35 protein-coding genes, 3 pseudogenes and 1 riboswitch are annotated in these 43,048 nt (G+C 39.7%); of the genes and pseudogenes, 24 read left to right on the forward strand and 14 right to left on the reverse strand.

Translation table 11 applies throughout. From position 1 onward, the window contains the following. Together ldcB and spxB are read left to right on the forward strand one after the other, a co-directional pair. A partial coding sequence (gene ldcB, locus HMPREF2984_RS01780) for an LD-carboxypeptidase LdcB/DacB (RefSeq protein WP_180363929.1) occupies positions 1-2,393 on the forward strand: 2,393 nt, incomplete at its 5' end. Between the two features lie 656 nt (positions 2,394-3,049). After that, positions 3,050-4,825 (forward strand): pyruvate oxidase, encoded by a 1,776-nt coding sequence (spxB, locus tag HMPREF2984_RS01785; protein ID WP_070670161.1) that lies wholly within the window; start codon positions 3,050-3,052, stop codon positions 4,823-4,825. Between the two features lie 38 nt (positions 4,826-4,863). Here the strand turns inward: spxB and HMPREF2984_RS01790 are convergent, their stop codons facing one another. Then, positions 4,864-6,855: an RNA-directed DNA polymerase gene (locus HMPREF2984_RS01790; RefSeq protein ID WP_180363930.1), complete on the reverse strand. Its 1,992-nt coding sequence runs from the start codon at positions 6,853-6,855 to the stop codon at positions 4,864-4,866. Between the two features lie 281 nt (positions 6,856-7,136). Between HMPREF2984_RS01790 and HMPREF2984_RS01795 the strand changes: the two genes are divergently transcribed. The 5 genes and pseudogenes from HMPREF2984_RS01795 (at position 7,137) to HMPREF2984_RS01810 (ending at position 12,241) form a co-directional block, all read left to right on the forward strand. Then, positions 7,137-8,399 carry an RNA-directed DNA polymerase gene (locus HMPREF2984_RS01795; protein ID WP_070670165.1) on the forward strand — a complete coding sequence of 421 codons (1,263 nt, stop codon included), beginning with the start codon at positions 7,137-7,139 and terminating at the stop codon, positions 8,397-8,399. A gap of 200 nt (positions 8,400-8,599) precedes the next feature. Next, positions 8,600-8,819 (forward strand): annotated as a pseudogene (locus HMPREF2984_RS09335) (hypothetical protein). A 235-nt stretch (positions 8,820-9,054) separates the two neighbouring features. After that, positions 9,055-10,494 (forward strand): 6-phospho-beta-glucosidase, encoded by a 1,440-nt coding sequence (locus tag HMPREF2984_RS01800; RefSeq protein WP_070670218.1) that lies wholly within the window; start codon positions 9,055-9,057, stop codon positions 10,492-10,494. 200 nt (positions 10,495-10,694) lie between these two features. Next, positions 10,695-11,372, forward strand: a complete 678-nt coding sequence (locus HMPREF2984_RS01805) for a response regulator transcription factor (protein ID WP_070670167.1) — start codon at positions 10,695-10,697, stop codon at positions 11,370-11,372. Positions 11,373-11,374: 2 nt separating this feature from the next. Next, positions 11,375-12,241 (forward strand): sensor histidine kinase, encoded by an 867-nt coding sequence (locus HMPREF2984_RS01810; protein WP_070670169.1) that lies wholly within the window; start codon positions 11,375-11,377, stop codon positions 12,239-12,241. Between the two features lie 50 nt (positions 12,242-12,291). On the opposite strand, the gene HMPREF2984_RS01815 is transcribed toward HMPREF2984_RS01810, so the two are convergent. The 6 genes from HMPREF2984_RS01815 to HMPREF2984_RS01840 form a co-directional block, all read right to left on the reverse strand. Further along, entirely contained in the window at positions 12,292-13,050 is a 759-nt protein-coding gene (locus tag HMPREF2984_RS01815; protein ID WP_070670171.1) for an ABC transporter permease, read from the reverse strand. An 11-nt stretch (positions 13,051-13,061) separates the two neighbouring features. Then, complete coding sequence (locus HMPREF2984_RS01820; RefSeq protein ID WP_070670173.1) at positions 13,062-13,970, reverse strand: ATP-binding cassette domain-containing protein; 909 nt, start codon at positions 13,968-13,970, stop codon at positions 13,062-13,064. A 126-nt stretch (positions 13,971-14,096) separates the two neighbouring features. Continuing rightward, complete coding sequence (locus HMPREF2984_RS01825) at positions 14,097-14,723, reverse strand: alpha/beta fold hydrolase (protein ID WP_070670176.1); 627 nt, start codon at positions 14,721-14,723, stop codon at positions 14,097-14,099. Between the two features lie 209 nt (positions 14,724-14,932). Further along, complete coding sequence (locus HMPREF2984_RS01830) at positions 14,933-15,586, reverse strand: energy-coupling factor transporter transmembrane component T (RefSeq protein WP_070670179.1); 654 nt, start codon at positions 15,584-15,586, stop codon at positions 14,933-14,935. Next, positions 15,583-16,917: an ATP-binding cassette domain-containing protein gene (locus tag HMPREF2984_RS01835; protein ID WP_049533357.1), complete on the reverse strand. Its 1,335-nt coding sequence runs from the start codon at positions 16,915-16,917 to the stop codon at positions 15,583-15,585. The genes HMPREF2984_RS01830 and HMPREF2984_RS01835 overlap by 4 nt, the downstream gene beginning before the upstream one ends. 1 nt (position 16,918) lies before the next feature. Further along, a complete protein-coding gene (locus HMPREF2984_RS01840) occupies positions 16,919-17,479 on the reverse strand; it encodes an ECF transporter S component (RefSeq protein ID WP_003039723.1) in 561 nt (186 codons plus the stop codon). Between the two features lie 83 nt (positions 17,480-17,562). Beyond that, a riboswitch (TPP riboswitch) is annotated at positions 17,563-17,650 on the reverse strand. A 264-nt stretch (positions 17,651-17,914) separates the two neighbouring features. On the opposite strand from HMPREF2984_RS01840, the gene metE reads away from it, so the two are divergent. The 6 genes and pseudogenes from metE to HMPREF2984_RS01870 all read left to right on the forward strand — a co-directional run bounded on the left by metE (position 17,915) and on the right by HMPREF2984_RS01870 (position 25,088). Next, positions 17,915-20,164: a 5-methyltetrahydropteroyltriglutamate--homocysteine S-methyltransferase gene (gene metE, locus HMPREF2984_RS01845; protein WP_070670182.1), complete on the forward strand. Its 2,250-nt coding sequence runs from the start codon at positions 17,915-17,917 to the stop codon at positions 20,162-20,164. Positions 20,165-20,477: 313 nt separating this feature from the next. Continuing rightward, positions 20,478-21,332: a methylenetetrahydrofolate reductase [NAD(P)H] gene (gene metF, locus HMPREF2984_RS01850; protein WP_059221519.1), complete on the forward strand. Its 855-nt coding sequence runs from the start codon at positions 20,478-20,480 to the stop codon at positions 21,330-21,332. Between the two features lie 223 nt (positions 21,333-21,555). Continuing rightward, positions 21,556-23,025, forward strand: a pseudogene (locus HMPREF2984_RS01855) (glycoside hydrolase family 1 protein). Positions 23,026-23,037: 12 nt separating this feature from the next. Beyond that, on the forward strand, positions 23,038-23,880 hold the full coding sequence (locus HMPREF2984_RS01860; RefSeq protein ID WP_070670185.1) for a Cof-type HAD-IIB family hydrolase: 843 nt from the start codon (positions 23,038-23,040) through the stop codon (positions 23,878-23,880). An 11-nt stretch (positions 23,881-23,891) separates the two neighbouring features. After that, entirely contained in the window at positions 23,892-24,485 is a 594-nt protein-coding gene (locus HMPREF2984_RS01865) for a histidine phosphatase family protein (RefSeq protein WP_004224551.1), read from the forward strand. Next, positions 24,486-25,088 carry a histidine phosphatase family protein gene (locus HMPREF2984_RS01870; protein WP_003030549.1) on the forward strand — a complete coding sequence of 201 codons (603 nt, stop codon included), beginning with the start codon at positions 24,486-24,488 and terminating at the stop codon, positions 25,086-25,088. A gap of 99 nt (positions 25,089-25,187) precedes the next feature. Here the strand turns inward: HMPREF2984_RS01870 and HMPREF2984_RS01875 are convergent, their stop codons facing one another. Continuing rightward, positions 25,188-26,045: a MurR/RpiR family transcriptional regulator gene (locus HMPREF2984_RS01875; protein WP_070670188.1), complete on the reverse strand. Its 858-nt coding sequence runs from the start codon at positions 26,043-26,045 to the stop codon at positions 25,188-25,190. Between the two features lie 148 nt (positions 26,046-26,193). On the opposite strand from HMPREF2984_RS01875, the gene HMPREF2984_RS01880 reads away from it, so the two are divergent. The 3 genes from HMPREF2984_RS01880 to HMPREF2984_RS01890 are packed head-to-tail and all read left to right on the forward strand — an operon-like array spanning position 26,194 to position 30,738. After that, the gene (locus HMPREF2984_RS01880; protein WP_070670191.1) at positions 26,194-28,056 is read left to right on the forward strand and encodes a beta-glucoside-specific PTS transporter subunit IIABC; all 1,863 of its coding nucleotides are present in this window, start codon (positions 26,194-26,196) and stop codon (positions 28,054-28,056) included. A gap of 12 nt (positions 28,057-28,068) precedes the next feature. Continuing rightward, the gene (locus HMPREF2984_RS01885) at positions 28,069-29,508 is read left to right on the forward strand and encodes a 6-phospho-beta-glucosidase (RefSeq protein ID WP_070670193.1); all 1,440 of its coding nucleotides are present in this window, start codon (positions 28,069-28,071) and stop codon (positions 29,506-29,508) included. Positions 29,509-29,568: 60 nt separating this feature from the next. After that, complete coding sequence (locus HMPREF2984_RS01890) at positions 29,569-30,738, forward strand: MFS transporter (RefSeq protein WP_070670196.1); 1,170 nt, start codon at positions 29,569-29,571, stop codon at positions 30,736-30,738. 151 nt (positions 30,739-30,889) lie between these two features. Here the strand turns inward: HMPREF2984_RS01890 and HMPREF2984_RS01895 are convergent, their stop codons facing one another. The 3 genes and pseudogenes from HMPREF2984_RS01895 to HMPREF2984_RS01905 all read right to left on the reverse strand — a co-directional run bounded on the left by HMPREF2984_RS01895 (position 30,890) and on the right by HMPREF2984_RS01905 (position 33,219). After that, positions 30,890-31,300: a hypothetical protein gene (locus HMPREF2984_RS01895; protein ID WP_070670199.1), complete on the reverse strand. Its 411-nt coding sequence runs from the start codon at positions 31,298-31,300 to the stop codon at positions 30,890-30,892. Then, positions 31,275-32,180 carry a phosphodiester glycosidase family protein gene (locus tag HMPREF2984_RS01900; protein ID WP_070670201.1) on the reverse strand — a complete coding sequence of 302 codons (906 nt, stop codon included), beginning with the start codon at positions 32,178-32,180 and terminating at the stop codon, positions 31,275-31,277. The genes HMPREF2984_RS01895 and HMPREF2984_RS01900 overlap by 26 nt, the downstream gene beginning before the upstream one ends. Continuing rightward, positions 32,177-33,219: pseudogene (locus HMPREF2984_RS01905) on the reverse strand (GtrA family protein). The gene HMPREF2984_RS01900 and the pseudogene HMPREF2984_RS01905 overlap by 4 nt, the downstream one beginning before the upstream one ends. Before the next feature lie 267 nt (positions 33,220-33,486). On the opposite strand from HMPREF2984_RS01905, the gene rpsF reads away from it, so the two are divergent. Genes rpsF through rpsR form a run of 3 tightly spaced genes read left to right on the forward strand, consistent with a single transcriptional unit; the run spans position 33,487 to position 34,556 of the window. Beyond that, positions 33,487-33,777, forward strand: a complete 291-nt coding sequence (gene rpsF / locus HMPREF2984_RS01910) for a 30S ribosomal protein S6 (RefSeq protein WP_003026325.1) — start codon at positions 33,487-33,489, stop codon at positions 33,775-33,777. Between the two features lie 11 nt (positions 33,778-33,788). Beyond that, complete coding sequence (locus HMPREF2984_RS01915) at positions 33,789-34,280, forward strand: single-stranded DNA-binding protein (protein WP_003039831.1); 492 nt, start codon at positions 33,789-33,791, stop codon at positions 34,278-34,280. 36 nt (positions 34,281-34,316) lie between these two features. Further along, entirely contained in the window at positions 34,317-34,556 is a 240-nt protein-coding gene (gene rpsR / locus HMPREF2984_RS01920; RefSeq protein ID WP_000068664.1) for a 30S ribosomal protein S18, read from the forward strand. A 181-nt stretch (positions 34,557-34,737) separates the two neighbouring features. Here rpsR and HMPREF2984_RS01925 read toward each other — a convergent pair whose 3' ends face one another. Further along, positions 34,738-35,415, reverse strand: a complete 678-nt coding sequence (locus tag HMPREF2984_RS01925; RefSeq protein ID WP_070670207.1) for a DUF1129 domain-containing protein — start codon at positions 35,413-35,415, stop codon at positions 34,738-34,740. 15 nt (positions 35,416-35,430) lie between these two features. Continuing rightward, complete coding sequence (locus HMPREF2984_RS01930) at positions 35,431-36,375, reverse strand: magnesium transporter CorA family protein (protein WP_003026319.1); 945 nt, start codon at positions 36,373-36,375, stop codon at positions 35,431-35,433. Between the two features lie 122 nt (positions 36,376-36,497). Between HMPREF2984_RS01930 and uvrA the strand changes: the two genes are divergently transcribed. Next, positions 36,498-39,323, forward strand: coding sequence for an excinuclease ABC subunit UvrA (gene uvrA / locus HMPREF2984_RS01935; RefSeq protein ID WP_070670209.1), 2,826 nt, complete (start codon positions 36,498-36,500; stop codon positions 39,321-39,323). A gap of 37 nt (positions 39,324-39,360) precedes the next feature. On the opposite strand, the gene HMPREF2984_RS01940 is transcribed toward uvrA, so the two are convergent. Then, the gene (locus tag HMPREF2984_RS01940) at positions 39,361-40,116 is read right to left on the reverse strand and encodes a hypothetical protein (protein ID WP_070670212.1); all 756 of its coding nucleotides are present in this window, start codon (positions 40,114-40,116) and stop codon (positions 39,361-39,363) included. A gap of 147 nt (positions 40,117-40,263) precedes the next feature. On the opposite strand from HMPREF2984_RS01940, the gene HMPREF2984_RS01945 reads away from it, so the two are divergent. From HMPREF2984_RS01945 to nusB, 4 genes are all read left to right on the forward strand, one after another. Next, on the forward strand, positions 40,264-41,325 hold the full coding sequence (locus HMPREF2984_RS01945) for a M24 family metallopeptidase (protein ID WP_070670215.1): 1,062 nt from the start codon (positions 40,264-40,266) through the stop codon (positions 41,323-41,325). Between the two features lie 58 nt (positions 41,326-41,383). After that, on the forward strand, positions 41,384-41,944 hold the full coding sequence (gene efp, locus HMPREF2984_RS01950; protein WP_003037772.1) for an elongation factor P: 561 nt from the start codon (positions 41,384-41,386) through the stop codon (positions 41,942-41,944). A gap of 110 nt (positions 41,945-42,054) precedes the next feature. After that, complete coding sequence (locus tag HMPREF2984_RS01955; RefSeq protein WP_003037725.1) at positions 42,055-42,444, forward strand: Asp23/Gls24 family envelope stress response protein; 390 nt, start codon at positions 42,055-42,057, stop codon at positions 42,442-42,444. Then, the gene (gene nusB, locus HMPREF2984_RS01960; RefSeq protein ID WP_003039673.1) at positions 42,437-42,862 is read left to right on the forward strand and encodes a transcription antitermination factor NusB; all 426 of its coding nucleotides are present in this window, start codon (positions 42,437-42,439) and stop codon (positions 42,860-42,862) included. The genes HMPREF2984_RS01955 and nusB overlap by 8 nt, the downstream gene beginning before the upstream one ends. The last annotated feature ends 186 nt before the right edge of the window (positions 42,863-43,048 follow it).

Genomic DNA, 43,048 nt, shown 5'->3' on the forward strand with positions numbered 1-43,048 from the left:
ATATTCGTCGCCATAAAAACAACTATGGTGACTACAACGTGCACATGTATTACGTTCAGTCAGATGGCAGCTTGCAAGGTGTAACGGGTACCACGACGAAGGTGGAAGAACCCAAATATAGTGTGACTGGCACGATTCACATTGAAAACAAGACTTCCCAAGGTTTTGATGTGGTGGTGACAAATGTCAGCTCGACCAAGGGTGTGAAGACAGTGAAGTTGCCTATTTGGTCCAGCCAAGGCGGTCAAGATGACATCATTTGGTACGACGCTGCTAAGCAAAATGACGGCACCTATAAGTTGAGTGTGGATATTCGTCGCCATAAAAACAACTATGGTGACTATAATGTGCACATGTATTACGTTCAGTCAGACGGCAGCTTGCAAGGTGTAACGGGTACAACGACCAAGGTGGAAGAACCCAAATACAGCGTAACAGGTACTATTAACATTCAAAATAAGACATCTCAAGGCTTTGATGTCCTGATTACAAATGTGTCAGACAGCAATGGAATTTCTAGAGTGAAAGTTCCTATCTGGACAGATAAGGGTGGTCAAGACGATATTATTTGGTATGATGCCACTAAGCAAAGTGATGGAAAATATAAAGTTTCTGTCAATGTTGACAAGCACAAGGGTGAACGTGGCACCTATAATATTCATCTTTACTACATTGAATCAAACGGTAAAGTAAGAGGTGTTAGCGGTACTAAGACAACTGTAGCTGAGCCAAGTTCTGCGAGAGAAATCATTCCGTCTCAAGGAGTTTATACTTTTAAAAAAGAGGTTGAAGTCAAAAATAGTCCCGCAATGGCAGCTAAGACTGAATTTACCTTTGCAAAAGGAGAACGGATTCGCTATGATAAGGTATTAGACGCAGATGATCATCAATGGATTAGTTATGTTAGCTACAGTGGTACACGTCGTTATATCCCAATTGCAACCTTAACAAATGAAGAAGCTCCCAAACCTGTTCAGGTGACTGGTACGATTCACATTGAGAATAAAACTTCGCAAGGCTTTGATGTGGTAGTGACGAATGTCAGCTCCACCAAGGGTGTGAGGACAGTGAAACTGCCTGTTTGGTCTAGTCAAGGCGGTCAAGATGACATCATCTGGTACGATGCAGCCAAGCAAACAGACGGCACCTACAAGTTGAGTGTGGATATTCGCCGTCATAAAAATAATCGCGGTGAATATAACATACACATGTATTACATTCAGTCGGATGGTAGCCTGCAAGGGGTGACGGGTACCACGACTAAGGTAGAAGAGCCAAAATATAGTGTGACTGGCACGATTCACATTGAGAATAAAACTTTGCAAGGTTTTGATGTGGTAGTGACAAATGTCAGCTCCACCAAGGGTGTAAAGACAGTGAAGTTACCTGTTTGGTCTAGTCAAGGCGGTCAAGATGATGTGATCTGGTACGATGCAGCCAAGCAAACAGACGGCACTTACAAGTTGAGTGTGGATATTCGCCGCCATAAAAACAATCGTGGCGAGTACAACATTCACATGTATTACATTCAGTCAGACGGTAGCTTGCAAGGTGTAACGGGTACAACGACCAAGGTGGAAGGCTCTCAAACGGGTGCAAAAGAAGTACAATATAATGGCTCTTACTACTTTATCCAAGGTAAATATGATGAAATTGTAGTAGCAAATAAAAAGCATCCGATGGCTGCTAACTACAATCCTGGTGAAAATCTAACTGCAAAAGCTGCTTTCCTTCGATTAAGAAATGATATGATTGCGAAAGGCTATAATGTTGGATATGCTTATAGTGGCTTCAGAACTTATGATTATCAAAAAGTTTTGTATCAAAATTATGTGAATAAAGATGGACAAGCTGCTGCGGATCGTTACTCTGCACGTCCCGGTTATAGTGAGCACCAAACAGGTCTTGTCTTTGATTTAACGGATAAAGCGGGCAATCTTTTAGAGGATACTGCTGCAAGTAATTGGTTGAAGAACAATGCACATCGCTACGGTTTTGTAGTCCGTTACCAACCAGGGAAAGAAGCTTCGACAGGATACATGCCAGAAGCATGGCATATTCGTTACATCGGTAAGGAAGCTGATGAAGTTTATCATTCTGGTTTGAGTTTAGAGGAATATTATGGCTTTGAAGGTGGAGATTACGCTTCATCAGTAACTTCGTCAAAACCAACGACTCCGTCACCCCAAACACCTGCTATCCCTGCTCAAGGTGTCTATCGTTTTACAAAACGCTCCTCTATCAAAGCAGAAGCTAGAATGTCAGCCCCTGAATTGGCTTATTATGACGCCGGGCAATCGGTCACTTATGATAAGGTTTTAAATGCAGATGGTGCGACATGGATTTCTTACATTGCTTTTAGCGGAAAGAGACGGTATATTGCTATCAGCTGATTCAGCAATCTATAAAGCGAGTTTGGCTTTATTGCCAGACTCGTTTTTTTCTATTTACTAAGAAACTAGTGCAAGCAAATGCTAATAATTGGATAGATTAAGTAGTAGTTTCATAAACTTTCTAGCTATTTTCTTAACAACGTAAGGTATTCTGTAGCATGTCTTCTTCCTCTAAAGCATTGATGTGTTAGTTCATTTTCTACCAAAATGCAGAGCTGTAGTTTCTTTATGGAATTTGAAATCACGATGCAAATATAAAAAGTGATTTTCTCGTCAGCAAGATTTACGACAATGCGATAACAAAAACAATTTCTTAAAAAATTCATGATGATTGTCTTTTGAAATTTATACGCCTCTGGATAAATAGATTCCAATTTTGTGAAAATGCAAACAATATGAAAATATAGTTGAAATTTTTCTGCCCAATAAACTTTATTTCAAGCCTTTTCTGAAATCTATTATAAAATACATTGCAGAATTTTGAAAAATTTAGATATTTTGTTATGTAATAGTTATCAAAGATCTATGAGCATATCCTTATACAAGTCCAGAAAAACGTGATAAATTGGTAGAGTAAAGTTTATTAAAACGTTTTCATGATATTGTCTGAAAATTGTTTTACTGAACAAGAAAACATATATTGAAGGAGAGTTATGATGACTCAAGGGAAAATCACTGCTTCTGCAGCAATGCTCAACGTTTTGAAAACATGGGGTGTGGATACCATCTACGGTATCCCTTCTGGAACCCTCAGCTCACTCATGGATGCTTTGGCTGAAGACAAAGACATCCGCTTTCTGCAGGTGCGTCACGAAGAAACCGGTGCTCTGGCTGCGGTTATGCAAGCAAAATGGGGCGGTTCTATCGGGGTAGCTGTCGGCTCAGGCGGACCAGGTGCCACTCACTTGATCAACGGTGTTTACGATGCAGCTATGGACAATACACCATTTCTGGCGATTCTGGGCTCTCGTCCAGTCAATGAGCTCAATATGGATGCCTTCCAAGAGCTCAACCAAAATCCAATGTACAATGGTATTGCGGTCTACAACAAGCGCGTGGCTTACGCAGCGCAATTGCCAAAAGTCATCGACGAAGCCTGCCGTGCTGCTGTTTCTAAAAAAGGTCCAGCTGTAGTGGAAATCCCTGTAAACTTTGGTTTTGAAGAAATCGATGCGGACTCTTACTATGGATCAGGCTCCTACGAGCGCAAATTTATCGCGCCAACCCTCAACCAAACTGAGATTGGCAAGGCTGTTGAAATCCTCAACAATGCTGAACGCCCAGTCATTTATGCTGGTTTCGGTGGTGTCGGTGCTGGTGATGTCATCACAGAATTGTCTCGTAAGATCAAAGCACCAATCATCACAACTGGTAAAAACTTTGAAGCCTTTGAATGGAACTACGAAGGATTGACTGGTTCTGCTTACCGTGTTGGTTGGAAACCAGCCAACGAAGTAGTCTTTGAAGCAGACACAGTTCTCTTCCTTGGATCAAACTTCCCATTTGCAGAAGTTTACGAAGCCTTCAAGAATACTGAAAAATTCATCCAAGTGGATATCGACCCTTACAAACTTGGTAAACGTCATGCCCTAGACGCTTCTATCCTTGGTGATGCAGGTCAAGCAGCGAAAGCAATCCTTGACAAAGTGAATCCAGTTGAATCTACTCCATGGTGGCGTGCAAACGTTAAGAATAACCAAAACTGGCGTGATTACATGAACAAACTCGAAGGTAAAACTGAGGGTGAATTGCAATTGTATCAAGTTTACAATGCAATCAACAAACATGCTGATCAAGACGCTATCTATTCAATCGACGTAGGTGACACTACTCAAACATCTACTCGTCACCTTCACATGACACCTAAGAACATGTGGCGTACATCTCCACTCTTTGCGACAATGGGTATTGCCCTTCCTGGTGGTATCGCTGCTAAGAAAGACAATCCAGATCGCCAAGTATGGAACATCATGGGTGACGGTGCATTCAACATGTGCTACCCAGACGTTATCACAAACGTTCAATACGACCTTCCAGTTATCAACGTTGTCTTCTCAAATGGTAAATATGCCTTCATCAAGGACAAATACGAAGACACAAACAAACACTTGTTTGGTTGTGACTTCCCTAATGCTGACTATGCGAAAATCGCTGAAGCTCAAGGAGCTGTTGGATTTACAGTTGACCGTATCGAAGATATCGATGCAGTTGTTGCAGAAGCTGTGAAACTTAATAAAGAAGGTAAAACAGTTGTTATTGATGCTCGTATCACACAAGATCGTCCATTGCCAGTAGAGGTATTGGAATTGGATCCAAAACAACACTCTGAAGAAGCAATACAAGCATTCAAAGAAAAATACGAAGCTCAAGAACTGGTGCCATTCCGCCTCTTCCTGGAAGAAGAAGGGCTGCAATCACGCGCTATTAAATAAGTTCTGTAAAAAATAGCTTGAAATTTTCAAGCTATTTTTTAATATGTAGATGAGATATTTTCACGTTGTTGTAGTAGTTTATTGATGATGAAGAGTTCAAAATCATACTTATTCAAATCCCAGTTGAAATAAGATGATCTAGTGATATCAAGAAAAATTGGTTCTAGTTTACCAGTTTCTTTAATTTGATTGTCTAGTTTATTTTTTAACTTTTTGTATAACTCATTATTATTTTTTTCGATAAGTTTATAATGTGAAAAATCATTTAAAAAATAGAAGTAGTTTGCATCTAATAGTGGAGATTTCCCATTCATTGAATTAGGAGGGGTAGAAATTAGGCTATCTAATTTGGAAGAAAGTTTCTTCAATACAATTTTGTATCTAGGATTCAAATCATTTTTTCTTTTTTTATCTTGTATATCTTGTATATAATGAGCAACACTGCAAATAGTAAAATAATCTTTAGAATGAAGTTCAAGAATTTCACACAAAAACTGAGAAGATAATTTTTTTTTGAAAGACTCTAAGAATAATATTAAATCGGTTAAGTTATTCAAATTATGCTTGTTTTGTTTTAATATTCTATAGATATGTTCAAATATTTTATTTTCAATATTTAATACTTCTTCTTGATTTACGCCGCTATCTTTTTCTAATACATTGAGACTATTTTTTATTTTTAGCAATATTCTAATATAAGCGTGAGTTGTATCAAAATCTAGATGAGTTGAGTATATAGCAGTAAGAACTTCTAAAGCAGTATATAAATTTTTTATATATGAGAACGAATTAGTTTTTTTGAGTGAAGTAGGATCAATGTCTAACTCTATTGCTTTTAATATGTATAATACAATTTTTCTTGTTGTAGCCGACTGTTTATTTTCCGTTGTTATACGTGAAAAATCGTAATAGAAATTTATCCAGTAACCCGATTTTCCAACAATATGTTCAAATTCTCTCTCAGTAACAGTTACATTTTTAAATTTCGTGGCTAATAATTTTTCTCTGTGTGAATTTAAAATCTCTAAAGCTATCTTTGTATCATCAATCGCAGGTTCTCCGATATAATAAGGAGTTTCATGGATTTCTTTTTTGGAGTGATTTAAAGTGAGATTATACTTTGCTAAATTTTTACTTATGGTTTTTTCAATTTCCTCGACAATCTCTTTTGAAGTAGCAAAGATAAAATAATCATCAATAAATCTAAATATTTCGTAATCTTTTTTGTGTTGAAATTGAATTAAATCATTTTTTATATCAACATCAATAGTTGTTAAAAGAATATCAGAAATTATTCTATTTATTTCAGGTCCAAGTAACATACCGTTTGTTTCATTATTGTTACTTTTCTGTAGCAATCTATCAGTACTTGAAGCAAAAGTACTAGAAAATTTATTGTTACTTAAAGTTTTCCCAAAATCTTTTTCACCAATAATTGCCCATACTAAAGAATGAGTATAGATACTTCCAAAAAAATTTTGGATATCAAGTTTTAAATAATAACGATACTTATTTCTTGAACGTATAAAACTAGGATTTGATATAATGCCCAAGAGCCTGTGGTGTTTAGAATAAGCAAAATATTTTTTTACTACTTTATCAAGATCTTCGTTCGTGATAGTAGAACCAGACTTTTGAATACCATAATCTTGTTCCAGTTTCAGTCGTTTACTATGTAGATTTTTTTTGTCATTGAATGTCAAGTTATTAAATTTTATAGCTTTTCTAATGTTGAAACTAGATTTTTTTAAATGATTTAAAATCAAAAATTCATATTTCATGATGTAAATCATGTTTTCTATTTGAGACAGCGGATGAAGTAAAGAAATTGTTCTTGCTGAAGTGTTGTTTTTAGGGATTTGATAATTCAATGGTATTGTATAATTATTCTGAGATTCTATAGTTGGTATTTTGTCTAAAATGTTGTTAAGATTATCAATAATTGGATAGTTTGAAAAAAAAAGAGGTATTTCTTGAGGTAGTAGTTCAGTTCTCAAAAAACATGTTTGCTTAAAAAAATTATTCATCATAAACCTCATAGAGTATTGCTTATTATTATATTTTATTGTAACATAGAATTAGTAGGCATGGAAGTGAGATTTAATATTAATTTATATGTCTCGGTATAAAAATAGAATCATTTGCTATATTTTATACCCCACTACACACAAAAAGTCTAAGACATAATTCCGTCGGGATTTATCACACTATAAGTAGGGCATTCTAGATGCTCAGCTTAATGTGAATATCTGTTTTATTACTGTAAAACACAGGTTTGCACCTGTGTTGCCTACTTTAAAAAGGGTAAGGTATGGATCTAAAGTCTAAAATTTTAAAACATAAAAGTAATGGTAGAATTGTGTATTCTGCGAAGGATGAAGCTGTTCATAAAGAATTACAAAAAATCAATCAGGAAATAATTAATAAATATAGTATAAAAATACCAAATAGGAATGCGATAATAAGAACTGTTATACAGTTTTTATCACAAGGTGAGATATATCTTAATCGAAAAGAATTAATTTTTACACCATTGAAATTCAAAATGATAAAGATGGATATAAAAAACTTTTTCCCATCTATTAATAAACATATTTTATATAGTAAGATTGTTAAATCTTCAATACTAAATGATTCGAGTATAGATACAATAAAATCTTTTATATTCTCAGATGAGTATAAGGGAGTGCCTCTAGGACTTTCTTTTTCTAATTCTTTATCGGAATTATATTTAGAAGAGTTTGATTCAACAGTACAATTGAGCTGGAAACCATTGTTATATGTGCGATACGTTGATGACATATTACTGATTGTTAATGAATCAGTTGATGAGCAAAGTGTAATTTCTTTTGTTGAGAATGAATTGAAAGATTATCATTTAGAACTTAATAGTGATAAAACTATTGTTCGAAAAAGTGACTTGACTAATTTTAGATTAACATATCTAGGCTATGAATTTTCTAAATATCAAGTACAGTATACTGACTTAAGTGGAAAAGTAAAGACAAAAGATTATCTTGCTATAGACGTTTCAGAAGAAAAGTTCAATTCAAAAGTTTTGAATAAATTAATCCGATCTTTTAAAAGATTTGAAAATAGCTATCAACAACCAGAATCTTTTTGGATTTTATACTATCGATTAAGGAATCTTATTCAAGGGGTTTCATCTAAAAGTCAAAATAATCAAATTGTAAAATTTGGATTAAGTTATTCCTATATATTTATTAACTCTACTGATAGGATTAAGCGTTTATTGAAGATATATCATCATTTTGTAAGATATTATAGAAAAAATAATTATTTATCTTCTAAACAGACATATTTGCTTCTTGATTTAGTATCGGTGAACAATAAAGTTATCACTTCTGAATCTGTTAGAGGGGAGATGTTACTCTTACTTGATAGTAGGTATCATTATGAAAAATTGTCTATAAAAACTTTAGAAAATATTTGTTTGCGTATAGGTATGTCTATAGATTCTCGAAGTTATACAAATAAATATCTGGAGTATTATAAAATTAATTTACAAAAGAAAATTATGAAGAAATTAAGTTTTCGGTTTGGGAGTATGTAAGAGGAGTACTTGTTAGAATGAGCCATATAAAGAGTCTGGAGAAATCTAGTCTTTTTTGTTGCCATCATAAGATCGTGATAGTTTACATCTTTCTAACAAAACTTGAAAAATCTTGAACAATTAGTAAAAACGTTATAAAATGTTGAATTAAAAAGAAAAAAGATTTTTAAAAAGGCAGAAAAACAAATGGAAATATTGGAATGGTTGCAACCTTTATATCTGTAATGATGTATGTGTCTTATTTCCTGCAAATCATGGATAATCTAGCTGGACAAAAGGGGAATTTCATCCGTTTTAGCGATTAACTGTAGCCTTTGGGTTTATTATGGTCTTTTCAAGAAAGAGCAAGATATTACTCTAGCAGCAAATGCATCAAGTATCACCTTTGGGATGACAATTGCTATTATTATCTTGAGTTAAAAGGAATGGAAGAGACCGGCTTTTTCTTTTTTATTTTTGCAGGAAGACTTATGTTGTATGAGTTCATTGGCGGAGATAAGTTTATTTTAGATGATAGAGAAAGAAGAAGAATGACAAATATATTTATAAAAACTAGAATAGTATCACTATTTCGCATCATTTCATAAGTAAAGGTTTTCAAAGTGTGGTACAATATAGGTGAATGACCAATCAAAATAAGAAAGTGAGTAGAGACATGGTTGAAAAATTGACTTTCCCAGATGGTTTCTTGTGGGGCGGAGCGACAGCTGCCAACCAATGTGAAGGGGCCTATGATGTTGATGGTAGAGGTCTTGCCAATGTCGATGTGGTGCCGATTGGTGCGGATCGTTTCCCGATTATTGCTGGTAAGAAAAAGATGTTTGACTTTGAGGAAGGCTATTTCTATCCGGCAAAAGAGTCCATTGATATGTATCATCATTTTAAAGAAGATATTGCGCTTTTTGGCGAAATGGGCTTTAAAACTTATCGACTCTCTATCGCCTGGTCTCGGATTTTTCCAAAGGGAGATGAGCTGGAGCCCAACGAAGCAGGCTTGAAATTTTACGAAGACCTCTTTAAGGAATGCCATAAGTATGGCATCGAGCCTCTGGTGACCATCACCCACTTTGACTGTCCTATGCACTTGATTGAGGAATACGGAGGCTGGCGCAGCCGCAAAATGCTGGAATTTTACGAGCGTCTCTGCCGCACTCTTTTTACCCGCTACAAGGGGCTAGTCAAATACTGGTTGACTTTCAATGAAATCAATATGATTCTCCATGCACCGTTTATGGGAGCAGGACTTTACTTTGAAGAAGGGGAAAATGAAGAGCAGGTCAAATACCAAGCAGCTCATCATGAATTGGTAGCGTCAGCTATTGCGACCAAGTTGGCACATGAGATTGACCCTGAAAATAAGGTTGGCTGCATGCTGGCAGCTGGTCAGTATTATCCAAATACAGCCAATCCGGCAGATTACTGGGTAGCTTTGCAGGAAGATCGGGAAAGCTATTTCTTCATCGATGTCCAGTCCAGAGGAGAATATCCAAACTATGCCAAGAAGAAATGGGAGCGTTTGGGTATTGAGGTTGAAATGACAAAAGAAGACCTAGACTTGCTCAAGACCTATACGGTGGATTTTATTTCCTTCTCTTATTATTCCAGCCGGGTGGCTTCTGGTGATCCAAAGGTCAATGAAAAAACTGCCGGAAATATCTTTGCCTCGCTTAAGAATCCGTACCTAGAAGCTTCTGAGTGGGGCTGGCAGATTGATCCGCTGGGCTTGCGAATTACCCTCAATGTCATTTGGGATCGTTATCAAAAGCCCATGTTTATCGTGGAAAATGGTCTGGGAGCAGTCGATACGCCTGATGAAAATGGCTATGTCGAAGATGACTACCGCATTGACTACTTAGCTGCCCATATCAAGGCGATGCGTGATGCAATCAATGTAGACGGCGTAGAACTTCTAGGATACACCACTTGGGGTTGTATCGACCTAGTGTCAGCCGGTACTGGCGAGATGAAAAAACGTTATGGCTTCATCTATGTTGACCGTGACAACGATGGAAACGGCACACTCAAACGCTCCAAGAAGAAATCCTTTGACTGGTATAAGGAAGTCATTGCGACTAATGGGGCAAGTGTGAAATAGAGCACTTGGGGTATGAGACAGAATTTAAAATCATTTTAATCGGCTCTCTTATTTCAAGAATTCGGTGAGAGTGGGACAGAAATCAGTAGCTTCGTAGAAACTTGATTTCGTCATCCCACTCTCTTTTTTGCTTTCCGTTGACTTCCGTCTTTTTCCTTGTTACACTATGGATAAGAGATTTTGCTGGAAATGGATGTAATATGGCTACTATTTTAATCATAGAAGACAATAACGATATCCATGAAATTTTAAAAGATTTGTTTCAAGCTGAACATAGAGTCTATTCAGCTTATTCTGGAACGGAAGGACTGCTTGTTTTTGCGCAGCAGAAGATTGATTTGGTGCTGCTGGATATTATGTTGCCGGGAAAAAATGGTGATCAAGTCTTAGCAGAAATTCGCAAAAGCAGTCAGATTCCAGTGGTCATGCTGACGGCTTTGGGTGAGAAGCCGCTGGTTAGTCAGTATCTGTTGGACGGCGCGAATGATTACATCGTCAAACCGTTCGATCTGGACGAGCTTTTTGCACGTGTGACCGTGCAGTTGCGTAACCACCTTTCACAAGAGCAAGCAACGGAAATTCAAGGGATAAAAAATATCCGTCTTTCACCAGACACATTTGAAGTGGTCAATGGCGAGAAACGGGTTCGTTTGGGTAAGAAAGAGTATCAGATATTTCAAACCTTGCTTCATCATCCGAAGAAAATTTACACAAAAGAAGAACTGTTTGAGTTGATTTGGGAAGAGGCATATTTTTCGGGAGATAATACGCTCAACACTCATCTAAGCAATCTTCGTAAGAAATTGGCACAAGTAGATGATTCGGAAGAATATATCGAAACGATTTGGGGACTGGGTGTACGGCTTAAGGAGGACTGAGAATGCTTGAATTTATACTAATTATGTTCATTTGTCTGCTTGGGTTCTTGCTCGTGCGTTATCATGTTGCGGTCCGTAATTTTTCACAGCAGATTCGTGAGAAACGAGAAACTGGTAGTCAAATTCGTTTGGCACCTCAAAACCACAGCCAAACGATTGTTGAGTTGGCAGATGAAGTTGAAAAGCTCTTTCAAGAAGTAGAGCAGACACGTTTTATCGCTCGTCAGGAAAAGAAAACCTTGGATATGGCGATTAGCAATATTGCTCATGATATTCGCACACCCTTGACCATTGCTAGTGGCTATACCCAACAGCTTATAAAGGGAAAAGAAAGAAACGAGCAGCTATTGAAAATTGCGACCAATCTATCCGTTGTTTCCAATCGTTTAGAAGCGCTCATGGAATACCGCCGTCTTATGGAAGGTGCAGTTCGACCACAGTTTCGACAAATAGATATTTCCAAACTGATTGCAAAGCAAATGCTTCCTTTTTATGATGCCTTTCAAAAGCAAGGAATTGAATTGCAAGTAAATTTGCAGGAGGGGTTAGTAATAAAGACAGATCCAGAAATTTTGGAGCGAATTGTCCAAAATATGCTAAGCAATGTCCTCAAGCATGGAAAGGAAACTGCCCAGCTATCTTTAATCCGAAAAGATGCGGCTATTCTTTTAAGTGTAAAAAATATAGTCCGTCAGCCAATTCAGCATTTGGAAAAATTAACCAATCGCTTTTATTCTGAAAATCTCTCTAGCACGGAAGAATCCTCTGGTTTAGGACTTTATATCACTCAGCAATTGGTAGATATTCTTGGCGGTGATTTAACTATGAAAGCTGAAGGAGAATGGTTTGGATTGTTTATCCGTTTGTGAATATTTTATACAGAAGAACAACTAATCATTTGACTAGCTGTTTTCTTTTGTTATAAATCTTTTCTTTTAAATACCTGTATACCACTAAATGTAAAAAGAAGTGTGATGAGAAGAGCGATGGTTATGGTTTTGACCACCATATCCTGTTTAGAAACCATGTCAAAATAGAATTGCATGTTCAAGTATTTCAACCAGTCAATATCTGGGTAAAAGGCAGTTGGCAGACTTAGCAGGGAAACACCGATCAAATAAGTGAAAATAGCAGCTATAATAGAGTTGGTAGCATACAGTACGAAAGAAACAAGGCTAACCCAAGCTAGGGTACAAATAAATTGAACCCCTATCGTAATGAAAAAATTAGAAAGAAAATGTTTGGGTGCGGTTCCCATGCCATTGATGAGCGTAGCTGGAATAAATGAGGAATAGGTTAGAATCAATTGAAGTACGATGAGACTTGCCAGAACAAGAAACTTAGACAAATAGAATTCTGTCCGTGAAATACCACTAGTAATAGAATTTTTATATAATTTCTGGGTGAGATCAATTCCAATCAATAAAACAACAAGGATAATAGTAAAAATAATGGTATTACTAAGATTATCAGAGGTTTTAGTGATAGCCTCAAAGCCAGTCCAGCCTCCGTTATCACCCAGTTTTTCAAAAGCTTTTGTATCTGTATGAACTCCGATACTTCCCACAACACCATAGAGAACACCTAATAAGAGTGTGGTGATAAAAAGGATTTCTGTAATCCAAAAACCTTTTGAGCGAAAAAGACGATAAAAGTCTGCTTGAATAGTATGAAACATGATAAACCTCCCTATTCTACCAAATCTGTAAAGTATTTTTCTAAATCTTGGCGAGCATAGTAAATTTCGTTAATGGTAACCTTCTCTGCCCCTAGCGTTTGAACAATCTTGTTGATTTCGTGCGAGTGAGTGAAGATGTGTATTTCATCTGTCGCATTCACGACTTTGAGACGGTAGCCTAGTTGATCGTGGAGGATTTTGCTTGCTTTAGCGAGGTCACTTGTTTTCAAAACGATATAATCTTCATTATCTTCTTCAAATTCTACTTTCGTAATTTCTTTGATGAGATGACCATTTTCAATGATGCCGAATTTTGTAGCGACCAAGTATAGTTCACTTAAAATATGACTGGAAATGATGAAGGTCATATTCAATTCTTCATTGAGGCGTTGCACCAACTGGCGGAATTCTTTGATTCCGACAGGGTCAAGCCCGTTAATCGGTTCATCCAAAATCATCAAATCTGGTTTTGACAGAAGAGCAATAGCAATGCCCAAGCGCTGTTTCATTCCAAGAGAAAAATCTCGGAATTTTTTCTTGCCAGTATTGGTCAAGCTCACGTAAGAGAGAGTTTCTTGGATAACCTTATCCGCATTTGGGATATGCCGTATCTTGCAACAATAGTTTAAGTTTTCATAGGCCGTCAAGTGATTGTAAGCAGCGGGTGCTTCAATGACAGAACCAACTCGCTTGAGAGCGTGCGTCCATTCGGAGTTATTAGAAGAGCCAAAGAGAGCGACCGTACCGCTATTGGGCTGAATCAGCTGGGTAATCACTTTGATAAGCGTTGTCTTACCAGCTCCATTTTTCCCAATCAGACCGTAAATTTCTCCTTGTTTCACGGTGAGACTGACGTCATCCAAAGCGAGTTGTTGTCCAAATCTCTTGCTGATGTGTTTCACATTTACAACAGTTTCCATAACGTGACCTCCATTTTTTCTATCGTAGAGTTTCCCTCTTTTCACTATTTAGTATACAAAATGCTTGTCAAATAAGTCTCAAGCAATTCTCAAATATTTCTAAAATTTAAAAAATCTGAGAAAACCTCAGATTTCACAATTTTGTAGGATAAATCTTTCAATCATAGCGGCCATTTCTTGAGGGTGGTCTGTGTTAAGTGTATGATTTCCACCTGAAAGTGTCACAAAATCTGCTTGTGGTAAAGCTGTAGCTAATTTTTTAGAGGAAGGCAGGTTAGGCCAATCTTTGCTGCCACAGATGATGAGGCTGGGAAGTTGTATTGCACTTAGTTGACTTGATAAATCTAAATTTTTCAAGTCTTTTAACAGGCCAACAAAAGATTTTTTATGAAGCCCCTCTTTTTTGAATAGGGAGTCTGGTAGGCAAGAGAAGATAACCAGCTGGAGTTTATAGAGTAGATTGGAGCTTAGTTTATATTGAGTTCCTGATAAAACGAGTGCTTGGAGCTGAGGAAATTGTTGCCCCACCTTTAAGGCAAGAGTTCCACCGAGGGACAATCCAACTAGAACAAATGGTTCGTTAATGGCTTGAAGTTCCTGACAAAGGTGTTGTTCTAGCTGAGAGACTGTCATGATGTTGTTATTTGTGTAAAAGAGGTCTAAAGCCTCGGTGTCATATTGTGGCAGAAGTTCACGGACTTTATCCCAAGAGTGTTTATCCTGTCCAAGACCGTGTAAAAAAATGATTTTCATGAGTGACTCCTTTTTATTTTCAACAAAAGAGATGGGAACGATTGTAAGAGTAAACCTATTAAAATCTATCATAAATTGGATTACTTGATATCATTATAGCATAAAGACGGTGCTTGTGTTGCGATAGAATTAGACGATGACCTACTTTAAATGGATAAAAAGACCTTCTAAAAAATAAAATTGATTGTAGTGTTTTTTGTATCAAATTCCTACTTTGGGATAAAAATGGTTAGATTGATAAGGAGGAAAATCAAGAAGCAAGCAAGGGTGGTGCTTTTTGGTGTTTCTAAATGTCGGTAATAGCTTCGCTTGACAGTCTCATCAAAGCCGTGTGCATACATAGCTTCTACATAGGAATCACGCCAGTTAAAAGCGATAAAAATTGCTTTGATATAAAAGATTGGCGACCAGAAATGTAAGGTTTTGCCTCGCAAGAGACTAGCTTCGCGAACGGCTTGGATTTCTTTTTGAATAATTGGAATAGCATTTAAGACAACGAGCAGTCCGTAAGTAAAGTGACTTGGAAATCCCTTCTGATGCCAGTAGCGCAAGAGTTGATTGAGATTGACGCCGTATAAAAAGGTCATTCCCAGAGCCGCTAAAGCAAAGGAACGTGTAAACAGAACGCTTGCTTGACTTTTATCGCCGTGAAGTTGAATAGCCCAGTAATTTGCTAGTGCTGGTAGCAAAGGTAAGAGCAGTGTCCAGAAAATACCCCACCATTTCTTTAGGCAAATGAGGTGGGCAAGTACTCCTACGACAATAGCGCAGTTGAGCCATGTTGAGCGGATAAAGGAAATTTCTAGCGTCAGTACAATGAGAAGGAGCAAGAGTGCTAGGACATTTGTTTCTTCTTTTTTCATAGCGACCTCCTTTCTGTCAGTCCGTCGGACGTCAGCTCTACCAAATAATCACTAATACCGTCCAAGGGTTCTAAGCGATGAGAAATGATAATAAAGTTCTGTTGTGCGGCTTTTTCTCTAATCCAATTAGCAAAAAAATCACAGGCTTTTTTATCTAAGCCAGTAAAGGGCTCATCCATGAGTATGACAGGAGTTTCCAAGGTCAGGATAGATAATAATTGAATAATTTTTTTCTGCCCGCCACTCAAGTGAAAAAGGCTGGAATCCATTTTGTCTGCTAAACCAAATAAATCCAAAGCTTCTTGTACTTTTGCTTGGTTTTCACTGGAAAGAGAAGACAGGTTTAATTCCTCTGCGGGTGTTGTCCGAATGAATTGCTTTTCAGCATCTTGTACAACGGCAGTAATATGTCGGTACAATTGTTTGCTTTTCTTGAGTTTTTGTCCCTGATAACGCATACTGCCTTTGTATTTTTGTAATTGCAAAATGGCACGAAAGAGAGTGGACTTGCCGACACCGTTAGCTCCGATGAGTGTTGTAATACCTTGCTGAAAAGTAAAATCCTCAATCGCAAAAAGTATTTTTGAGTCAAATTGACAGGAAACGTGCTGTAATTGTAAGAGAGGATTTCGCTGGGTATTTTCGCATGCCAGCTGATAGCTTGGGAGTTCCTTTTTTAAAAGAGCTACATCTCGTTCAAAAAGTTCGCCATTTTTTAACTCAACAAGGTGGTCAACGCAGTCCGCATAGAGACTGCGGTCGTGGTCGCACAGAATCACCGTTTTCCCCATTTTTGTCAAATCTGATAGTAAATGAATCAAGCGCTTGCGTGCTTCTTGATCGACAGAAGCAAAGGGCTCGTCCAATAGAATAATCTGCGAATCCATAGCCAACAGAACCGCCAGAGAGACTTGTTGCTTTTCTCCACCAGATAAGGTCAGAAAGTCTCGATGAAGCAGGTGCTCTACTTTGCCAAGTGCAATCGCATGCTGGATTTTTTCATCAATCTGTTCAGCGGGTGTTTGGAGATTTTCTAAGGTAAAAATCAATTCCTCATAGAGAGTTGGCATGGTGAATTGACGGCTTGGATTTTGAAACATCATACTGAGGTAGGTGACTCGTTCATGAATAGGTAAATGAGATAATAGTGTATCACCCAGTTTGACCTCTCCAGAGAAGTCTAGTTCGTTGAAATTCGTTAAAATCCGAAAAAGGGTTGATTTGCCAGCACCGGTATCACCAATCAAGAGCGTCATTTTTCCTGTTTCAAAGGCGAAGGTTAAATCTTTAAAGACATCTTTAAAATAAATGTGCTCTAATGTTAGTTTCATCTTATTTACCAGCAGCTTGGTTAATCTTGTCGTAAAGATTCATAATAATTTTGACTAGAACGGCGCAGAAAAAGAATACAGAGAAGAAGCGAACAATAAGCAATGCTAAGACAAAACCGGGTTTGAAAGCGTAGTAACCAATTTTGAAATATTCATAGGTAAAGCTCAAAAGGGTCGTACCAATGGCGCTATAAGTCAGAGCTAGCCAGTCGTAGCGTTTGTATCGCGTCGCAGCAAACCCAAGCTCGCTACCAAAACCTTGAATGAGCCCAGAAATCAACGTGCTCATGCCAAATTGGCTGCCATATAGTATCTCTGCGAGGGCTGCAAGCACTTCTCCAATCGTGGCGCTACCAGCTTTGTGAATGAGCATAGCTGACATAGGAGCTGCCATACACCAAAGACCAAACAAGACTTCATTGGCGAAAGGCTCCAAACCTGCTGGTGCTAAAATAGCTGTCAAAATGTTGTAAAGAAAACCTGAACCGACAAAAATCCCACCAAAAAGAATAGCCAAAAGAGCTAAGAGGATAACATCTCGTAAACTCCATTTTTCAAACATAAAAAAACTCCTTCTAACAGAGCAGATGAGGAGTTTTGGCACGACAAAATAAAATCTAATCACATAAATGATTAGAACGGTTTGGTCTTTCTTATACATTTCCCTGCGGCAGCATTAACTGCATCAGGTTCCATGGGTATAATCTCAGCCTCAGCACCCCAAATGTTCTTTGCTTTTTATTATGTTGCTATTCTAACATCTATTTTCAAAAATAGCAAGCAAAGGATTTTCAAAAATTTTGATGTATGCGGCTGCTATAGCCTTAAACTATATCAAATCATAAAATGTTAAACAACACGCGATGAAATCAATGTTTAATATATATTTGGAATCTTGTCATAGTTTTTAACTATAGCAAACTCCTAGAAATTCCAATTATACAGAGCTTAGATTTTCTGTTAAGATAGTGTCAACAAGAAATTTTGGAGGATGACTATGTCAACTACGATTATTGGCTTCCCGCGTTTGGGAGAATTCCGCGAATTAAAATTCACTACTGAAAAATACTTTAGGAATGAAATTTCAGCTCAAGAGCTCCTGGCTGCTGCCAAGGACCTGCGCGCCAAGCACTGGAATATCGTCAAAGAGCACGGGATTACTGAAGTGCCGTCCAACGATTTTTCTCACTATGATAATGTTTTGGATGCTGCCTTCCTCTTTAACGTAGTGCCGTCCTCTGTTCAGGGCTTGGACCTGTCTGATTTGGAGCGTTATTTTTCCCTGGCCCGCGGCTACCAAGGGGAAAAAGGGGACGTCCGTGCCCTGCCCATGAGAAAATGGTTCAACACCAACTACCATTACATCGTTCCAAAGTTTGAAAAAGACACTGAGGTCAAACTGGCCGGTCACAAGATTTTTGACGAATACCAGGAAGCCAAGGAACTGGGTCTGGATACCCGTCCGGTCCTGGTAGGTCCCTTTACCCTTCTGCAGCTGTCCGACTTTGAAGAAGGGGTAGAGGCTGCCCAGTTTGTGGCTGCCATGGCCAAGGCCTATCAGGAAGTCTTTGCCAAATTGGCCGACCTAGGAGCTGAGCGCATCCAGCTGGATGAGCCAAGCCTGGTTAAGGACCTGTCCGCCGAAGAGAGGGTCCTCTTCCTTGATCTCTACAGGAAAATCCTGGCTGACAAGAAGGGACTGGAAGTCCTGATTCAGACCTACTTCGGCGATGTTCGGGATATCTACTCTGATTTGATCGAACTGCCGGTAGACGCTATCGGTCTGGACTTCGTCGAAGGCAAGAAAAACCTGGAGCTGGTCAAGTCCGGCTTCCCGGCCGACAAGACCCTCTATGTCGGGATTGTCAACGGTAAGAATATCTGGTGCAATAATTATGAAAAGAGCCTAGCTGTCCTGAAGCAGGTTCCGGCTGAAAAGCTTGTGCTGACCAGCTCTTGCTCCCTCCTACATGTACCTTTCACCACAGCCAATGAAGACTTTGAAGAAGCCATCCTCAAGCACTTTGCCTTTGCGGCTGAGAAGTTGAATGAGCTCCGGGACCTAGATGCCATCCGCAATGGTGGCGGAGCAGAAGCCCTGGCTGCCAATAAGGAACTCTTTGCGACAGAGCGTGTCGGTCAAAATGCTGAATTGGCAACTCGTATCGCTGGATTGACAGATGCAGACTATACTCGTCTGCCGACCTTCGCAGAACGCGAAGCCATTCAGAAAGAAGCCTTCAAACTGCCGGCCCTTCCGACGACAACCATCGGTTCCTTCCCTCAGACCAAGGAAGTTCGGGCCAAGCGCCTGGCCTTCCGCAAGGGAGAACTGTCCCAGGAAGACTATGACAAGTTCCTGGCTGAGCAGATTGACGAATGGATCAAGTGGCAGGAAGAAGTTGGTTTTGATGTTCTGGTTCACGGGGAATTTGAGCGTAATGACATGGTAGAATACTTCGGTCAAAACCTGTCCGGCTACCTCTTCTCCAAGAACGGCTGGGTGCAGTCCTACGGTATGCGTGGGGTGAAACCGCCGATTATCTGGGGCGATGTAACCCGCCTCAACCCGATTACTGTTAAATGGTCCAGCTATGCTCAAAGCCGGACTGACAAGCCGGTTAAGGGAATGCTGACGGGACCTGTAACTATCCTCAACTGGTCCTTCCCACGGGAAGATATTTCCATCAAGGACTCTACCCTGCAGATTGCCCTGGCCATCAAGGATGAAGTTTTGGACCTGGAAGCTGCCGGCGTTAAGATTATCCAAATCGATGAAGCTGCCCTGCGTGAAAAGCTGCCGCTCCGTCGTAGCGACTGGTATGAAGACTATCTGGACTGGGCTATTCCGGCCTTCCGTCTGGTCCACTCTACCGTAGCACCGAATACCCAGATCCATACCCACATGTGCTACTCAGAGTTTACCGATATCATCTCGGCCATTGACAACATGGATGCGGATGTCATCTCTTTTGAGGCCAGCCGCTCCAACCTGAAAATCCTGGATGAGCTCAAGGCCAAGAACTTCCAGACAGAAGTGGGACCTGGAGTTTACGATATCCACTCTCCTCGTGTACCAAATGAAGAGGAAATCGACCACACCATCGAAGCCATCCTGACCAAGGTGCCGAACTGCAAACTCTGGATCAATCCTGACTGCGGTCTGAAAACGCGTGGCATTACTGAAACCAAGGCCAGTCTGGTCCGCCTGGTAGAGGCAGCCAAGGCAGCGCGTGAAAAACTTTAATCAAAAAATAAGAGCTGACAGAAGGGCGGACCTGACCCTGCCCTTGCTGTCTTATACTCTTCGAAAATCAATATGATACTTTGCCAGTTTCAACAGTCCAGTAGACTGTTGAAAGTTGCGGATAAAGGGAATGCAGTTCCTGTCAAAAACTGTCTGGGAGACTGTGAGAGGTTGCAAATAAAGAAAGCGAAGCTTTTCTCTTATGTAACTCCAGTGCTTTTGATGCAAACTACGTTTGCTTTATCTGCAACCTCACCTCGCTTTCGCGTCTAATTTTGATTTTCATTGAGTATTAGTAAAGGAATTGTAAAACATGTCTAGCCCAAGTCCGTCTCTCTCTTTTGAAGTATTTCCTCCCAATCCAGCAGTAGGCAATGAAAAGATTATGGTGGCCCTGAAGGAAATGCAGGATCTGGTGCCTCATTTCATCAGTGTTACAGCGAGTAATAATAAGTTCAATATTGAAGAAACGACGGTGCGTCTGGCGGACTTTATCCACAATGACCTGCACATCCCGACCATTGCTCACCTGCCTGCGGTTTATCTGACTAAGGAAATGGTTACAGAAACTCTGACAGCACTTGATAAGGTAGGTGTTCATAAAGTATTGGCGCTTCGAGGAGATATTTTTCCAAATATGGAGCCAAAGAAAGATTTTACCTATGCGACGGATTTGATTGAGTATATTAAGGAACAGGCACCGCATTTTGAAATTATTGGTGCTTGCTATCCAGAAGGGCATCCGGACTCGCCCAATCAAATCTCAGATATCCAAAATCTCAAAAAGAAGGTGGATGCCGGCTGTTCCAGTCTTTTAACACAACTTTTCTTTGATAATGAGAGCTTTTACGATTTTCAAGATAAATGTATCTTAGCAGGGATTGAAGTGCCCATCCATGCAGGGATTATGCCGATTTTAAACAGAAATCAGGTTCTTCGTTTGCTCAAAACCTGTGAAAACATTTATTTACCACGAAAATTTTGCTCTATTCTAGATAAATATGAACACGATCCAGAGTCGCTCAGAGCAGCAGGATTAGCTTATGCGATTGACCAAATTGTTGACTTAGTCACTCAAGATGTGGCAGGCGTTCATTTATATACGATGAACAATTCCGATACTGCTCATCGAATTTATCAAGCGACGCATACATTTTTTGATAAGTAAGCATGTCCTGATTTGTTTTGGGAACAGGATGTTCTGACCTTTGTTGTTCTGCAGTTGCAGCTAGAAACCTTGAAAGAGTGCTGAAAATGCGCTCTTTTTGGTTTTCTGATAGATAGGAAATATTAAATAATGAAAGAATAGTATCATTATCTCTGACTATTCTACAAGAAAAGGGTTTCAAAAAAGAGTATAATAGAAGTGATCAAAGAATGAGGTGAATGAAATGACAGAAAAACGGTTTCCGAAGGGCTTTTTATGGGGTGGTGCGACTGCTGCCAATCAGTATGAAGGTGGCTGAAATTTAGGTGGGCGTGGTCCGGCTACATCTGGTACAGCTAAAGCAGTGCGACCTGAAGAACGTCAAAATTTAGAAGGTTTCTCTGCGCCCATGACCAAAGCAAAAGTAGAAGCTGCTCTTAATGACAAGGAAGGACTCTACCCTAAGCGCTGGGGCTCTGACTTTTATCATCGTTACAAGGAAGACATCGCCCTCTTTGCGGAAATGGGCTTCAAGACTTTCCGTCTGTCTATTGCTTGGAGCCGGATTTTTCCCAAGGGAGATGAAACCCAGCCTAATGAAGAAGGCTTGGCTTTCTATGACGCAGTTTTTGATGAACTCAATAAATATGGCATTGAACCTTTGGTGACGTTGTCACACTATGAGACACCGATTCATTTGGCATTAGAGTACGGTGGCTGGAAGGATCGCCGAGTTATTGGCTTTTTCGAGCGCTATGTGCGGACAGTTTTTGAACGTTATAAAAATAAGGTGAAATATTGGCTGACGTTTAATGAAATCAATATTATGGGCATTTCTGGCTATGTTGGCGGCGGACTGTTTTTTGAAGACGGGAAACAAAATTTCCAAGACTTGTATCAAGCAGCACATCACCAGTTTGTAGCTAGCAGTTTAGCAGTCAAAGCAGCGCGAGAAATCAACCCAGACTTCAAAGTCGGTATGATGCTTGCTCGTATGCAAGCTTATGCGGCTACCTGCAATCCTTTGGATGTCATGGAGGAGATTCAGAAAAATCATGAAAAACTTTTCTTCTCGGATGTACAAGTCAGAGGGAAATACCCAAGTTATGCTCAACGCTTTTTCAAACAAAATGGTATTGAATTGCAGATAGAAGATGGTGACTTGGAGCTTCTAGCACAATACCCAGTTGATTTCATGTCCTTTAGTTATTATATGTCCTCTATGGTACGCGCTCAAGAGGAAGTATCTGGTGAAAAGACTGCCGGTAATTTCTCAATGGGAGAGAAAAATCCTTATCTAGAAGCCTCTGATTGGGGTTGGCAAATTGACCCAGTGGGTCTGCGCATTACCCTCAATAAGCTCTATGACCGCTATCAAGTGCCACTTTTCATCGTGGAAAATGGTCTGGGAGCGTTGGATAAGATAGAAGCAGATGGTGCTATTCATGACAACTATCGAATCGATTATCTCAAGGCGCATATTAAGCAAATGTACGAAGCGATTGAGGACGGAGTGGAGCTTATGGGTTACACGCCTTGGGGCTGTATTGACTTGGTTTCTGCTTCCACTTCTGAGATGAGCAAGCGCTATGGATTTATCTATGTGGATGCAGATGATGAAGGAAATGGAAGTTATGACCGCTCCCGCAAGGATTCCTTCTTCTGGTACCAGAAAGTGATTGAAACAAACGGGGTAGCAGCCTTAGAAGAATAGAAAGGTCAACAGATGAGCAGAAAAATTATCTTTTTAGATGTAGACGGAACTTTGGTGGATTATGACAATCGCATTCCAGAATCTGCTATTCAGGCTATTCGTCAGGCGCGGGGAAATGGGCATCTGATCTATGTCTGTACGGGACGTAGTAAGGCGGAAATGCCTCAGGAAATCTGGGATATTGGTCTGGACGGTATGATTGGCGGGAATGTTTCTTATGTGGAGCATGAAGGCCAGGTTATTATGCATCAGCTGATTCCTTTAGAAGTGGAAAAGAGAGTTGTAGACTGGTTGCATGAGAGAGGATTGGAATTTTATTTAGAAAGTAACAACGGTCTCTTTGCTAGTGAACATTTTCGTGACGCAGCGCGTCCGGTCATGAAACTTTATGCCAAGAAAAAAGGCAAAACAGATGCGGAAGTTGAACATCAAGAGGTTGAAGATGTGATGCACGGCATGGTCTTTGGTGGCGAGCTTTACCGAGATGATCTGAATAAAATCAGCTTTATTCTCACTTCTTATCAGGATCACTTGGACTCTAAGGAAGCTTTTCCAGAGCTCAAGGCTGGTACATGGGGTGGTCGTGGAGAGGAAGCTCTCTTTGGCGATCTAGGAGTTAAGGATATTACGAAGGCACATGCGATTGATGTACTGCTAGAGCATTTGGGGGCAAAAAAAGAAGATACAATTGCTTTTGGAGATGCCAAGATTGACATTCCGATGTTGGAATATTGTCAAATTGGGGTTTCTATGGGCAATGGCGGCCCAGAAATATTAGCCATGGCGGATATGGTGACAGATGATGTGGCCGAGGACGGTCTCTACAATGCCTTTGAAAAATTAGAACTTCTTTAGAGGAATATTTTATGACAAAAACACTTTATTTGATGCGACACGGGCAAACTTTATTCAATAAGCGGCATCGGATTCAAGGTTGGTGTGACGCCCCTTTGACGGACTTAGGAGTGTATCAGGCTCAGGTGGCTGGGCAATATTTTAAAAATGCAGCAATTACGTTTGATGCGGCTTACAGCTCAACATCTGAGCGAGCTTGCGATACTTTAGAAATTGTTACAAATGGTAGTCTTCCTTATCAGCGAGTTAAAGGCCTCAAGGAATGGAATTTTGGAACCTTTGAAGGAGAAAGTGAAGACCTCAATCCTCCTTTGCCATATGAAGATTTTTTTGTGACCTATGGTGGCGAATCTCAAGACCAAGTTCGAGAGCGCACGGCTGCAACCATCCTACAGCTCATGCAAGAAACGAAAGGCAAGTCTGTTCTCATGGTATCTCACGGTGGTGCTATGGCTAATTTTGCTCGTGCTTGGAAAGATAATTGGCAACTGGATGAGTTGGGTCACATGACAAATTGTGGTATTTTGAAGTTTACTTTTGAACATGACCAATTTTACCTAGAAGAAGTGATTGGTCACGATTTTAGCGGCTGGGAGGAAGCGTAAATGAAAGATTTATATTTGATGCGGCATGGACAGACTTTTTTCAATCAAGAGGGCTTGGTGCAGGGAGTGTGTGATTCACCGCTGACTGATTTAGGTATAGAGCAAGCCAAGCAAGCGCGAGCTTTTTTCGAGAAAAATGGCATTGAATTTGGCGGTATCTACTCTTCCACTCAAGAGAGGGCTTCTGATACCTTGGAAATTGTGACTGGTCGAACAGATTACACCCGTCTCAAGGGGGTGAAAGAGTGGAATTTTGGACTTTTTGAAGCTCAGCCAGAAAGATTGCAGCCTAAGTTTCGAGCTGGTGCGGTGTCTTTTGAAGATTTATACGTGCCTTATGGGGGTGAAGACGTGGCTCAAGTAGGAGAACGCATGCTGACCTCTCTGACAGAAGTCATGAAAAAAACGCCTGCTGTTGAGAATCCAACATTGGTCGTCAGTCACGGTGGCGCTATGTGGGCTTTTTATCTAAAAGTAGGCTATTTGCCTGATCCTAATATTTATTTCAGTAACTGTGCCATTTGTCATTACCAATATGAAAACGACCAGTTTCTGCTTCGACAAGTTATTGACCCATTGGCTAAAACGGTCTATGACTTGTAACGGCAACTTACTTATTATCGCTTAATCTCTTATAGAGAAAATAGCATAGAGTGACTGTTTAATAGTTGAATAAAAGAAAGAAAATGATGACCAAAACCATCATTTTCTTTCTTTTTCTAAATCTTCCAAAATGTGTAAGCGATAACTGTAATTTTTCCAATAATTAGATTTAAAATACGCTGCGTAGAGAGCGTTGAGGATAAAGAGAATGGATTCCTCAGTAGAAAAGTTACCGATTTTCTTGAAATAGCTTTCGCGGGTACAAATAGTAAAACAGGTTTCTATCGTTTGTCGGACATAGTTATCTGTTTCTTTGGTCAATCCAATAAGCGCTACTTTCTTTTTTTGCAGGCTTGGTAAAATGCGAAGAGTTTCACTTTCAGGTGCATTGCCAGAGTAAGAGATGATAAGCGCTAAATCTTCTTTATCCATACTGTTAGCAGTTAGACCAAATTCCCCAGCTTGCGCAATTTCAACAGTCTTGCCGATAGACATCATTTTGCGGCGAAAGACACTGGCTAAGTAATTGTTAGGACTGAGACCGAAGATAACGATGCGGGCAGATTTTTTAAGGAGCTGCACCGCTTTTTCTAAATCTTTCGTCCGTAGTTTATCAGCCGTGTCTTGAATGCTTTCCTTTTCGATAATGGCAATTTTCTGTACCATACTCTCCATTGTATCCTGCTCTGTGAAAGGCAAGTTGTGATCAATGTCGGAATAATGGCTGTCTTCGTAATGCTTTTCGCGGATGAGGACAGGGATGAAGTCCTTCCAGCCTTTAAAATGGAGGTACTGAGCAAAACGAACGAGAGACGACTTGGAGACATAGGTCTCCTGAGCAATCTCATCCATAGAAAGCTGCTCAATGCTCTCCAAATGCTCCAGAATATAAGAGGCGATGACGCCCTTTGACCCTTTGTCATTTCGTAAGTTGGCAATACTTTTTAATAGTGTCATCTCTTCCTCCTATTTCAGTTTGTTTCATGATTTTGTCTAATTTTCTAAAGAAAATGAAACCGCATACCAAGTTTACCAAAAAAACTTCTTTTTTTCTACTTCCTTTTTTATAATAAGGTCAAGAAAAATGTTTGATGGAGGAAAAAACATGTCTCAGAAATACGAAGGATTAGCAAAAGATATTATCAGCTGCCTCGGTGGAAAAGAAAATATCAGCGATGTTTATCACTGCCAGACTCGCCTGCGTTTTAAACTGCGGGATGCAGGGCAAGTAAACAAAGAAAAGTTGGAAAATCTTGATGGTGTTACGATGTATTTGGTAAATGCTGGTGTTCACCAAGTCGTTATTGGAACTCATGTTAAGGACGTATTTGAAGAGGTTGCAAAGTATGTAGACTTGACAAATACTGGTGAAGATACAAATACAAAAGATGAGTCCAACATTTTTCAAAAGGTGATTGATTTTGTGGCTGGTGTCTTTCAGCCTGTGATTCCAGCTCTTTCTGGCGCTGGTATGATTAAAGCTGTTTTAGCTTTGTTGGTTGTTTTTAAAATTATTTCTACAGATTCGCAGACCTATTATATGTTTAATGTTTTTGCGGACGGTGTATTCTATTTCTTGCCTTTGATTTTAGCTTTTACAACGGCTCAGAAATTAAAATGCAATCCCATATTAGCAGTTGGTGTGGCAGCGATGATGCTGCATCCTAATTGGTCAGCTTTGGTAACGGCTGGGAAGGCAGTTCACTTTTTTGAAGTGATTCCTTTTACTCTAGCAAGTTATTCTTCATCGGTGATTCCGATTATTTTGGTGATTTTTGTCCAAGCTTATCTTGAAAAATTCCTAAATCGGGTCATTCCAAAGTCTGTTGAACTAGTCTTTGTTCCTTTGCTTACCTTTCTTGTGATGGGTGTCTTGGCCTTCTCTGTCTTAGGACCAATCGGTTCTATCCTCGGTGGACTTCTAGCAAATATCTTTAACTATCTAGCCGAGTCTGCTAGTTGGGCGCCAGCTGTCTTGATTGGAAGCTTCTTGCCTGTTATGGTTATGTTTGGCATACACAATGGGATTGCACCCCTTGGCATTATGCAGATGTCTCAGTTGGGATATGACTCTATCTTTGGACCGGGAGCTCTTTGTTCCAATATGGCTCAAGCGACAGCATCGGCTGTGGTCGCTTTCAGAACGAAGAATGCTAAAACAAAACAAGTAGCAACTTCTGGTACTATTACAGGATATATGGGAATTACAGAGCCTATCTTATACGGGATTAGCTTGCCTAAGAAATATCCGCTCTATGCTTCCATGATTGGTGGTGGTCTGGGTGGTCTCTATGCCGGATTAACCCATGTTCACCGCTTTGCAACAGGTTCATCTGGACTTCCAGCAGTTCTGCTTTACATCGGAAATAATACGATGGAATTTTTCTGGAATATTATCATTGCCATGGGAATTACGGTTATTTCAACAGCTACTATTACCTATTTCTTATCTTTAAAATACGAAAAGGAGACAACAACAGCAGAAGCAGTAACGGAAAAAACGATTACGATTGCAGATGCCACTGTTGCCAATCCAATCGGAGGAAGGATTATTGAGCTAAGCCAAGTTGAAGACCCAGTCTTTGCTTCTGAAGCGCTTGGGAAAGGCTTTGCGGTTGAACCTAGCGAGGAATTAGTACTTGCTCCTTTTGATGGGAAAGTGGTAACAGTATTTCCGACTAAACATGCCATTGGACTGTTATCTGATACAGGTGTTGAATTGCTGATTCATGTTGGTTTGAATACGGTTGAATTGAACGGTCGCTTCTTTGAAACCTATGTCAAAGAAGGAGATAGAGTGAAAAGCGGGCAAAAATTACTAAGTTTTGAGCTGGACGAGATTCAAGATGCAGGATATGGAACACAGATACCAGTAATCGTAACCAATACTGCCAATTATCAGACGATTGACTTGCTTGAAAAAGGTCGTCAAGCTGCAGGGCAAATTGTTTTAAAAGCACAAGTATAGAAGGAGAAAGTCATGGCATTACCAAAGGAATTTTTATGGGGCGGTGCAACAGCCGCCAACCAAACAGAAGGCGGAATGTTAGAAGGAGGTCGCGGTCTAACCAATACCGATCTCCTGCCGATTGGAGCAGATCGTGCAGCAATTGCTGCAGGAAAATTGAATAATCTGGAACGCAAAGCAGATTATTTTTACCCTTCTGAAAATGCTATTGATATGTATCACCACTATCTAGAAGATATTCAGCTCTTTGCAGAGATGGGTTTTAAAGTTTATCGCATGTCCCTTTCTTGGACGCGAATTTTTCCAAATGGGAACGATGAAACACCAAATGAGGCGGGTCTGGTCTTCTATGAAAAGATTTTTCAAGAATTAAAAAAACATAAGATTGAGCCTTTAGTGACTCTAGCTCATTTTGATGTGCCAGTTGCTTTGATTAAAAAATATGGTGCTTGGCGTGACAGACGCATGATTGATGCCTATGTGCATTATGCAGAAACAGTCATGACTCGCTTCAAGGGCTTGGTTCGCTACTGGCTGACAGTCAATGAAATCAATATTCTCCTGCACCAGCCTTTTGTTGGAGGAGGTTTGATTTTCTCGGAAGATGAGAATGTCGAAGAAGTCAAATATCAAGCTGCTCATCATCAATTGGTGGCTTCTGCGCGTGTGACGGAATTGGCACATAAAATTGACCCTGAAAATCAAGTTGGCTGCATGTTAGCAGGTGGAAGCCATTATCCTTATACTTGCCGACCAGAAGATTATTTTGAAGCCATTCAGCGTGACCACGGAGAGTACTTTTTCATTGATGTTCAGGCTCGTGGTCGCTATCCGCGCTACGCTTTAAAGAAATTTGAGCGAGAAGGACTTTCGGTTCAGATGACGGAGAAAGATTTAAAAGTGTTAGCTGAAAATCCGGTCGACTTTGTTTCTTTCTCTTATTATGCTTCGCGAACAGTCAGTTCTCATCCAGAAGATTATGAAGCAACGACTGGAAATCTTTTCAAATCTATCAAGAACCCTTATTTGTCTTCAACCGAGTGGGGCTGGCAGATTGACCCGCAGGGGTTGCGCAACTCCCTCAATCAGCTCTATGACCGTTATCAAAAACCGCTCTTCATCGTAGAAAATGGTCTGGGAGCAAAGGACCAGCCAGATGAGAATGGTTATGTGGATGATGAATACCGCATTGATTATATGCGTGAACATCTCAAGGCTTTTAAAGCAGCAGTTGAAGTGGATGGAGTAGAGCTTATGGGTTACACTTCATGGGGCTGTATTGATCTGACAGCAGCTAGTACTGGCCAAATGAGCAAGCGCTATGGCTTCATTTATGTAGATTGTGACGATGAAGGGAAGGGAAGTCTTAAACGTAGCAAGAAGAAATCATTCGACTGGTACAAGCAAGTCATCGTGAGCAACGGAGAGGACTTAACCAGTCCGCAATCATAGAGCAGAACGACCCAAGTGCTCTCTCCCAAACTGTCTAAAGAAAGAAGATGTGACATTGAGATGAAAAAGTACATAACAAAAATTTCTCTTTTATTTGTTTCTCTTTTGGTGATTTCATCAGGAGTCATCCTCCCTTCTCTTCCTGAAATTACAGTAGAATATAGGGAAATGAATGCGACATTTGTTGAGCTTTTAGGGACTCTACCTGCTCTTTTTACTATGCTGACGGTACTTTTCAGTCCCAGACTGGCTAAGAAAATTGGATATAAACTGACCGTTCAGTTAGGTTTGATTCTCCTATTCATTTCTGGAATATTGCCAATTTTTGTTAGTAATTTTTGGATTCTTTTTGCCACTCGGATTGGCTTTGGGATTGGCGTCGGCTTCTTCAATCCCTTGCTTTTCAGTTTTTCATCTGCTATGTATCAAGACAAAGAATTATCAGATATGATTGGTTATCAGTCAGCATTTGAAGGAATGGGAGGGATTGTGACGTCCTTTCTAGTGGCTTATTTGGTCGTTGGTGGGTGGCGGCATACGCTTTGGACCTACCTGATGGTCATCCCAATTTTTCTGCTCTTCACTTTATTTGTACCAGATTTACAGAATGAAGCGTCGGAGTTGGAAACGACAAAACAAGCAAAAAAGTCGTTTCGGCTGGATTTATCTTTTGTTATTTACCTATTTCTTTTAATCATTCTCATCACGGTCTATATGTCCATTTCTGTCAAATTGACCTCTCTTTTGACCGAAGGTGGATTTGGGACAGCGCGTGATAGTAGCAATGCGCTGGCTTTAATGGGAATTGGTGCCATGGGAGCAGGTTTTCTATTTGGAAGAGTCGAAGCTTTCTTCAAACAATGGCTGCTCCCCTTAGCTTTTAGTCTTTTAGCCCTGTCGCTTTTAGGTCTAGCTCTTACACATCAAGTCTGGCTTATCATGCTCATGTGTTTGTTATCTGGCCTGTCTTTTCGAACCTTTATTCCTTTTCTTCTTAATCGTGCTAATCAGGTCACGGATGGTTCAGGAGAACAGCGAACCTCTCTCCTTTTAGCAGGGTTTAATATTGGTTCTGCTTTTGCTCCTGTCAGCGTCCGCCTCTTGCAAAATCTCTTTCAGCTCAAAACCGTTTCTTCTATTTATTTGGTAGAAGCTGGTCTAGTGTTTCTTTTAGCTTTGCTGACACTCATCTTTAGTATAATGCCACGTTCAAAAAGCTTCCGTTCATAACTATGGAGGCTTTTATTTGTGGAAAATTGTTTTTCGGATTTACAGATCTATTATTCCTTTGTTTAACATTTCATTTGAATCAGCATCAATGATAAACTGTTCAGTTTGTTTTTCGACTTCGTTTAAGTCCTTTTGATAGGTAACGTAAAAGCTATTCTTCTGTCACCCACACGCTTCTGGTGAAGATTATGGAGAGTAGGGCTAATCCAGCAAGTCCTACTCCTACGTACCAGTAGGGGAGGTCCATTGTGGTGGAGCGTCCAGACAGGTTGACAATGCCACGAAAGAGCACACCCGTAGCAATGGTTGCGACCGCAGAATTCCAAAGATTGAGACTGAGCCGTGAAAGATTAGGAATCATTTTTTGGAAAATCAGAAGCACCACTCCTCCTATTAGTGGCACTCCAAAGAGATAATGCATATAAACTGAAGTCTCACCAAAGCTGAAGTGCTCGTAAATACGACTAAAAATGAAGAAAAATATTGTGATTAAGGCATAGACAACGGCTGTCTTTTTGAACCGTTTCTTGCTTGCTTTAGTAACCGATGTAGACAATGTCACTCACCGCCCTTTCTGAAATTGTTCCGTTTGTTGTTGGTTTATTGATGACCTTACCATTGAAGTAAAGAGTAGACGATCCTCCTCCGTCAAGGTTATAAGCTGTTTTCACCCCGTAAAATTTCATAACTTCTGCGAGTTCATAGAGAGAAAGTCCCGCGCTTTCTGAAGTTCGACCGTCTGATACAACGATAATATAGTGATTTTTTTTAATCATTCCAATAGCTGTACGCGGATTGGAAGACATGGATTGCCCCACTTCCGAATTGCTTGAAACAGCAATCTTACCGTTTTCAACCAAAGTTGGACCAAAAGCGAGAAGGTTTACAACACCTTTTTTAACCAAGTCATCAGCAGAAACATCATTTTCGTAAACAATTCCGAAGCTCCCATCTTTATAAATTGCTAAGTCACTGTTGCTAGCATCTTCTCGTACGGTATTTCGATAGACAACACCGTTACGGATGACATAGCCAGTCGTGTTAGCTCCGTAGTAGTCTCCGTTGATAGCAAGAATGGCATTGTTATTGGCTGCTGTGACAGAAGTCTTAGCAGTCACGTTATTTCCATAAGTATTTTGCGCTAGAGCGGTTTTGAGATATTCAGGCGAGCTGACCGTAATATCTGCAATGTACACTTTCGTGTTGCTGACGGTTTTTGTAGTAATCTTTACTGAAATATTATCGTCTTTATAGCTTGTATCAGTCGTTGTAGCATTTGTTGCGGCTTTAGCAGCAGTTGTACTTGTCGAGCTTGAAGAAGATTTTACAGTTGTAATAGACTCTGACAAGACAAAGGTTTTTAGCATTGAATAGGTAAATGATCCTGTTAGCAAAATACCAAAGAGACTAGCATAAGCATAGGATTTTTTAAATAATTTCATAATAAGGTATGAGTCCTTTCCTTGAAAATAATTTTTTTTGCACGAGCCAAGATAGGCAAAAGAGCAACGCTCCGACAATGATTTTAACAATCAGCAAATTGAGACCGAAGATGGCATAAAAGAGTCTAATCAAAAGGGTGTCAAGGATAAACAGGCCCAAGGCTAAACCGAAATAACCAGTCCCTGTTTTGGCGACACTGTCTTTATTTTTAAAGACCAGTTTTTTATTTGCGGAATAATTGAAAATCGAGCTCGTGACACGAGCCACTCCGTTTGCCAGTAAAATTTTGAGACTAGTTGGTACCGCAGCAAGCACCAAAAGGGCTAGCGCATAGACGATATAGTCAACCAAAAAACTACTAATTGAAGAAAGAGCAAATTTAAACATATCTTTATAAATCATAAGCCCATCTCGTACCGGTCTAAAGTGAGAAGCTTGATTGTCATTGATATAAACCGTCTCAATTGGAACTTCAATGATAGGGTATTCTTTGGAAGCAGCTAGTAACATATTCATTTCATATTCATAACGCTGCCCTTCAACCTTCAACATAAATGGAATCATGTTGGTTGTAAATCCGCGAAGTCCTGTTTGGGTGTCTGTCACGGAAACACCAGTCTGTTGCTTAAACAGAAATCGTGTTAATTTATTTCCAAAAGCCGAACGTAAAGGAATGTTGCCAGAAAAAGATCGAGTTCCCAAAATCAACCGATTAGGGTTTTCTTGAGCCTTTTTGCTCACTCGGAAAATATCCCAAAGTTTGTGTTGACCGTCTGCATCAGCTGTGACCACTGCCCCATATTGACCTAAGGAATCAATATAAGAAAAAGCTGTTTTCAGCGCTTGCCCTTTCCCTTGATTTGTTGTATGGCATAGAATAGTAGCATATTTCTGTGCTTCTCGAAAAATGGAATCATCGTTAGCTGGACTGCCGTCATTTACCACGATGATTTGCAGCGAGCTCTTTTCCTTCACCTTTTGCAACAAATGAATAAGATGAAGGTCAGGTTTGTAAGCAGGAATGACTAAATAGTTCATGCGTTTACTCCTTTCTTAGAAAAGTGATAGAAAATTTACACAACAGTATATAGAGCATAGCTTAAAACTAACTGATATCAGCTTTTTTTAAGGTTTTGAAGTGGAATGGGTAATGGAGTATAGGAAAAAACTGTGCTTTTTACAAAAACAAAAATCGAATTTTTCTTGCTATTTCCCAGAATATTTAGTATAATAGTTATTCGTGAGAAAACCTCACTTACCCCTTGCAATGTCTGGGGGTCATTAGACCAAAAGGAGGAAAAATCAATGGCTAAATACGAAATTCTTTATATTATTCGTCCAAACATTGAAGAAGAAGCAAAAAACGCTTTGGTAGCACGCTTTGACTCTATCTTGACTGACAACGGTGCAACTGTTGTTGAATCAAAAGACTGGGAAAAACGTCGTCTTGCATACGAAATCCAAGATTTCCGTGAAGGACTTTACCACATCGTGAACGTTGAAGCTGAAGATGCTGTCGCTTTGAATGAATTTGACCGTCTTTCAAAAATCAACGCTGACATTCTTCGTCACATGATCGTCAAACTTGACGCATAAGAAGGGTTACTATGATAAATAACGTTGTACTTGTGGGTCGTATGACCCGAGATGCCGAACTTCGCTATACTCCGCAAAATCAAGCGGTCGCAACTTTTACTCTTGCTGTCAATCGCAACTTTAAAAATCAAAGTGGCGAGAGAGAAGCAGATTTTATCAACGTTGTGATTTGGCGTCAGCAGGCAGAAAATCTTGCAAATTGGGCTAAAAAAGGAGCACTCATCGGAATTACTGGTCGTATTCAGACACGTAACTACGAAAATCAGCAAGGTCAACGTGTCTATGTGACAGAAGTGGTAGCTGATAATTTCCAATTGTTAGAAAGCCGTGCCAGCCGTGAAGGTCAATCTTCTGGTAGCTATACTTCTAATAACTTCGGAAATTCATCTTCCAATTTTGGGAACTCAACTTCTGTTAACCAAGTACCTAACTTTTCTCGTGATGAAAATCCATTTGGGAATACCAATCCAATGGATATCTCAGATGACGATCTACCATTTTAATGGACAAACAGAATAAATATATAAAGGAGAAAGAACATGGCTCAACAACGTCGTGGCGGATTTAAACGCCGTAAAAAAGTTGATTACATCGCAGCAAACAAGATTGAATATGTTGATTACAAAGATACTGAGCTTCTTAGCCGTTTCGTTTCAGAACGTGGGAAAATCCTTCCTCGTCGTGTAACAGGAACTTCAGCTAAAAACCAACGTAAAGTAACAACAGCTATCAAACGCGCTCGCGTAATGGCTTTGATGCCTTTCGTAAACGAAGACTAAAATATAAAAATGAGCATGAATTTCATAAAATCATGCTCATTTTTTAAAACTCAATCAGCAACTAAATAGGTTGCTTTTCTTATGCTCAAAATTGTTTGAGACGGTTACTAAAAATATTTATCAGATCTTATTCAAAACATCCACCTGTTGAAACAAAGTGGATGCTCAAATAAAAATATGACTAAAGTTGTCTTGGTGCGGTTAAAGCACTGCGGATATTGAATTTCTTTTTGAGATAGAAACGCAGTGCCAACGTTCCACCACCGAACACAAGGATAAATAAATTTGGTAGTTTTGGATTTAAAACTGCTGGCAACAGGAAGGTTGTTCCGTAAAGAACAACAGCCCACAAAATCGTAGCAGCTGAAATGATAAGAAGCGATTTGAAGAATGGTGGCTTTTGACTTTGGTCTTGGTCGGAATAATAAAAGCGGTAAATAAAGTAATACATTCCGTAAAATACGAGTGCCCCCACCGCGCTACCAAGTACAATCGTCACAATACCATAATTGCTAGGATTTTTGGAGAATAAGTTAACACTACTATTTAAGATAGCAAATAAACTAAAGACAAATAAGAAAGCATCCATAATCATGAGATAAGGGTTGGTATTTTCTTTGATAGTTTGAGCTTCTTTTTGTTTTGCTTCTGAGAAATTGGCTGCCCAAACAGTAGGTGCTCCATAAAGTCCGCGAGCGGTGATGCCTTTTGCTTGATTTTCAAGAATGGTTGGAATAATTTCTTCTAGTAAAACTTTAATTTCTTCGTCTGTCTTTCCATCTTTGATGAGTTGATGGGTTGCGATGCGGATGAATTCTTGATTCTTTTTGCTGAGTTTATCCAAAGAAACTTGTGTCATAAGATCTCCTTTTAATTAAAATAATTTTTTGTGAATAAGGTAAACAGTCAGGGAAACACTTATCGCAAAGGCGATAAAAATAATAATCCAAAAAGCGTGCGGTTCCCCGTTGAGCGGTAAGTCATTGTTTTTGAAGTTCATTCCATAGGCTGAAAAAATCATGGTTGGAATGGACATGACAATTGTCACCAAAGCCAGAGCTTTCATGATGTTATTTTGATTATTTGAAATGATAGAAGCAAATGTATCGGTCATGCTGTGCAAGATATTTCCATAAATATCTGCCATCTCAATCGCCTGCTGGGTCTCGATGAGTGTATCTTCCAGCAAGTCCTCATCTTCTAAATATTTCTTAATATTGCTTGTAGCGCTAGTTAATTTTTTAATCACACGCTCATTGGTTTTTAAGGACGCTTTGAAATAGACAATCGTTTTTTCAAGCTCCATGAGTTCAATCAATTCTTCATTGCGAGTGGACTTGTGCAGTTGACTTTCAATCTGCTCACTCTTGCGGTCAATGGAGCGCAGCGCTGTCAAATACAGCTCGGCGTTTCGATAAAGAATTTGGAAAATAAAGCGAGAACGCATGAAAGTATAGAAATTACGCAGTCGTCGATTGATAAAAATATCCAATAAAGGGAGTTTTTCCAAACAGGTGGTAATAATCGCCTCTTCGGTAATAATAATCCCTAGAGGGATGGTTACATAGTAAGTCTGATTATTTCGCTCCTCTGTAATTGGAACATCCACAATAATCAAGGTATATTCATCTTCGATGGTAACACGAGACATTTCCTCTGCGTCAAGGGGTGCTCGTAAGTCCGTAATATCAATGTCAAAGGCGTTGGCAATTTCAGTAGACTCACTTTGAGAAGGGTTGACTAAATTGATCCAAGTCCCCGACTCAAGCGTATCAATTTCTTTAAGTTCAGTTGTTGTTGATAGAAAGACTTGTTTCATGTTTTCCTCCTTCAGTTATTTGCACACCGTACTATTATACTATAAAATTCCGAGTTTTTGGGTAAAAGATTGTAGAAAATTTTGTTATAATAAAAAGAAGTTTAAAATAAAGTGTGGTAAGAATGCAGGATAAAATTATCATTCATGGAGCACGAGCTCATAATTTAAAAAATATTGATGTCACAATTCCGCGAGACAAGTTGGTTGTCGTGACTGGTTTGTCTGGTTCAGGCAAATCTAGCTTAGCTTTTGACACTCTCTATGCAGAGGGGCAACGTCGCTATGTAGAAAGTTTGTCTGCCTATGCCCGCCAATTTTTGGGCAATATGGAAAAACCAGACGTGGACTCAATTGACGGACTTAGTCCAGCCATTTCTATTGATCAAAAAACGACCAGCAAGAATCCGCGGTCAACAGTCGGAACAGCTACAGAAATCAATGATTACCTCCGTTTGCTCTATGCGCGTGTGGGAACTCCATATTGTATCAATGGGCATGGAGCCATTAAAGCTTCTTCTGTAGAACAAATCGTCAATCAAGTTTTGGAATTACCCGAACGTCAGCGGTTGCAAATTCTAGCGCCCATTGTTCGCAAGAAAAAAGGGCAACACAAGACAATTTTTGAGAAAATTCAAAAAGACGGATACGTACGTATGCGCGTGGACGGAGATATTTATGATGTCACAGAAGTTCCAGAGCTTTCTAAAACAAAAAAGCACGATATCGAAGTAGTGGTAGACCGGATTGTTATTAAGGACGGTGTACGCAGTCGGTTATTTGATTCGATTGAAGCAGCCTTAAGAATTGCAGACGGTTATGTGGTGATTGACACGATGGATGACAAGGAATTACTCTTTTCCGAGCATTATGCGTGTCCAGTCTGTGGCTTTACGGTTCCTGAACTCGAACCGCGCCTTTTCTCTTTTAATGCCCCCTTTGGATCCTGCTCTGACTGTGACGGTCTGGGTGTGAAGTTGGAAGTGGACTTGGATATGGTGGTTCCTGACAGTAGTAAGACCTTGCGGGAAGGCGCTTTGGCTCCTTGGAATCCTATTTCTTCAAATTACTATCCTCAAATGCTAGAGCAGGCAATGACGGAATTTGGTATTGATATGGATAAACCATTTGAGGAACTGACCGAAGATGAACAACAACTAATCTTCTTTGGTTCTGAAGGACGAGAATTTCATTTTCATTATGAAAATGAATTCGGTGGCGTGCGAGATATCGACATTCCTTTTGAAGGAGTGGTAACCAATATAAACCGTCGCTACCATGAGACCAATAGTGATTTCACTCGTACCCAGATGCGAACCTATATGAATGAGCTGACGTGTGCAAGCTGCCATGGTTATCGACTGAATCCACAAGCCTTGTCTGTTAAAGTGGGGGGTGAAGGTGGTCTTAATATTGGCCAAGTATCTGATTTGTCTATTGCAGATCATTTAGAATTACTTTCTCATCTGACTTTGACTGAAAATGAAGTGGCCATTGCAACACCGATTATCAAAGAAATCCGCGATCGCTTGACATTTCTTAATAATGTCGGACTTAATTATCTAACTCTATCTCGTTCTGCAGGCACGCTGTCGGGTGGTGAGAGCCAGCGGATCCGCTTGGCGACTCAAATCGGCTCTAATCTCAGCGGTGTTCTTTATATCTTAGATGAGCCTTCTATCGGTCTTCATCAGCGGGATAATGATCGCTTGATTGCCAGTCTCAAGAAAATGCGTGATTTGGGCAATACTCTGATTGTTGTTGAACATGATGAGGACACCATGCGTGAAGCTGATTGGTTAATTGATGTTGGACCTGGAGCTGGTGTTTTCGGTGGCGAAATTGTTGCAGCAGGAACTCCAGAACAAGTTGCGAAAAACAAAAAATCCATTACAGGTCAATACTTGTCAGGCAAGCGTAAGATTGAAGTTCCTCTGGAGCGCCGCGTAGGAAACGGCCGCTTTATCGAAATCACAGGTGCGCAAGAGCACAATTTACAAAATATCACAGCGCATTTCCCTTTAGGGAAATTCATTGCTGTGACGGGGGTTTCTGGTTCCGGAAAGTCTACTCTGGTTAATTCGATTTTGAAAAAGGCGATTGCGCAAAAGCTCAATCGAAATTCAGATAAACCAGGGAAATTTAAAAAGATTTCAGGTATTGAGCATATCGATCGTTTGATTGATATTGACCAAAGCCCGATTGGACGGACTCCTCGCTCCAATCCTGCTACTTATACTGGGGTTTTCGATGATATTCGTGACCTTTTTGCCAAGACCAATGAAGCCAAAATTCGCGGTTATAAAAAGGGGCGCTTTAGTTTCAATGTCAAGGGTGGACGTTGTGAAGCCTGCTCTGGAGACGGGATTATCAAGATTGAGATGCATTTTCTACCAGATGTCTACGTTCCTTGTGAAGTTTGTCACGGCACTCGCTACAATAGTGAAACTCTGGAAGTGCATTATAAGGATAAGAATATCGCACAAGTTTTGGATATGACAGTCAATGACGCAGTCGAATTCTTCAAACATATTCCGAAAATCGAGCGCAAATTACAAACGATTAAAGATGTTGGGCTAGGTTATGTGACTTTGGGACAACCTGCAACAACCCTTTCTGGTGGGGAAGCACAGCGCATGAAGCTGGCTTCTGAGTTGCACAAACGTTCCACAGGGAAATCTTTCTACATATTGGATGAGCCAACTACAGGTCTGCACACGGAGGATATTGCGAAACTTCTCCAAGTGCTATCACGTTTTGTAGACGATGGCAACACGGTTCTCGTCATCGAACATAATTTGGACGTTATTAAGACAGCCGATTACATTATTGACCTTGGACCAGAAGGTGGTATTGGTGGAGGTACTATTATTGCAACTGGCACACCAGAAGAAGTAGCTACAAACTCTGCTAGCTATACTGGCCAGTATCTAAAAGGAAAGTTAAAATAAGATTTAAAAGACTCTGCTTTTTTAGGCAGAGTCTTTTTTATAATAAATTACGAATTTTTTCTTTTATAAATGGGTTAAGAGAATAGTGTTTATCCAGATATTCTAGGAGTGCTTGAGCAGACTCAGAAATGCGTTCGTAACCTTGCAAAAAGTGAGGCAATTGCTTGGCTTCCTTTGGATAACCTTCTTCAAATCGTCTGTTGGTATTAAAGACATCTATAAAATTAGATTGAGAAGTTGCTTCCAAACTGATTAGTTCAGTCCAAAGCTTGACGGATCTGTTTTGGATGAAATCATAAGCAGCTAATTTTTCGCCTCGCTGATAGCGACCTAGCCCTAAATATAGATTACATGAAATTTCTCCCAACAGCCATTCACGGTCTCTGTTTTCTTTTGATGGCAGTCTTTGTGGCTGACAGATTGTTTCATCAAAACCGACCTCCTTCCAGATAATCTTGCCTTCAGTAAAGGGAATGTTTACTAGTTCATGAGCTTCAAAGACAGCAAATTCACAAAAAACATCATCTTCAAATAGAACTTTATGTCCGTCCACTGTATTTTGGTAGTGAAATGCAATTGGTTCTAGCTTACTTAACCAGGTTAGGTCTTGGATATAGGTCTGCTTGTAGCCATCTTTTCCAATAACAAAGAAGTCTAAATCTGAGTACTGATCCAATCGTTCTCTTTCTGTTCCGCAAGAACCAAGTGCCAGCAAAGCTAGTGCTTGTTTCGAATCTTTTAGAGACTGACCAATCTCATCTAGTCTTTGTAACAGTAATTCTGTTTTATTCATATCGTTACCTCATTCTTTCTTGTTTAACAAAAATTATACATTTAGCGCTTTCAAATGTCAATTTCATCTAATCCTAACTATATAGATTGTATTATTTTCGGTATTTTTTTGCTATAATAAATTGAATCATTTTACGGAGGTTTTCTCATGTTATCAAGAGTTGAAAAATTTGAAGTAGCCTTAAAACAGACAGAGTGTGATGCTGTTTTAGTAACCAATCTGAAGAATATTTACTATCTAACGGGTTTTAGCGGAACAGAAGCGACAGTTTTCATTAGCAAAACGCGACGGATTTTTTTGACAGATTCCCGCTATACCTTGATTGCCAAAGGCGTGGTAAAAGATTTTGATATTGTCGAAACGCGTGATGCTTTGGGGGAAATCGCTAAAATTATTGGGGGCGATAAATTAGAAAAAATTGGCTTTGATGATCAAGTGTCCTATGCCTACTTCAAAATGCTGAAACGCGTATTTGCAGCCTATGAACTGATACCTATGAGCAGTTTCATTGAAAATCTACGCATGATAAAAGATGCGGAAGAAATTGATACGATTCGAAAAGCTTGTCAAATTTCTGACCAAGCCTTTCTAGATGTTTTGGATTTTATCAAGCCGGGGCAAACAACGGAGCTACAAGTCATGAACTTTTTAGATGCTCGCATGCGGCAACTTGGCGCGTCAGGAGCCTCTTTTGACTTTATTATTGCATCAGGTTACCGCTCTGCCATGCCGCATGGGGTTGCCAGTGAGAAGGTAATCCAGACTGGTGAGACGTTGACCATGGATTTTGGTTGCTACTACAAGCATTACGTCAGCGATATGACGCGAACTATTCATGTCGGTCATGTGACGGATGAGGAGCGTGAGATTTACGATATTGTATTACGGAGCAACCAAGCTCTGATTGAAGCGGCGAAAGCTGGTATGAGTCGTATTGAGTTTGATCAAGTACCGCGCAAAGTGATTAACGATGCAGGTTACGGACAATATTTCACGCACGGGATTGGGCATGGGATTGGTCTTGATATTCATGAAATCCCTTACTTTGGTAAGTCCTCTGAGCCGATTGAAACAGGGATGGTCTTAACAGATGAGCCAGGTATCTATCTGGATGGTAAATATGGCGTCCGTATTGAAGATGATCTTGTCATTACGGAAACAGGTTGCGAAGTATTGACCCTTTCCCCAAAAGAGTTAATTGTTATTTGAGAATTGTCAATGTTTATGATAAAATAAAGAGAAATCTATTTTAAAAGAGGTAATAATAATGATTGAAGCAAGTAAGCTAAAAGCTGGTATGACGTTTGAAACAACGGACGGCAAATTGATTCGTGTCCTTGAAGCAAGCCACCATAAACCAGGTAAAGGGAATACTGTTATGCGTATGAAATTACGGGATGTACGCACAGGTTCAACTTTTGACACAACTTACCGCCCTGAAGAAAAATTTGAACAAGCAATTATTGAAACGCGCCCAGCACAATACTTGTACCAAATGGATGACACAGCTTATTTCATGGATACAGAGTCATTTGAGCAATATGAAATCCCAGTAGCGAATGTAGAACAAGAATTGAAATTTATTCTTGAAAATTCAGAAGTGAAAATTCAATTCTACGGAAGCGAAGTTATCGGTGTTACGGTTCCAACGACTGTAGAATTAGTCGTAACAGATACACAACCTTCTATTAAAGGAGCAACGGTAACAGGTTCTGGTAAGCCAGCTACTCTTGAAACAGGTCTGGTAGTGAACGTACCGGACTTTATCGAAGTTGGACAAAAATTGATTATCAATACGCAAGAAGGAACTTACATTTCTCGTGCATAATTTATGCTAAGAACTAGAAGTTCTTAAATTACTATCAAATTCAGACTGAGAGCCTGACAAATATTGTGCAGACTCCTTAAATGTCTTTGTGTCTTAAGAAAGGACAAGTTATGGCAACTGAACAATTAGGCGAAATCGTTATCGCACCGCGTGTCTTAGAAAAAATTATTGCCATTGCAACGGCTAAAGTGGACGGTGTTTACTCTTTCGCAAATAAAAGCATGTCTGACAGCCTTGCAAAACGTTCTTTAGGACGTGGCGTCTATCTTCATACTGCCAGTGATGGTGAAGTAACTGTTGACATTTATTTATACTTAGAATACGGTGTAGGGGTTCCAGCAGTAGCTGTTGCTATTCAAAAAGCTGTTAAAAGTGCTGTTTCTGATATGGCAGAAGTTGAATTATCCGCAGTAAACATCCATGTAGCGGGTATTGTGCCTGAAAAAACACCAAAACCAGATTTAAAAGATTTGTTCGATGAGGATTTCCTCAATGACTGATGTACAACTGGAAGCAAGAAGAGAACTACGTGAACGTGCATTTCAAGCATTAATGAGTTTGGAATATGAAAAAGACATTGTAGAAGCGTGTCGTTTTGCATATCTCTATGATAAAGATATGACAAACGATTCTGATGTGGAAATTCCAGCCTTTTTATTGAACCTCGTCACGGGTGTTGAACAGTCTAAAAACGAGTTGGATGACAAGCTTAGCCAGTACCTAAAAGAAGGTTGGACTTTGGAACGTCTTACATTGGTAGAAAAAAATATTCTTCGCTTGGGATTGTTTGAGATGACAGAGTTTGATACACCTCAACTAGTCGCAATCAATGAAGCAATTGAGCTATCTAAAAAATTCTCAGATGAAAAATCGAGCAAGTTTATCAATGGCATTTTGAGTAAATTTGTTATAGAATAACTTTTAAGAAGAAATGAACATAGATTGAGAGAACGAATTTCGTTCTCTCTTTTTCAATTTTTTTCGCTGAACAGTTTCAGAAAACCTCTGAAGTGACAGGAATGTTGCTCACGAGACCCAAAAGAGATGCACTAAGATAAAAAATAGATAGAAGAAAACCAAAGGGTTCTCCTTCATGTTATCCTT

The sequence above is a fragment of the Streptococcus sp. HMSC066E07 genome, from assembly GCF_001814695.1.
Lineage (GTDB): Bacteria > Bacillota > Bacilli > Lactobacillales > Streptococcaceae > Streptococcus > Streptococcus hominis.

Bases quoted from the DNA above. Each gene is read 5' to 3' on its own strand.
- efp (WP_003037772.1), top strand. From the start codon at position 41,384: ATGATTGAAGCAAGTAAGCTAAAAGCTGGTATGACGTTTGAAACAACG.
- HMPREF2984_RS01880 (WP_070670191.1), top strand. From the start codon at position 26,194: ATGTCTCAGAAATACGAAGGATTAGCAAAAGATATTATCAGCTGCCTC.
- metE (WP_070670182.1), top strand. From the start codon at position 17,915: ATGTCAACTACGATTATTGGCTTCCCGCGTTTGGGAGAATTCCGCGAA.
- HMPREF2984_RS01900 (WP_070670201.1), bottom strand. From the start codon at position 32,180: ATGAAATTATTTAAAAAATCCTATGCTTATGCTAGTCTCTTTGGTATT.
- HMPREF2984_RS01865 (WP_004224551.1), top strand. From the start codon at position 23,892: ATGACAAAAACACTTTATTTGATGCGACACGGGCAAACTTTATTCAAT.
- HMPREF2984_RS01790 (WP_180363930.1), bottom strand. From the start codon at position 6,855: ATGATGAATAATTTTTTTAAGCAAACATGTTTTTTGAGAACTGAACTA.
- HMPREF2984_RS01870 (WP_003030549.1), top strand. From the start codon at position 24,486: ATGAAAGATTTATATTTGATGCGGCATGGACAGACTTTTTTCAATCAA.
- rpsR (WP_000068664.1), top strand. From the start codon at position 34,317: ATGGCTCAACAACGTCGTGGCGGATTTAAACGCCGTAAAAAAGTTGAT.
- HMPREF2984_RS01915 (WP_003039831.1), top strand. From the start codon at position 33,789: ATGATAAATAACGTTGTACTTGTGGGTCGTATGACCCGAGATGCCGAA.
- HMPREF2984_RS01810 (WP_070670169.1), top strand. From the start codon at position 11,375: ATGCTTGAATTTATACTAATTATGTTCATTTGTCTGCTTGGGTTCTTG.
- HMPREF2984_RS01815 (WP_070670171.1), bottom strand. From the start codon at position 13,050: ATGTTTCATACTATTCAAGCAGACTTTTATCGTCTTTTTCGCTCAAAA.
- HMPREF2984_RS01940 (WP_070670212.1), bottom strand. From the start codon at position 40,116: ATGAATAAAACAGAATTACTGTTACAAAGACTAGATGAGATTGGTCAG.
- rpsF (WP_003026325.1), top strand. From the start codon at position 33,487: ATGGCTAAATACGAAATTCTTTATATTATTCGTCCAAACATTGAAGAA.
- HMPREF2984_RS01890 (WP_070670196.1), top strand. From the start codon at position 29,569: ATGAAAAAGTACATAACAAAAATTTCTCTTTTATTTGTTTCTCTTTTG.
- HMPREF2984_RS01875 (WP_070670188.1), bottom strand. From the start codon at position 26,045: ATGACACTATTAAAAAGTATTGCCAACTTACGAAATGACAAAGGGTCA.
- HMPREF2984_RS01830 (WP_070670179.1), bottom strand. From the start codon at position 15,586: ATGAAAAAAGAAGAAACAAATGTCCTAGCACTCTTGCTCCTTCTCATT.
- HMPREF2984_RS01930 (WP_003026319.1), bottom strand. From the start codon at position 36,375: ATGAAACAAGTCTTTCTATCAACAACAACTGAACTTAAAGAAATTGAT.
- spxB (WP_070670161.1), top strand. From the start codon at position 3,050: ATGACTCAAGGGAAAATCACTGCTTCTGCAGCAATGCTCAACGTTTTG.
- metF (WP_059221519.1), top strand. From the start codon at position 20,478: ATGTCTAGCCCAAGTCCGTCTCTCTCTTTTGAAGTATTTCCTCCCAAT.
- HMPREF2984_RS01885 (WP_070670193.1), top strand. From the start codon at position 28,069: ATGGCATTACCAAAGGAATTTTTATGGGGCGGTGCAACAGCCGCCAAC.
- HMPREF2984_RS01955 (WP_003037725.1), top strand. From the start codon at position 42,055: ATGGCAACTGAACAATTAGGCGAAATCGTTATCGCACCGCGTGTCTTA.
- uvrA (WP_070670209.1), top strand. From the start codon at position 36,498: ATGCAGGATAAAATTATCATTCATGGAGCACGAGCTCATAATTTAAAA.
- HMPREF2984_RS01805 (WP_070670167.1), top strand. From the start codon at position 10,695: ATGGCTACTATTTTAATCATAGAAGACAATAACGATATCCATGAAATT.
- HMPREF2984_RS01820 (WP_070670173.1), bottom strand. From the start codon at position 13,970: ATGGAAACTGTTGTAAATGTGAAACACATCAGCAAGAGATTTGGACAA.
- HMPREF2984_RS01840 (WP_003039723.1), bottom strand. From the start codon at position 17,479: ATGTTTGAAAAATGGAGTTTACGAGATGTTATCCTCTTAGCTCTTTTG.
- HMPREF2984_RS01925 (WP_070670207.1), bottom strand. From the start codon at position 35,415: ATGACACAAGTTTCTTTGGATAAACTCAGCAAAAAGAATCAAGAATTC.
- nusB (WP_003039673.1), top strand. From the start codon at position 42,437: ATGACTGATGTACAACTGGAAGCAAGAAGAGAACTACGTGAACGTGCA.
- HMPREF2984_RS01800 (WP_070670218.1), top strand. From the start codon at position 9,055: ATGGTTGAAAAATTGACTTTCCCAGATGGTTTCTTGTGGGGCGGAGCG.
- HMPREF2984_RS01825 (WP_070670176.1), bottom strand. From the start codon at position 14,723: ATGAAAATCATTTTTTTACACGGTCTTGGACAGGATAAACACTCTTGG.
- HMPREF2984_RS01945 (WP_070670215.1), top strand. From the start codon at position 40,264: ATGTTATCAAGAGTTGAAAAATTTGAAGTAGCCTTAAAACAGACAGAG.
- HMPREF2984_RS01795 (WP_070670165.1), top strand. From the start codon at position 7,137: ATGGATCTAAAGTCTAAAATTTTAAAACATAAAAGTAATGGTAGAATT.
- HMPREF2984_RS01860 (WP_070670185.1), top strand. From the start codon at position 23,038: ATGAGCAGAAAAATTATCTTTTTAGATGTAGACGGAACTTTGGTGGAT.
- HMPREF2984_RS01835 (WP_049533357.1), bottom strand. From the start codon at position 16,917: ATGAAACTAACATTAGAGCACATTTATTTTAAAGATGTCTTTAAAGAT.